Annotated in this window: 50 protein-coding genes (2 of these 50 cut by a window edge); 33 read left to right on the top strand and 17 right to left on the bottom strand. The window is 42.3% G+C overall.

The window, feature by feature from the left end; translation table 11 throughout:
* Nucleotides 1-1,258, top strand: partial view of an efflux RND transporter periplasmic adaptor subunit gene (locus BLR84_RS19625; RefSeq protein ID WP_090471501.1) — the 3' portion only. It extends 80 nt beyond the left edge of the window; the window shows 1,258 of its 1,338 coding nt (coding positions 81-1,338); the start codon falls outside the window, past its left edge; the stop codon is at nt 1,256-1,258.
* A 78-nt stretch (nt 1,259-1,336) separates the two neighbouring features.
* Here the strand turns inward: BLR84_RS19625 and BLR84_RS19630 are convergent, their stop codons facing one another.
* The 7 genes from BLR84_RS19630 to BLR84_RS19660 all read right to left on the bottom strand — a co-directional run bounded on the left by BLR84_RS19630 (nt 1,337) and on the right by BLR84_RS19660 (nt 7,731).
* Nucleotides 1,337-1,738, bottom strand: coding sequence for a DUF1634 domain-containing protein (locus BLR84_RS19630; protein ID WP_090471503.1), 402 nt, complete (start codon nt 1,736-1,738; stop codon nt 1,337-1,339).
* Between the two features lie 11 nt (nt 1,739-1,749).
* A complete protein-coding gene (locus tag BLR84_RS19635; protein WP_090471505.1) occupies nt 1,750-2,583 on the bottom strand; it encodes a sulfite exporter TauE/SafE family protein in 834 nt (277 codons plus the stop codon).
* Nucleotides 2,584-2,594: 11 nt separating this feature from the next.
* On the bottom strand, nt 2,595-3,248 hold the full coding sequence (locus BLR84_RS19640; protein WP_090471507.1) for a FadR/GntR family transcriptional regulator: 654 nt from the start codon (nt 3,246-3,248) through the stop codon (nt 2,595-2,597).
* 247 nt (nt 3,249-3,495) lie between these two features.
* Entirely contained in the window at nt 3,496-4,332 is an 837-nt protein-coding gene (locus BLR84_RS19645; RefSeq protein WP_090471508.1) for a type 1 glutamine amidotransferase, read from the bottom strand.
* Nucleotides 4,329-5,426, bottom strand: a complete 1,098-nt coding sequence (locus BLR84_RS19650) for a carboxylate-amine ligase (RefSeq protein WP_090471510.1) — start codon at nt 5,424-5,426, stop codon at nt 4,329-4,331. The genes BLR84_RS19645 and BLR84_RS19650 overlap by 4 nt, the downstream gene beginning before the upstream one ends.
* A 258-nt stretch (nt 5,427-5,684) precedes the next feature.
* Complete coding sequence (locus BLR84_RS19655) at nt 5,685-6,851, bottom strand: ATP-grasp domain-containing protein (protein WP_090471512.1); 1,167 nt, start codon at nt 6,849-6,851, stop codon at nt 5,685-5,687.
* Nucleotides 6,852-7,023: 172 nt separating this feature from the next.
* Complete coding sequence (locus BLR84_RS19660; RefSeq protein WP_090471514.1) at nt 7,024-7,731, bottom strand: esterase family protein; 708 nt, start codon at nt 7,729-7,731, stop codon at nt 7,024-7,026.
* Nucleotides 7,732-8,079: 348 nt separating this feature from the next.
* On the opposite strand from BLR84_RS19660, the gene BLR84_RS19665 reads away from it, so the two are divergent.
* Nucleotides 8,080-8,868: an alpha/beta hydrolase gene (locus BLR84_RS19665; RefSeq protein ID WP_255366993.1), complete on the top strand. Its 789-nt coding sequence runs from the start codon at nt 8,080-8,082 to the stop codon at nt 8,866-8,868.
* 3 nt (nt 8,869-8,871) lie between these two features.
* On the opposite strand, the gene BLR84_RS19670 is transcribed toward BLR84_RS19665, so the two are convergent.
* Nucleotides 8,872-9,621: an ankyrin repeat domain-containing protein gene (locus tag BLR84_RS19670; RefSeq protein WP_090471518.1), complete on the bottom strand. Its 750-nt coding sequence runs from the start codon at nt 9,619-9,621 to the stop codon at nt 8,872-8,874.
* 177 nt (nt 9,622-9,798) lie between these two features.
* Between BLR84_RS19670 and typA the strand changes: the two genes are divergently transcribed.
* The 12 genes from typA to BLR84_RS19730 all read left to right on the top strand — a co-directional run bounded on the left by typA (nt 9,799) and on the right by BLR84_RS19730 (nt 24,731).
* A complete protein-coding gene (typA, locus tag BLR84_RS19675; protein WP_090471520.1) occupies nt 9,799-11,610 on the top strand; it encodes a translational GTPase TypA in 1,812 nt (603 codons plus the stop codon).
* A 122-nt stretch (nt 11,611-11,732) separates the two neighbouring features.
* Nucleotides 11,733-12,986 carry a LamG-like jellyroll fold domain-containing protein gene (locus tag BLR84_RS19680; protein WP_090471522.1) on the top strand — a complete coding sequence of 418 codons (1,254 nt, stop codon included), beginning with the start codon at nt 11,733-11,735 and terminating at the stop codon, nt 12,984-12,986.
* 312 nt (nt 12,987-13,298) lie between these two features.
* Nucleotides 13,299-14,774, top strand: a complete 1,476-nt coding sequence (locus tag BLR84_RS19685; protein WP_090471524.1) for a LamG domain-containing protein — start codon at nt 13,299-13,301, stop codon at nt 14,772-14,774.
* Between the two features lie 144 nt (nt 14,775-14,918).
* Complete coding sequence (locus tag BLR84_RS19690) at nt 14,919-15,929, top strand: LamG-like jellyroll fold domain-containing protein (RefSeq protein WP_090471526.1); 1,011 nt, start codon at nt 14,919-14,921, stop codon at nt 15,927-15,929.
* Between the two features lie 116 nt (nt 15,930-16,045).
* Nucleotides 16,046-16,729: a class I SAM-dependent methyltransferase gene (locus BLR84_RS19695; RefSeq protein ID WP_090471527.1), complete on the top strand. Its 684-nt coding sequence runs from the start codon at nt 16,046-16,048 to the stop codon at nt 16,727-16,729.
* A gap of 59 nt (nt 16,730-16,788) precedes the next feature.
* Nucleotides 16,789-17,556, top strand: a complete 768-nt coding sequence (locus tag BLR84_RS19700; RefSeq protein WP_090471529.1) for a class I SAM-dependent methyltransferase — start codon at nt 16,789-16,791, stop codon at nt 17,554-17,556.
* A 2-nt stretch (nt 17,557-17,558) separates the two neighbouring features.
* Nucleotides 17,559-18,680 carry a glycosyltransferase gene (locus tag BLR84_RS19705; RefSeq protein WP_090471531.1) on the top strand — a complete coding sequence of 374 codons (1,122 nt, stop codon included), beginning with the start codon at nt 17,559-17,561 and terminating at the stop codon, nt 18,678-18,680.
* Between the two features lie 11 nt (nt 18,681-18,691).
* Nucleotides 18,692-20,170: a lipopolysaccharide biosynthesis protein gene (locus BLR84_RS19710; RefSeq protein ID WP_090471533.1), complete on the top strand. Its 1,479-nt coding sequence runs from the start codon at nt 18,692-18,694 to the stop codon at nt 20,168-20,170.
* A gap of 146 nt (nt 20,171-20,316) precedes the next feature.
* Nucleotides 20,317-21,090, top strand: a complete 774-nt coding sequence (locus BLR84_RS19715) for a class I SAM-dependent methyltransferase (RefSeq protein ID WP_090471535.1) — start codon at nt 20,317-20,319, stop codon at nt 21,088-21,090.
* A gap of 125 nt (nt 21,091-21,215) precedes the next feature.
* Nucleotides 21,216-22,127 carry a glycosyltransferase family protein gene (locus BLR84_RS19720; RefSeq protein ID WP_090471537.1) on the top strand — a complete coding sequence of 304 codons (912 nt, stop codon included), beginning with the start codon at nt 21,216-21,218 and terminating at the stop codon, nt 22,125-22,127.
* Between the two features lie 575 nt (nt 22,128-22,702).
* Complete coding sequence (locus BLR84_RS19725; protein WP_176852110.1) at nt 22,703-23,986, top strand: glycosyltransferase family 4 protein; 1,284 nt, start codon at nt 22,703-22,705, stop codon at nt 23,984-23,986.
* Nucleotides 23,979-24,731, top strand: coding sequence for a glycosyltransferase family 2 protein (locus BLR84_RS19730; RefSeq protein ID WP_090471540.1), 753 nt, complete (start codon nt 23,979-23,981; stop codon nt 24,729-24,731). Before BLR84_RS19725 ends, BLR84_RS19730 begins: the two co-directional genes overlap by 8 nt.
* A 68-nt stretch (nt 24,732-24,799) precedes the next feature.
* Here BLR84_RS19730 and BLR84_RS19735 read toward each other — a convergent pair whose 3' ends face one another.
* The 6 genes from BLR84_RS19735 to BLR84_RS19765 form a co-directional block, all read right to left on the bottom strand.
* Nucleotides 24,800-27,277: a glycosyltransferase family protein gene (locus BLR84_RS19735; RefSeq protein WP_090471543.1), complete on the bottom strand. Its 2,478-nt coding sequence runs from the start codon at nt 27,275-27,277 to the stop codon at nt 24,800-24,802.
* Between the two features lie 187 nt (nt 27,278-27,464).
* On the bottom strand, nt 27,465-27,761 hold the full coding sequence (locus BLR84_RS19740; protein ID WP_090471545.1) for a hypothetical protein: 297 nt from the start codon (nt 27,759-27,761) through the stop codon (nt 27,465-27,467).
* A gap of 5 nt (nt 27,762-27,766) precedes the next feature.
* Complete coding sequence (locus BLR84_RS19745) at nt 27,767-28,015, bottom strand: DUF4834 family protein (RefSeq protein ID WP_090471547.1); 249 nt, start codon at nt 28,013-28,015, stop codon at nt 27,767-27,769.
* Between the two features lie 161 nt (nt 28,016-28,176).
* Entirely contained in the window at nt 28,177-30,201 is a 2,025-nt protein-coding gene (uvrB, locus tag BLR84_RS19750) for an excinuclease ABC subunit UvrB (RefSeq protein ID WP_090471549.1), read from the bottom strand.
* 535 nt (nt 30,202-30,736) lie between these two features.
* A complete protein-coding gene (locus tag BLR84_RS19760) occupies nt 30,737-31,243 on the bottom strand; it encodes a MarR family winged helix-turn-helix transcriptional regulator (RefSeq protein ID WP_090471553.1) in 507 nt (168 codons plus the stop codon).
* A 15-nt stretch (nt 31,244-31,258) separates the two neighbouring features.
* Nucleotides 31,259-31,753 (bottom strand): GNAT family N-acetyltransferase, encoded by a 495-nt coding sequence (locus tag BLR84_RS19765; protein ID WP_090471556.1) that lies wholly within the window; start codon nt 31,751-31,753, stop codon nt 31,259-31,261.
* Between the two features lie 223 nt (nt 31,754-31,976).
* Between BLR84_RS19765 and upp the strand changes: the two genes are divergently transcribed.
* The 16 genes from upp (at nt 31,977) to BLR84_RS19845 (ending at nt 48,883) form a co-directional block, all read left to right on the top strand.
* Nucleotides 31,977-32,621: a uracil phosphoribosyltransferase gene (upp, locus tag BLR84_RS19770; RefSeq protein ID WP_090471558.1), complete on the top strand. Its 645-nt coding sequence runs from the start codon at nt 31,977-31,979 to the stop codon at nt 32,619-32,621.
* 200 nt (nt 32,622-32,821) lie between these two features.
* Nucleotides 32,822-33,517, top strand: a complete 696-nt coding sequence (locus BLR84_RS19775) for a YjjG family noncanonical pyrimidine nucleotidase (RefSeq protein WP_090471559.1) — start codon at nt 32,822-32,824, stop codon at nt 33,515-33,517.
* On the top strand, nt 33,514-34,026 hold the full coding sequence (locus tag BLR84_RS19780) for a DinB family protein (protein ID WP_090471561.1): 513 nt from the start codon (nt 33,514-33,516) through the stop codon (nt 34,024-34,026). Before BLR84_RS19775 ends, BLR84_RS19780 begins: the two co-directional genes overlap by 4 nt.
* A 448-nt stretch (nt 34,027-34,474) precedes the next feature.
* Nucleotides 34,475-35,329: a UDP-2,3-diacylglucosamine diphosphatase gene (locus BLR84_RS19785; RefSeq protein ID WP_090471563.1), complete on the top strand. Its 855-nt coding sequence runs from the start codon at nt 34,475-34,477 to the stop codon at nt 35,327-35,329.
* 328 nt (nt 35,330-35,657) lie between these two features.
* The gene (locus BLR84_RS19790; protein ID WP_090471565.1) at nt 35,658-36,644 is read left to right on the top strand and encodes a glycosyltransferase family protein; all 987 of its coding nucleotides are present in this window, start codon (nt 35,658-35,660) and stop codon (nt 36,642-36,644) included.
* Between the two features lie 221 nt (nt 36,645-36,865).
* Complete coding sequence (locus BLR84_RS19795; protein WP_090471567.1) at nt 36,866-37,852, top strand: DUF6427 family protein; 987 nt, start codon at nt 36,866-36,868, stop codon at nt 37,850-37,852.
* 45 nt (nt 37,853-37,897) lie between these two features.
* Entirely contained in the window at nt 37,898-38,590 is a 693-nt protein-coding gene (gene purQ, locus BLR84_RS19800) for a phosphoribosylformylglycinamidine synthase subunit PurQ (RefSeq protein WP_090471569.1), read from the top strand.
* A complete protein-coding gene (locus BLR84_RS19805) occupies nt 38,590-39,333 on the top strand; it encodes a type III pantothenate kinase (RefSeq protein ID WP_090471571.1) in 744 nt (247 codons plus the stop codon). Before purQ ends, BLR84_RS19805 begins: the two co-directional genes overlap by 1 nt.
* Nucleotides 39,326-40,666: a hypothetical protein gene (locus BLR84_RS19810; protein WP_090471573.1), complete on the top strand. Its 1,341-nt coding sequence runs from the start codon at nt 39,326-39,328 to the stop codon at nt 40,664-40,666. Before BLR84_RS19805 ends, BLR84_RS19810 begins: the two co-directional genes overlap by 8 nt.
* A gap of 164 nt (nt 40,667-40,830) precedes the next feature.
* Nucleotides 40,831-41,364, top strand: coding sequence for an LPS export ABC transporter periplasmic protein LptC (lptC, locus tag BLR84_RS19815; RefSeq protein ID WP_176852111.1), 534 nt, complete (start codon nt 40,831-40,833; stop codon nt 41,362-41,364).
* A gap of 176 nt (nt 41,365-41,540) precedes the next feature.
* Nucleotides 41,541-43,670: a peptidylprolyl isomerase gene (locus tag BLR84_RS19820; protein ID WP_090471577.1), complete on the top strand. Its 2,130-nt coding sequence runs from the start codon at nt 41,541-41,543 to the stop codon at nt 43,668-43,670.
* Between the two features lie 115 nt (nt 43,671-43,785).
* Entirely contained in the window at nt 43,786-44,301 is a 516-nt protein-coding gene (locus BLR84_RS19825) for a DUF2480 family protein (RefSeq protein ID WP_090471579.1), read from the top strand.
* Between the two features lie 298 nt (nt 44,302-44,599).
* Complete coding sequence (locus BLR84_RS19830) at nt 44,600-45,376, top strand: DUF3108 domain-containing protein (RefSeq protein ID WP_090471581.1); 777 nt, start codon at nt 44,600-44,602, stop codon at nt 45,374-45,376.
* A 10-nt stretch (nt 45,377-45,386) separates the two neighbouring features.
* Entirely contained in the window at nt 45,387-45,950 is a 564-nt protein-coding gene (locus tag BLR84_RS19835; RefSeq protein WP_090471583.1) for a DUF3109 family protein, read from the top strand.
* Between the two features lie 193 nt (nt 45,951-46,143).
* Nucleotides 46,144-47,280, top strand: coding sequence for a GDP-mannose 4,6-dehydratase (gene gmd, locus BLR84_RS19840; protein ID WP_090471586.1), 1,137 nt, complete (start codon nt 46,144-46,146; stop codon nt 47,278-47,280).
* A gap of 16 nt (nt 47,281-47,296) precedes the next feature.
* Nucleotides 47,297-48,883 (top strand): gliding motility protein RemB, encoded by a 1,587-nt coding sequence (locus tag BLR84_RS19845; protein WP_090471588.1) that lies wholly within the window; start codon nt 47,297-47,299, stop codon nt 48,881-48,883.
* A 76-nt stretch (nt 48,884-48,959) separates the two neighbouring features.
* Here the strand turns inward: BLR84_RS19845 and dxs are convergent, their stop codons facing one another.
* The gene (gene dxs, locus BLR84_RS19850) at nt 48,960-50,891 is read right to left on the bottom strand and encodes a 1-deoxy-D-xylulose-5-phosphate synthase (protein ID WP_090471590.1); all 1,932 of its coding nucleotides are present in this window, start codon (nt 50,889-50,891) and stop codon (nt 48,960-48,962) included.
* Nucleotides 50,892-51,055: 164 nt separating this feature from the next.
* Between dxs and BLR84_RS19855 the strand changes: the two genes are divergently transcribed.
* The 3 genes from BLR84_RS19855 (at nt 51,056) to BLR84_RS19865 (ending at nt 56,417) form a co-directional block, all read left to right on the top strand.
* Entirely contained in the window at nt 51,056-51,832 is a 777-nt protein-coding gene (locus tag BLR84_RS19855; protein ID WP_255366994.1) for a segregation and condensation protein A, read from the top strand.
* 169 nt (nt 51,833-52,001) lie between these two features.
* Nucleotides 52,002-53,288, top strand: a complete 1,287-nt coding sequence (gene glyA, locus BLR84_RS19860; protein ID WP_090471591.1) for a serine hydroxymethyltransferase — start codon at nt 52,002-52,004, stop codon at nt 53,286-53,288.
* Between the two features lie 3 nt (nt 53,289-53,291).
* Complete coding sequence (locus tag BLR84_RS19865; RefSeq protein WP_090471593.1) at nt 53,292-56,417, top strand: PAS domain S-box protein; 3,126 nt, start codon at nt 53,292-53,294, stop codon at nt 56,415-56,417.
* Between the two features lie 7 nt (nt 56,418-56,424).
* On the opposite strand, the gene BLR84_RS19870 is transcribed toward BLR84_RS19865, so the two are convergent.
* A complete protein-coding gene (locus BLR84_RS19870; protein ID WP_090471595.1) occupies nt 56,425-57,603 on the bottom strand; it encodes a glycosyltransferase family 87 protein in 1,179 nt (392 codons plus the stop codon).
* Nucleotides 57,604-57,668: 65 nt separating this feature from the next.
* A protein-coding gene (locus tag BLR84_RS19875; protein ID WP_090471597.1) for a ComF family protein crosses the window boundary here: on the bottom strand, nt 57,669-57,671 show its 3' end. 696 nt of this gene lie beyond the right edge of the window; 3 of the gene's 699 nt are visible here — the last part of the coding sequence; the start codon falls outside the window, past its right edge; its stop codon occupies nt 57,669-57,671.

The raw sequence follows: 57,671 nt of genomic DNA on the forward strand, positions 1-57,671 counted from the left end.
CATCGGTAAGCCGCCTTTAACCCAGGTAGCCACCGAAAAAGCTGACGTGCGTGAAATCAACGAAACGGTATCTGCCAGCGGGAAAATAAAACCGCACGTTGAAGTAAAAATAACCTCAGAAGTATCCGGGGAAATTGTTGAATTGCCAGTGAAAGAAGGCGACGTAGTTAAAAAGGGTCAGCTGGTTTGCCGTGTACGTCCGGATATATTAAAATCGGGATATGATCGCGCCGTGGCAAGCTACAGTACCCAAAAAGCAACTATAGGTAATATGGCGCAACTGCTTAAACAGGCAGAGGCTACTTTTGTAAACCAGGAAGCTATTTTTAAACGCAGTAAAACGCTTTATGAAAGTAAAGTACTTACCGTATCTGAATATGATAACGCGAAAGCCAGTTATGATGGAGCTAAAGCCAGTTTAGAGGCGGCCAAACAAAACCTGGTTGGTGCGCAATTTGGCCTTCAGCAACAATCGGCCTCTGTTAAAGAAGCGCAGGATAACCTGGCTAAAACAAGTCTTTATTCGCCGGTTGACGGGGTGATCTCCAAATTGGTGATTCAAAAAGGCGAACGTGTTTTGGGTACCCAACAGTTTGCCGGTACCGAGATCATGACCATATCTGATCTGAGTAAAATGGACGTGAATGTTGACGTGAACGAAAATGATATTAACCGCATAACGATAAATGATCCTGCAAATATTGAGATCGACGCGTTTTCCGGTAAAAAGTTTACAGGCTCGGTAATTGAAATTGGAAGCTCTGCAAACGTGGTAGGTACCACTGCCGATCAGGTGACCAACTTTACCGTTAAAGTACGTATTGATGCCGACTCCTACCAGGCTTTGCTTAAAAAGACAGTGGATAACCCGTCACCTTTCCGTCCGGGATTAACCGCTACGGTGGATATCAATACCAATCACGTGAAATTCCTGTCGGTTCCTATCCAGTCGGTAACTACCCGTGACGAAAAAAAGGATGCAACTGCTACGCCGGCAGCATCAAAAGATGATAATAAGCCGCAAATCAGTGCCCCGGCCAAAGAGTATGTGTTTGTTTACTCAGCCCCGGGCAAATTAAAACAGGTGCAGGTAACTACCGGTATCCAGAATGATACTTATATCCAGATCCTGTCTGGCCTGAAAGGCGGCGAAGAAGTGGTATCGGCACCATATGCAGCCATCTCAAAAACATTGGCAGACGGCATGACCGTTCAAAAAGTTGATAAATCAAAACTATTTAATACCGACAACAAGTAATTCCGGTCAAGAATAAAATCATAAAAAAGGGCTGCTTCAAAAATTGAAGCAGCCCTTTTTGTTTAGCATCGGCGGAGCTTAAACTTTTAAACCGCCGAAAATACTGAACATCATCACACTCAAAACCACAAAGGTGATAAGGATATAAAGCCTGTCTTTTTCCAATATGAAACCTATCAACGAAAAAAAGATGCGTAGAATAGGTGTGGCGATTAATATCAGTACGCCCAGTTGTATGATCCCTTTGGCATTGAACGAACCAACCCCGTTCATGATCTGGCTAATAGTGGTAAAACCTGCCCGCTCGCCCACAAATGTGTGATAGGCTGGTATGCTGCTGTGTTGGTATTGGTGCAGATAGATAATGCCCCCAACAAAAACAATAAGGCTTGCGGTAATAACCCCATATCTTAATAAATAACCGATCAGTTTTTCTATATCCTGATCAGCGTTAAAGCTTTTTGAAAGTATCTTTTTCATGATCTTGTTCTTTAGAATTTGTGGTTATAGCCGTTAAAAATCATTTCGGCAGCAACAAAGGTGATAGCCACACAGAAGATGTATTTCAGCACTTTGGGATCCATACGGGTAAGCAATTTGGAGCCTGTAAACGCGCCGCCCAATACGCCCAGCATCACCGGAAAAGCGATACCCGGATCCATGTAACCCCTTTGCAGGTACACCACTGCGCTGGCGGCGGCTGTAACGCCGATCATAAAATTACTGGTTGTAGTACTTACCTTAAAGGGTATATGCATAGCCGAATCCATAGCCAAAACTTTTAAGGCTCCGGAGCCGATACCTAATAGCCCTGATAAAACACCGGCCAGGGTCATGATGGAGAAGCCTGCGCCTACGTTTTTTAATTTGTATTCCACTTCGCCATCCTTGGTGGGATAACTGTTGTTGAGCTTTAGTTTATAGGATAGTGCGCTGCCCTCGGTCAGGGCTGCCATGTTCTTTTTCCGGAGGGTCATCGCTGCGGAAAATAACAGGATGGCGCCGAAAAGAATAGCGATGGTATTAGTCGGCGTATATACCGCGATGATAGCGCCGCCTACCGCACCTATCGTAGTGGCTATTTCCAGGAACATCCCTAAACGGATATTGGTGATACCTTCTTTTATATAAGCGCTTGCCGCGCCCGATGAGTTAGCGATAGAAGCTAGTAAAGCCGCGCCGATAGCGTAGCGGATATCTACATGAAATACGAGTGTGAGCAATGGGATTACTACTACGCCGCCGCCTAAGCCGGTGAGTGAGCCAACCAGGCCGGCCAGGTAGGCTCCTGCCAATAAGATCAGGGTGAATGTTATGATAGTCATGATATATGGTATTAATAATTATTATTTAAAATTTGCTGTATTAACTGCTCAGCCTGTTTTACTTTTTGGGCTTTGATGGCCTTAAACAGCTGCTCATGTAAGTGATGACTCATGGCAAAATGACTGATGCCCTGAGTTTCTCGTTTGGAAAAAAAGTCACGGATAATGAGGGTGAAGCTTTCATAAAGATCGGCTAGTACGTTATTGAGCGAGGCATGAGCTATAGCCATATGAAAAGCAATGTCGGCATCAACACATGCCTGGCGCTGTTCTGACTGGATTGCTTGTTTTCTTTTTTCCAGGCATTTTTCGATCTGATCGATGTGCGCTTCGGATCGGTTTTGGGCCGCTAGTCTTACTATCTCACCTTCCAGTAATATCCGTACCGCATTGATCTGATCAAAGTCGGCATTTTTTAAACGCTGCTCGATGGTTTGTTCGCTTACAAAGGAGTTTACAAATGTTCCGGAACCTTGCTGTACTTTGAGTATGCCTGCGGTGGCCAGGGTTTTAATAGCTTCCCGGATGGTGGAGCGACCAACGCCGTATAATAACATCAATTCGGGCTCGGCGGGTATTTTTTCGTTGAGCTTGAATTTGCCCTGCGCTATATCATTCCTGATCTGGCTGATCACGCGGCTGCCGAGGGTTTCTTTCTTATCCATATCGCTGATGATTTGATATGTAAAGGTATGATGATTTTATTTAAACATCTGATGTTTAAAATATTTTATGACACTGGTATGATAAGAGAGGGTTTTTATAAGGAATTAAAAGAAAAATAAATGTCATTGCGAGAAGGAACGACGAAGCAATCTCCTCGCGTTCTCATCGATAGACACATGAGGAGATTGCCACGCTGCGCTCGCAATGACATGATGGGATTGAAGCAGAAATAAAATAGAGGGGCTTTTACACCACTCCCTGCAAACTCATCACCGCCTGGTCAAGGAAATTGGGGATTAGCGTACGCTGGGTATGGGTTATTTTGTCGGGATCATCCAGGCGGGCAAGCATTTCGCGGTATTTTACTTCGCCATGCTCGTTAATCACTTCCTGCTTTTTCTCTTCCCGTAACAACATAGCTTTCATACCGCCGGCATCAGCCTCGGGATGAAACTGCGTGGCGAAAAAGTAATCATTATAACGAATGGCCATCATAGCCCGTGGAAACTCCACATGCGGGCGCTCTTTTTCAATAGCTACCAGCTGCATACCCAGTTCTTTAAAACGTTTTTCGTCGGGATTGATCACCTGCCAGCTGCGGGAATCGACCGCGTAGAAAGGATCACCCAAACCTTCAAAAATCGGTTCATGGGCACCTGCCGGGGTTTGATTAACAGGCAACACGCCAAATGACGGCGAACGGCGCATATTGATATCGCCCAGTTTGTAATGGCGACACATTAATTGAAAAGAGTGACACACAAACAGTGTATGTTTTTTATCGGTATTGTTAGAAAGGTTATGATCTTCCAGTTTTTCTATCAGTCGGAAATATTTTTTCTCCCACTCGGTACCTTCTGATATCAGCGGATCGCCGGGGCCACCGCTGGAGATATAGATATCGAAATTGGTGCCCGGCATTTCGCAACGACGGCGCACATCAAATATCTGGTAACTTAAATTAAGCTCGTGCTGAGCCTTATACCTGTTCAAAATCTCCTGGAAACCACGCATTCCCTCATTCGCTATCCCATCATACAAGTCAAGTATCGCTACCCTGATTTCCGGTTTATTTGTCGTCATAATCCCTTTAAAGTTTGTGAGGTAATGTAATCCACCACGTCTACAAAGCTACTGTTTTGTTGGTAAACTGCTAACTGCCTGTCGGCGCCGGTGCCATGTTCCAGTATTTTGTGTACGTATTGCAGATCGTCGCGCGAGCCTAATTCGTCCACCACATCGTCCACAAAATCCAATAGCTCCAATACCAGCGAACGGGTGTTCACTTCCATTTCTTTACCAAAGTCGATCATTTTTCCGTCGATGCCGTAGCGTGCCGCGCGCCATTTATTTTCGTTGATCAAGGCGCGTGAGTAGGTGATGAACTTCATATTCTGTTGCCTCAGCTTATACAGTTTGGCACACAGGGCCTGGAACAAGGCGGTAAAAGCTATGGTTTCATCAACCAGCATAGGGCAATCACAAATGCGGAATTCGATGGTCTCGAAGAAAGGGTGTACACGAATGTCCCACCAAATCTTTTTGGCATTATCAATACAATTGGTTTTTACCAGTAACTTGATATAACTATCATACTCCTCAATACTGCTGAAAGAATCGGGGATGCCCGTACGCGGAAACTTATCAAACACCTTGGTGCGGAAGGATCTGAACCCGGTATTGCGCCCTTCCCAAAAAGGGGAGTTGGTTGATAAGGCGAAAACGTGAGGCAGAAAGTACCGCACCTGGTTGGCTATATGAATAGCCATATCGCGCGACTGGATGCCCACATGCACATGCAAGCCAAAAATAAGATTGGAGCGTGCAGCTTCCTGCATTTCGTCCACGATCTCAAAATAACGCGGATGATCGGTGATCAACTGGTGCTGCCAATGCGAAAAGGGGTGTGTGCCCGCGGCGCCGATGCGTAAGCCAATATCGCCCGCCAACTGAGCCACAGTAGTGCGCAGTTTGCTTACCTCCTCACGGGCCTCCTGGGTGTTATGGCAAATATGCGTACCCACCTCTACCACGGCCTGGTGCATTTCGGCCTTTACCTGGTCCTCATGGATCTTTTGGGCACTATCCACAATTCTCTGCTCGTGCGATTTTAACTCCCGTGTTACGGGATCTATCACCATAAATTCTTCTTCAACACCTAAGGTAAACTCGTTCATAATTGGTTAGGTTATTATATTTAAGCAGTTGTCATTTCGAACGAGGTACGAGGAGAAATCTTTTACGCGGTATATGCCAGGCGTAAAAGATTTTTCACTTCGTTCAAGAGATAGTTTCTCACTCCGTTCGAAATGACACACTTTTTTACTGTCAATGTCATGCTGAACTTGTTTCAGCATCCCACAAGCAAGGTATACGCCATGCAAACCGGCTACTCAGCGTGTGGGATCCCGAAATAAATTCGGGATGACTTCTTTTTATTTCTTGGCAACCGGCTTTTTAGTCACTTTCTTCACCTCTTTTTCTTTCTTTACTTTTGCTTCAGGCTTAGCTTTAACCTTAACGGGTTGGGCGACTTCTTTAACCAGAACAGCCGCTTTCGCCACTTTTGTTTTCTTTACCTTGCTCTCCGCTTCCACAGGAGGGTTCACCTTGCCGATATAAATTTCCTTTTTTGCCGGTTTGGGACTTACCAGTGGTGTTTTGGCGGCTGATGTTTTTACATATTCGCCCCAGGTGAGGTTATCCAGACCTGCCTTTTGTTTTTTGGCACGTTCAATGGCATAATCGGCGGCGGTTTCCACTACCCAGTCAAAGTTTTCCTGGCCCACGCTGGTTACTTCGGCATCGGGAGCGGGGTTGCAAAAATCAATAGCGTAGGGGATACCATCGCGGATGGCAAATTCCACTGTGTTGAAATCGTAACCCAGATATTGGTTCAGTTTGATGACATAATCTTTAACCGTATCGAGTATTTTTTTGGACGCCGGAGCTTTACCATGTTCATAACGCAGGTGATGCGGATTGCGTGGCTCGTATTGCATAATGCGTACATGTTTACCGCCAATGCAGTAGCAGCGGAAATAATCGTCAAACACCACCTCTTCCTGCAACATCATTACGTACTGTTTGGTCTGATCATATTTATTGAAAAAATCTTCGCGGTTTTGCAATTGATAAACCTCTTTCCAGCCACCGCCGTCAAAGGGTTTCATATAGGCCGGGAAACCTACATAGTTAAAAATGCCGTCCCAATCTAAAGGATAAGCCAGGTTTCGGAATGATCGGTCGGTCGTATCATCAGGTAGTTCCTTAGAGGGTAATATCACCGTTTTTGGTACGGGCACACCCAGCTTTACAGCCAGTGCATTATTGAAAAACTTTTCGTCGGCGCTCCACCAGAATGGATTGTTGATCACCGCGGTACCGCAGATAGCGGCGTTTTTGAGGGCGGCCCGGTAAAAGGGCACATCCTGCGATATACGGTCGACGATCACCGCGTAATCCAATGGTTCGGCTTGTAAAACCTTATCTATACGCACAAACTCCGCCGAAATGCTTTTTTCGGCCTTTTGATTGATGCGGTCAACAAATGCCTGTGGGAACGAATTTTCCTGTCCGAATAAGATGCCTATTTTTTTCATGGTAGATGATGGGGTTAAACTCTAATTTCTAAACTCTAAATCCTAAAAGAGCTCAATAATCCTTTGTCTTGATTCCTGATTCTTATTTTTTGCTTTTGTTTTTTTTTGCTGGTGAATACCTTTTTATAATTTATTGCTGTGTCTTGATTCCTGATTCTTGTTTCTTGACTCTCTATCGAATGGTTGATAAATAATGCGGGAACATTTCGCGCCAGATGGGCCAGTCGTGCCTGGCGAATGGGCGTACATCCAGCCAATGTTTAATATTCTTTTGCTTTAGAATATTAGATAACTGCAGGTTATATTCTTTGCAGATATCGTATTCCGACGTACCTAAAATGATATTCATGTTCCACAAGTCGCCCGCATTGTCGCCGGGTAAAAAATCAGCCGGGTTGTTGTAAAATACATCGTCGTTATAAAAACCATCGGTAAACATTTTGATATCAAACGCGCCGCCCATGGTAAACAGGTTGCTTACCTTTTCGGGGTGTTTAAACGCAAAGTTGGCCGCATGGTAACCACCAAAACTGCAGCCGGCCATGGCTACTTTACCTACACCGGTTTCGTGCATGGCCCAGGGCACCAGTTCGTCTAATAGCATTTTATCGTACCAGGTATAGTTACGGGCGCGGTCGGCAGGGGAGATGCCTTTATCGTACCAGCTGCGGTCGTCGATAGTATCTGGGCAATAGATCTTAACCAGGCCCTGATCAATAAACCATCGTACACTTTCTATCAAGCCAAAATCTTTATTCTGATAATAACGGCCCTTGGTTGTGGGGAACAGGATCACGGGATAACCGCGGTCGCCAAACACCAGCATTTCCAGGTCGGCACTTAAATTGGGCGAATGCCAGCGGTGATATTTTTCGGTCAAAATAATAGATTTTTGGTTTCAGACGGTAAGTTAAGTGGTTTGACTGAAAAAGGCAACAGTCTGATAAATTAAAGGTTAGGGCGAAAAAGCCTCATCTACTTCTTATCAAAAAGTGACGTCATTGCGAGGCACGAAGCAATCTCTACACAGGTCGGTCAGTCAGGTTTTAAACTCTTCTATTTGCTCTGTATAATATAGAGATTGCTTCGTACTTCGCAATGACGCGATGAGTTATTACTCCTTTGGAGAGGGCAGAGTGAGGCTAATACATCAAAAAACGAAAAGTATTTTTACTTTTGCACCCTTAAAATTTGAATAAAGATGTATTGGGGCTGGGCTGAAACTGAAATGACGATCACTGAGAAAAATATAACTATAAACTCTGCATTGCTTAACCGGGAGGTTACCTGCACACTGGTTATGCCCGATGAGCAGGAAATTACCGAACCCTTGAACCTATTGTTGTTGAACGACGGGCAGGAGCTGGAAAATCTGCAGTTATTGGCAACGCTGGAGCAACTGTATAATACCAATCGCATAAAACCGATATTGGTGGTGGCTATTCATGCAGGTGAAGATCGTATACAGGAATACGGTGTGGCCGGTAAACCCGACTTTAAAAAACGCGGCTCAAAAGCAGCTATTTATACCGAATTTATAAAGACCGAATTGCTACCTCAACTTAAGGAACAAACAGGTATCAGCGATTTTGAAACGACGGCCTTTGCCGGCTTTTCCTTAGGTGGGCTTTCGGCCCTTGATATTACCTGGAACAATAGCGATGTTTTTGATAAAGTGGGCGTGTTTTCCGGATCGTTCTGGTGGCGGAGCAAGGACCTGGCGAAAGGTTATACCGATGCCGACCGCATTATGCATTCAGTTATCAAGAACACTACCGACAAACCCGATCTTCAATTCTGGCTGCAAACCGGAACCAAGGATGAAACTACAGATCGTAACAAAAACGGAATTATAGATGCTATTGATGACACCATAGATCTGGTCAAAGAGCTGCAAAACAAAGGTTATACCCGTCCTGCCGATATTCAATACGTGGAAATAGTTAATGGCACGCATGACACAACCACCTGGGGCAAAGCCCTGCCTAAGTTTTTGGTTTGGGCTTTCGGGCGGTAAAGATCAATGTCCTAAATAAGCATTCGGTACATTAGCCGGGGTATATTCAATACCATACGAACGCTTCATCAACAGGGAAACCACTTCTGTAATTGTTTTTTCTTTCCGGTGCATTTGAGGTAGCAGGCCCATCATCGCATAGCTGATGGGGTTTACCGCCGGTATAAAAGTTTCCCATTCATATCCTTTACCCCAGATCAGGCCTTTTACGGTATGGGTCAGATCGGCTTTATTTTCGAGCAGGAAATGCAACATATCAACCGAGTTATTACCGTTTTGATTAACCGTATGAAAAATAGGCGTGTGCCCGCCAAAACCGTGTTCATCCAGGCCTGCCTTCGCATTTACATCGGCGCCATATTGTACCAGTAACCCGGCGCAGGCCACGCTGTTATATTCGGCACAAAAATGAAGCAGGGTACCGCCCGTTAAAGAGGTATAAGTGTTGTTAACTAAGCTATAGGTTTTATTGATGACCAATACCGGATCGGTCTCCAGGCTGGGTTTTAACTTTTCGGCATCATCAGTTAAAACAGCTAACAGGGCTTTATACTCAAAAACAAGACCAGCATCAATAAAAATCTGTACACAATCTTTAAATCTTGGACTGCGAGTGTACATCTCCAGCAGGGCTATAAAAACCGGAACTTCGTTATATACATCATTAGGGCTGCCGCCATCGTCAAAATACCGGCGTATACCAGCAACAGAATGAATTTCTATATCATAAAGTAGCTGTGTGTGGTTAGGCATAAGTGTTGTAAAAGCTGATTAAAGATATGTAAAATTTAGTTAATCAGCTTGTTAACGGACTGGTCGGTTATCGTTATTTGGTAATTTAATTGTATAAATCTTTCTCCTTTAGCTGATAAAGCTTTAAAATCTCATATTTTAACTGTACCTTTGCGCCAAATTTATAGGGCATATTTCATGCAAAAAATAAGAAACATTGCGATCATCGCACACGTTGACCACGGTAAAACCACTTTGGTTGACAAAATTTTACACAGTTGCGCCATTTTTCGCGAAGGCCAAGAAACTGGTGAATTGATATTGGATAATAACGACCTGGAACGTGAGCGTGGTATCACCATCGTATCAAAAAACGTTTCGGTAATGTATAAAGACGTTAAGATCAATATTATTGATACTCCTGGTCACGCCGACTTTGGCGGCGAGGTTGAACGCGTATTGAAAATGGCCGATGGTGTATTATTACTTTGCGATGCGTTTGAAGGTGCTATGCCTCAAACCCGCTTTGTAACCCAAAAGGCTTTGGCTTTAGGCTTAAAACCAATTGTGGTTGTAAACAAGGTTGATAAAGAAAACTGTCGCCCGGAAGAAGTTTACGAGCAAATTTTTGAATTGTTCTTCAATCTTGAAGCAACCGAAGATCAGCTGGATTTCCCGGTTATCTACGGTTCGTCAAAACAAGGCTGGATGAGCACCGACTGGAAAGTACCTACTGATAATATTTTCCCGTTAATGGATGCTATCCTGGAAAACATTCCACCAGCTCCTATAGCCGAAGGTACATTACAAATGCAGATCACCTCGTTAGATTATTCATCTTTCGTAGGCCGTATCGCTATTGGTCGTGTTGCCCGTGGTACTATCAAAGAAAACATGCCGGTATCATTGGTAAAACGCGACGGTACTATCCAAAAATCAAGAATAAAAGAACTTTATACCTTTGAAGGTTTGGGTAAAGTACGTGCTACAGAAGTAGCTTCCGGCGATATCTGTGCTGTAGTTGGTATTGAAGGTTTTGATATTGGCGATACCATTGCCGATTTTGAAAAACCAGAACAACTGGCGGTTATCCATATTGATGAGCCTACCATGAACATGTTGTTCACCATCAATACTTCACCTTTCTTTGGTAAAGAAGGTAAATTTGTTACTTCCCGTCACTTACGTGACCGTTTGTATAAAGAGATGGAAAAAAACCTTGCGCTTAAGGTTGTTGAAACCGAATCGCCTGATTCATACCTGGTGTATGGTCGTGGTATTCTCCATTTATCTGTATTGATCGAAACCATGCGTCGCGAAGGTTACGAATTACAGGTTGGCCAGCCACAGGTAATTGTTAAAGAAATTGACGGTGTTAAATGTGAGCCGGTTGAAACATTAATTGTTGATGTACCGGGGGATGTTGCAGGTAAAGTTATTGAGTTGGTAACACAACGTAAAGGCGACCTGTTGATCATGGAACCAAAAGGCGACTTACAGCACTTAGAGTTTGATATCCCTGCACGTGGTATTATCGGTTTACGTAATAACGTATTAACCGCTACCGGTGGCGAGGCTATCATGGCTCACCGCTTTAAAGCATACGAACCATGGAAAGGTACCATCCCGGGCCGTTTAAATGGTGTATTGGTATCTATGGATACTGGTAAAACCACTGCTTTCGCTATTGATAAATTACAGGATCGTGGTCGTTTCCACATTGATCCGGGAGTTGACGTTTACGAAGGACAGGTTTTAGGCGAGCACATCCGTGATAACGATTTGGTGATTAACTTAACCAAAGGCAAGCAGTTAACCAACATGCGTGCATCTGGTAGCGATACCAACGTACGTATTGCACCTGCTATTAAATTCTCGTTAGAAGAGTCAATGGAGTACATTCAGGCCGACGAATACATTGAGGTAACGCCACAAAGCATCCGTTTGCGTAAAATATTCCTGAACGAAAACGAAAGAAGGATTAACGCTAAGAAATTTACAAGTCAATAATAACTGATTAGGTAAATTATAATATAAAGCCCTCCGGATATTTTCCGGAGGGCTTTATTTATATTAATTTAATACAAGCTATTAATAATTCATTTATCTTCGTGTACTAAATCCTTAGTTACATGAAAAAAAACCTACTCCTGTTATGTGCCGTAATGGCCCTTTTTACTGCCTGCAAAAAAAGCTATTTTCCGCCTGTTGATACGCTAAAAGCCATCTCCTTAGGAAAGGATACGACAATTAGCGTGGGGCAAACTATTCAATTGAATATTACTACTACCCCCGCCGATTATAACAAGGCCCTATTACGGTTAAGCTCATCTGATACCACCGTTTTAACAGTTAAAAATGATGGGCAGGTAACCGCAAAAAAAACAGGTACAGCTGTTATTACTGCAACCAACCAGCTTAAAACAATATCAGCAACCTGTCATATATCAGTGATAGCCACAACCGACCCGCTTACTGGTATTTTGTTTACCGATACACTGTCTATGGAGGCCGGTGATGTTGTACAACTTCATTATACCACTACGCCGCCAAATTACGATCCTAGTTTATTGGTTTGGAAATCGTCAGATACTACTGTGGTGTCTGTTTCAAGTACCGGTACAGTAACTGCAAAAACAGAAGGTGTGTCTACCGTTACCTTAACAAATAAGGCTAAATCATTTTCGTTAAGTGGTATTGTACAGGTTACCGATAAATTAAAAATCGGTTTACTGGCTTTTTATCCTTTTAATAACAATACCAATGATCTTTCAGGGCACGGTAATACCGGAGTGGCCAATAGTATAAGCAGCATTGCTGACCGTTTTGGAAAACCAAACTCGGCTTACTACTTTAACGGAACAAGCAGTTATATCCTGGTGAAAGACAAAGCCGAATTACGATTAGCCAATACTGATTTTACCATAAATAACTGGGTTAAATTAGATAGTTATGATCCATCATACGGAACCCAGATTATCTGTAAAAGAGGCCCGGGCTCAGATAATGGCTGGAGCAGCTCTATTACAGGTTCTGATTTCCAAAACTCAGGCCAGGGTGGCCTTGGGTTGGTTTCGTTTGGTAAGGGCGATATTAGCGCTTTAAGTACTAAAGCAATTGACTTAAATAAATGGTATATGATCACTACCGTTTATAAAACCAATGTGCAGCAGATCAGTTTTTATGTTAACGGAGCTTTTGTTAACACGGTTTATGGAGTTAGCGGGCCAAATGCGTTTGTAACTGCCGATCTGTATATGGGTAAGGATAATCCTCAGGTGCCTTCAACAGGATATTTCCTGAAAGGAGCGCTTGATGATGTACGTATATATGGCAGGGCGCTTCATGCAACCGAAATTAAAAAATTATATAATTTAACACATTAAGCGGGTAACTCTTGCTGAAAAATAGTTCATTCGGCTCAGTTGTACTTTGCGATAAGGTAAGCTGTACTCTATAAAAATGCTTTAAGCAATACCGATATACAAAATCTGTATAACGCCCTAACCAGGAGGTTGGCCTGTATATAAAGCCCTCCGGATATTTTCCGGAGGGCTTTATATTTTATTTATTCAGACTTATAAGTATGTTTGATGTTAAATAAGTATCATTTAACATAAATTAACATAAAACATATATGAATTGAACATAATACTTGTAGATTGCGCTTATTAAAACCTAAATAATACAATTAATACATGAAAAACCTGAAAAACAACCTTATGCCATTTATGGCGGGTATGATGATGTTGGGCGCACTTTCGTCCTGTAAAAAAAACCAAACCGTTAGCCCAGAGGCTCAGCAGCTTAAATCAAATCCGAAATCTACAAACTATGTTCCGGGAAGTAACCTTTCGGCCGGTCTTATCGCTTATTGGTCATGTGATAATAACGTTTCTGACTTGTCTGGACACGGCCACAACGGTACGGTGAATGGCGATGTGACGGTAACAACCGACAGATTTGGTTATCCACGCGGAGCTTTTTATTTTAACGGTACAAGCAGTTATATGTCTGTCCCTGATGCTGCTGAATTGCGTTTAAATAATACCGACTTTACCTTGAACGCCTGGGTTAGGTTAGATGCTTATAACGCATCATATGGTTCCGCTATTTTAACTAAGCGGTTCACCGGTGCTAATAACGGTTGGGTGTGGACTATTACCGGCAATAGCAGCAGTCCAACAGGGGTGCTTAGCTACGGGCCAGGTGGCGGTAGCACCAATGCTTTTGGCAGCACTGTTATCGGCACAGGTACATGGGCTATGGTTACCAGCATATACAGCCTGGCTAATCAGCAATTAAGTATTTATGTAAATGGGGTGCTTGATCATACCGTAAGTGGCATTTCAACAGCTAATGCTTCTGTAACAGCGGCGCTTTATATCGGTCGGGATAACCCAAGTGTGGCTTCAAACGGCTATTTCTTCCAGGGAGCATTGGATGAGATCCGAATTTATAACCGTGCTATCAACGGCACTGAGCTTCAGCAGCTGTATACCGCTACAAGCGTGCCTACACCGTCATCTGGCTTAGTAGCTTACTGGCCTCTGATTAATACCACCGGCGACCTGTCGGGTCAGGGACATGATGGAACCGCCAGCAATATAACTACTACATCAGACAGGTTTAATAATCCGGTAGGTGCATATCATTTTAACGGTTCAAGCAGCTTTATTTCAGTGCCTGGGCATTCGGATCTTGCTTTAAGTGGTACCGATTTCACCATTAACGCATGGGTTAAACTTGACTCTTATAACAGTTCATACGGCTCAGTTATACTTGGTAATAGAGTAAATCTTGGCAGTTATGCTGTTAGTATTTCGGGTGCCGCAAGCAGCACTTCAGGTATATTATCATTTGGTATAAATGCCGGCCCAAGCGCCCTGAGCTCAAACACTATTGGTCTTGGAGGCTGGCATATGATAACCGTCAAATATATTCTGGCAACCTCCACCATAACACTTTACATTGATGGTACATCAAATACCGTGTCTGTTAACCCAGGCTTCGCCCCGGCAAGTGTCTTAAGTGCCTTTTATATCGGTCGTGATAATCCTGGTAATACTGGCAGCCCTGGTTACTTCCTGAATGGCTCACTGAGCGATATTCGTATCTACAAAAATGCTTTAAGCAATACCGATATACAAAATCTGTATAACGCACTTAACTAAGCAACTTATAGTTAAATAAAAAAGCTCCCGGGAAAACCCGGGGGCTTTTTTATTTAATACAGATTTAAAATTCCAACATTGGTATTATGTCGGGTTTAATGTACCTTTGTCTTGATAATTAGTTTAAGACCTTATCCAGTTTGCATGAAGAATTTTTACATCCTTTTAATAGCCTCAGCTGCTATAATTTATACATCGTCCTGTTCAAAAAAAAATAACCCTCAACCAGACCCTCTTCAGGGAATTTCACTCAGAGACACGCTCACCATGTATCTTGGCGATGCCACGCAGCTTGGTATAAAAACTAACCCCCCGTCTTACGACACCACAAAATTTATATGGCAATCCTCAGATACCACAATAGTATCGGTTACCAAAACGGGTAAGTTAACAGCCAAAAAAGAAGGCACTTCAACCATAAAACTAAGCAATGCATCAAGTACAAAAACAGCTAGCTGTTTAGTAACCGTTAAAGATGTTTTGAAAATAGGCTTACTGGCCAGCTATCCATTTGATAACAGTGCTGCCGACGTTTCTGGTAATGGCAATAACGGGGAAGCCAGTAATGTAATTGCCGTAGCCAACAGATTTGGGGAGGCTAACAGCGCAGTTTATTTTAATGGCTATAACAGTTTAATTAAAGTGAACGATAATGCCGCTTTGCGTTTGGCGCATACCAGTTTCGCTATTAACACCTGGGTAAAGCTTGATCAGTATAATTACTCATACGGAAGCCAGGTAATCGATAAAAAATTACCTGGGGAAGCCAATGGATGGAATCTTTCTATTACCGGACAAAGTTTTTATAGTACTGGTCAGGGTGCGTTGGGTATAGTTGCCCTTACAGAAGGCAGTGCCGATTATCGTAACTTTTCTACTATCCCTGTTGGGTTAAACAACTGGCATATGATTACCGTTGTATATGATTATAATCTGCATCAGTTATCCTTTTATATGGATGGCGTATTTAATACATCGTCAATTGGTTTCGCATCGCCAAATTCTGCCGTTTCTACAGATGTTTATATTGGCGCCGATAATCCGTTTGCCGGCAGCGATGGCTATTTCCTGAAAGGCGCCCTTGATGATCTGCGTTTATATGACAGAGCATTAAATGCTTCGGATGTTAAGCGATTATATACTGTAAAACATTAGTATTTTTCCTACGGGAATACATTGAATACAAAAAGAGGTTTTAATTTTAAAACCTCTTTTTGTATTAATAAGGCGATATGATTTAATGTGTTAACTCATTTTTTTAACTTAGCCGCATGAGAGGTAATGATAGGTTATACCCATCTGTATTTAATCCACGGTATATAACCCTGTCTCAGTTAAGAGACCGGACTTTAGAAAAAATAAAAGAACTTACGAGGCATGACGGCAAACTTTTACTGGCCGACTTTGGCTGCGGTGATATGCCCTATCGAGAAATTATTGAGCCGCTTGTTGGAAAATATCTCGGTATCGACCTGGAGATGAACCCTAAGGCCGAGCATCACATAGATTTCGACAGTAAAACAACCCTGCCTGATAACTATGCCGACATTGTTTTATCAAACCAGGTATTGGAACATGTTGATACCCCATCGGGATATCTGCAAGAGGCTCTGCGCATTTTAAAACCAGGTGGATCTATGCTTATCAGCACCCACGGTTATTGGTTTTATCATCCCACACCCAATGATTACTGGCGCTGGACAAGCGCCGGCTTAAGAAAAACCATCGAAGCCGAAGGATTTAAGATTAACTCTTTTCACGGAATTTTGGGATTGCCGGCCAGCGGGCTCCAGCTGTTTCAGGATGGTATATACTTGAAATTACCCAAATTACTGAGGCCTGTTTTCGCGCTCCTCATGCAAACCTTCATCATCTTGTTTAACAAGATCAGTTCGCAGGAGCAGCGTAACCGCGATGGCGCCATTTATGTAATTGTTGCACAAAAGCCGCTTTAATATTATTTATTAACTTTGTACGGCAAGCATAGCCTTAAATATTATTCTCTGTATTTGTAATGATCGAAAATCTGAATCGCGAAACTGTTGTGTCTTATTATGATGAGCACGTTAAAAATAAACTAAACGATTATATCAAGGTTAACCCCCGTATTGAGTACGGCTGGAAAACTATTAAACGTTTTGCGCCATCAAACCCAAAACGCATTTTAGAAGTGGGTTGCGGCATGGGTAATATCAGCTCGAGAATGCACAAATATTGGCCGGATGCCACTATTACCGGTATCGACATCAGCACACTTTCTATACAAATAGCTCAGAAGTTATTTGCCAATGACAAGCTCAGCTTCAGGGAAACCATATTAACACCCGAAACATTTAATGAGCAGTTTGATCTGGTCATTTTTATGGATGTTTATGAACATATTGCGGTAAACGATCGCCCCGATGTTCATGCCGCACTGGCCAAAATATTAAATAATAAAGGTAAAATCATTCTAACCGTACCAACACCGCACAACCTGAAATGGTCATTAGTGAACAAGCCTGAAACCATGCAGCCGGTAGATGAACACATATCATATGAAGTAATAGGCAAGCTTGCCGCCGATACCGGTACCGAAGTGATCCTATACCAACTGAAAAATGTATGGAACGTGGGTGATTACGCACACATCGTACTGGAGAAGAATGACGATTTTGAAGCCGCCTTCTTTCATCCCAAACCGGTAAGTGCGGGGCAACGGAGCCAGCGTATCATCAGTAAGGCCAGGGCCAAACTGGGTAGCTTTTTCCGCAATTATTACGTTCGCCGAAAACTGGGATAAACATGGGCGGAGCTTATAACTTATGTATCATTAAACCTAATAAATCCGCTTTTTCAGAAACCTTTGTACAGGCACATATTGACGGACTGGCGGGTAATAAAAAGGTTTTATATGGTGGAGCGTTCCCTGTATACGATCATCAGGATAAACCCCTCATCCGGTCTAAGTTTGGGTTGCTAAACTACCTGATCCAGAAACGTTTATTTAAACGCAAAAACATCAGTGTAAGGACCAGGGCCTTAAAAAACTACCTTATTGATCAGCATATAGATGCCGTGTTTGCCGAATATGGCATGGTAGGCGCATCAGTAACCGAGGCTTGTAAACTGGCCGGAGTACCTCTGGTAATACATTTTCATGGTGCCGATGTTTTTCATCGGAAAACAGTAGCCGAATATCACGATCTGTATCAAAAAGCCTTTGCCTATGCCAGCGCTTTTATCGCGGTATCTGCCGAAATGGCCGATACGCTGAAACAAATGGGCGCGCCTGCCGCTAAGGTGATCAATGCCTCCTGCGGTGTAGAAACCAAAGATTTTCCTTTGCTTGATATTTCCGGTTCGCAGAAAGACTTTCTGTTTGTAGGTCGTTTTGTCGAGAAGAAATCTCCGGGATCATTGGTTAAGGCATTTAAAATTGTTACCGAAACATACCCAGACGCCCGGTTATGGATGGTGGGTGCCGGACCTTTGTTTGACGAAACCAGGAAACTAATAAATCAACTTGGTCTCGATAACAACATCACCTTAACCGGAGTTTTAAAACCAGCCCTGATCAGGGAACTGATGAAAAGGATGCGGGCCTTTGTACAACATTCTGTAACCGCGGCCGATGGCGATAAAGAGGGAACACCGGTTACAGTATTAGAGGCTTCTTCATCGGGCCTGCCTGTGGTATCAACACGTCATTCGGGTATTAAAGAGGCCGTGATTGATGGTGTTACCGGATTTTTGGTTGATGAACATGATATAGCAGGCATGGCCGCAAAAATGATCGAATTAGCCGCATCGCCAGAATTGGCTGTAAAGCTTGGGAAAGCAGGTCACGAGCACATGGTAAATAATTATGATATGAAATTGAGGATCACTTTACTCAATAATGTAATTCAAAAAAGTATAGTTTAATTACCAGGTAAATGAACCTATTACAAAAGCAGGGATTTCTGAATAGCTTGATACTGTATGCAGGTACCGCTTTAGGTTTTTTTAACCTCGTTATCCTGTTTCAGCGGTTTTTAACGCTGGAGCAGATCGGCTTTTTTTCGTTGCTGATAGCCGTTTCCTTGCTTTACGCGCAGGTTGCATCAGTTGGTATCAGCAATGTTATTTTAAAATACTTTCCTTATTACCGTACCAACGATAAAAAGCATGGTGGTTTTGCCACTTTTGTAACCTTATGGACACTGTTGGGCTTTGTAGTATTCACCTTACTGTTTTGCTTATTCAAGGACTACATCGTTAGCTATTACAGTCAAAAAAAAGGCGGATCGCTACTGGTAAAATACTTTTACTACCTCATTCCTTTAGCCTTTTTAACCACGGTTTTTGCTGTATTGGAAAGTATGGCGCTTACCGTTTTTAAAAATGTATTATCCTCATTTTTGCGCGAGGTGGGGCTGCGTTTATTTACACTGGCCAGTGTGTTGCTCATTGCAGCAGCCGTAATCAATTATCATGATTTTTTATGGATATATATTGGTGCCAACGTACTCATGGTACTTATTTTATTGGTTTACGTATCTAAAGGCAAACATTTTAAACTGGCGCCTATATCTGCCCGGCTACTGAAAGAAAAGGGCAAATTTTTAAACTACGGGGTTTATACCGTTTTAAGCGGTACCTCATACGTGCTGATCCAAAATCTGGATATTATTTTGCTAAGCGCCTTAACCAACGATAAACTGGTAGGTATTTATACCACCTTTTTCAGCATAGCCATTGTGATTAGTTTGCCGGCCAAGGCTTTAAGCCGCACTTCGTTACAGATAGTATCACAGGCATGGGCAACTAACGATCTGGCCAAGATCGGTAAGATCTATTATAAAACCTCCGTGGTGCAAATGCTTATTGGTTGTTTACTGTTCATTGGTTTGGTGGCAAACCAGCAATTTGTTATTGTACTGTTGCATAAGCCTGAGTATGCGGGTTACTTTGATGTTTTTGTGGTAGTTGGTTTAGCTTTCCTGGTTGATATGACAGGCGGACTGAACAATTACATCATGAATATTTCTAAATATTATCGCCTTACCACCCTGTTTATTGTATTAGGGGTTATTTTTTGTGCAGGACTCAATTGGTTGCTCATACCCCGTATTGGCATGATGGGAGCAGGGATATCTTATTTGTTTACCATGTTCGCGCTTAACCTGGCTTACACCTTGTTTGTAAAAATAAAATTTGGCCTGCAACCTTTCGGTAAAGCGCATATATGGATACTGCTCACCGGTGTAACCTGCCTGTTGATTGGGCTGTACCTGCCGGTATTAAAGAATGTTTATGTTGATATGGTATATCGCAGCATTATTATAGGTATAGTATATACCGCTCTGGCTTACTTTTTAAAGATATCTGAGGATATTAACAGCGTATTCGACCGGCTTTTGAAGAGGAAGTAGCCCGGTACAATGGTTTTAAATGTGCAGATTTCAGATGTGCGGATGTGCAAATAATTTAATCACATTATTTTTTTTATCTGAACATCTGATTTTTTTTATTTATTTGAAACAGAAACATTGAAGGTATAGTTTTACTTTCGTAACTCATGCAGGAATCAATTATTGGCGGAAACTACAAAACCGCGTACGATCAGTTTTATCAAAAGCACGACGAGGCCTGGCGTATGCTCAGCGCCAAATACAAGGCGCAGCATATCATAGAGGTTTGCCGTGGATTAACTTTTACCAAAGTGCTGGAAGTGGGTGCGGGTGATGGCAGTATCCTCAAAATACTGTCAGATAGTAACTTCGCCTCCGAGTACCACGCTGTTGAAATATCGGGCAGTGGGGTGGAGTATATACAGTCGCGTGGTATTAAGAACCTGCGGTCGGCACAGGTATTTGATGGCTATAAACTGCCTTTTGATGACGACAGCTTTGATCTGGTGATCCTGTCGCACGTGCTGGAACATGTAGAGCATGAACGCCTGCTGTTGCGCGAATTACGGCGGGTGGGCAAACAATGTGTTATTGAAGTGCCCCGCGATTATAGAACCGGGGTTGATACCCGTATCAAACATTTTTTGGCTTACGGCCATATCAATGTATATACGCCAACATCGCTTCGTTACCTGCTGCGTACCGAAGGTTTTGAGATCGAGAACGACCTCACATCGATGATTGAGCCCGAGGTGACCCGCTTTAATACTTACGTAAACCAAAAGAAAACGAAAAGTTTTGTAAAAGATCTGAAGATAGCGGCAGAGTTTACCGTTAAGCAAAGTCTGGGAAAAATTTTCGGAAAAAAAGTAACTGAACAATTTGCCAACGCTTATACCGTTTTGTGTAAGAAAGCCACTAACCAACCCGAACTATTTTGATAAATAGTATCAAGTAGTTAGTATCAGGTATCAAGACTTTTTAAAACTATTTATATTAGCCTCGTTTGATGAGACTGTCTTAATACTTGATACCCAACACTTGGATACTCCATACTAAAATAACTATGCAGCAACTTGCTCCGATAGCCTTATTTGTTTATAACAGGCCTGGTCATACGCGCCGTACATTGATCCATTTGCAAAAAAACGTATTGGCAGATGAGTCAAGATTATATATTTTTTGTGATGCCGCCAAAACCGATGCCGACCGCGATAAGGTAGAGCAGGTAAGGCAGATAGCCCGCGAAACTACCGGTTTTAAATCGGTAAGGGTTATTGAGCGCGACCATAACCTGGGGCTCGCCGAATCTATCATTAGTGGAGTAACCCAACTGGTGTATGAGTATGGCAAAGTGATTGTTTTTGAAGATGATCTGCTGTCGTCGCCCTATACGCTCGAATATTTTAACGAGGCATTAACCCATTATGCCCGCCAGGAAAAGGTGATGCATATAGGCGCCTACATGTATAACCTGAAAGATAAGGACCTACCCGAGTCGTTTTTTTACCGGGCAGCCAGTAGTTGGGGCTGGGCAACATGGGGCCGCGCCTGGAACCATTTTGAACCCGATATTGACAAGCTGATAGCCCAGTTTGATACGCTGAGCATCATCCGTTTTTCGATAGAAGGCAAGATGAATTTCTGGCGGCAGGTGCAGGAGTTTAAAGCTGGCAAAAACAATTCCTGGGCCATACGCTGGTACGCTTCTATCTTTTTACGAGGCGGACTTACGCTTAATCCTTCACGCTCGCTTATCAGCAACATCGGGCACGATGGTACCGGCGTACACTCCAACCGCGAAAATATGTATGATGTGCACATCTCGCAGCAACCCGTCAAAGAGTTCCCCGATGTAATTGAAGAAAACGAGAAGGCTTACCAGGCCATCAAACATTTCCTGGCCCACCGCAAAGGCAACCTGTTTAAGCGCATGGTGAGGTTTGTGAGACAAAGGGTGAGCCCCCCGGCCCCCTGAAGGGGGAGTGTGCGATTCTGTTAATAGCAAATCAGGTCATGCCGAATTTATTTCGGCATCCCACATGCAAGATGTACAACGCAGGAGGTAACTTGTCCTGTGGGATCCTGAAACAAGTTCAGGATGACAAATAGGATACCACCCAGAGGCTTTTATCCCATCAAAAAAATCAGTATATTTGTATATACCACAGCCTGGTTATCCGATAAAAAAGGATAACCGGGCTGTTTTGTTAAAGGAAAAAAGAGAACAAAAACCAACCGATCTGCATGTAGTTATTTGACAATCAATAAATTAATACTTTTTAAAGTTTTTAAAACACGTTAAAACCGTGTTAAAATTTGTTAAAAAGTGTTAAAATCGATGGTTTTGAGTGAATTTTCGGCTGTTTTTACCCCGTTTTTGAGCAGAAAAGTGTTAAAATTTAAGGTTTAAAAAGTTTTGGCGAAGGTGGTTCGGACGGAATTGTTAAAAAGCCCACCACCCGACATCGACCAGAAAATTCCACCAAAAACAAAACGAGTTTTAGGACGGCCAGGTATTTGGGTTCGGCCGAATAAATGTATTTTTGGAACATGTTAAAAGTAGTGCATCTGAATACCTATGATGGCAATGGTGGCGCGGGCCGGGCCTGTATGCGGCTAAACCGGGCACTGCTCAGCCAAAATGTCGATTCAAAGGTCATTGTTCACTATAAGTTCGGGAAAAATCCACTGGTAGGTACTTTTAACAGCAATCCGGTGCAAAAAGCCTATACCGCTGCTACCATTATCCTGGAGCGGATATTGGCCAAAAGGTATCTAAAACCCTTATCGCGTACGCCTTTTTCATTTACCTGGTTCGGGCGATCGGTTATCCGCCACCCCGAAGTTAAAAATGCCGATATTATACACCTGCACTGGATAAATCATGGTTTCCTGGATCCGAAACATATAGCCGAAATAGCCAAACTAAACAAACCTGTGGTATGGACCTTTCATGATAGTAATGCCTTTACCGGAGGCTGTCATGTGCGCTATACCTGCGATCATTATATGAGGGAATGCGGCAATTGCCCCTTACTGATTAATGCCAGGGATAACGATATTTCGCATAAAATATGGCAGCAAAAGCGCAAGGCTTATGATGTGCTGAATTTTACTGTAGCGGCGCCAAGTACCTGGATGCAGGCATCGGTACAAAAAAGTAGTTTGATGGAGGGGAAAGTGGTAAGTCATATCCCCAACACCCTGGAAACCGATATCTTTAGGCCTGTAGGTAAAAAACTGGCCAAACAGAAAGCCGGACTGTCTACAGATAAATTTATCTTCTTGAGTGGTTTTATGCCCTCGCGGAAAGATCTGCATAAGGGTACCCAATACCTACTGGATAGCCTGGAACTGCTGAAACAGCGTTTAGGCGCCGACGCGGACAAGGTAGAACTGGTGATATTTGGCAACCGCGGAACAGATGGCGTACCCGATTTTCCGTTCAAAACCAGCTTTTTAGGCACTATCAGTAATGATGAACAACTGGCACAATACTATGCCGCCGCTGATGCTTTCCTGATACCATCGCTGGAGGATAACTTGCCTTATACCGTAATGGAAAGCCTGGCATGCGGAACGCCCGTAATAGCCTTTACAACCGGCGGGATACCCGATATGGTACAGCATAAATACAATGGCTACCTGGCTACTTATAAATCGGCAGAGAGCTTTACAGATGGTATGGAGTGGATCATCAAACACCCTGATCAGGAACTGATACAACAACAGGCCCGGCAAACGATCATGGATACGTTCTCTGAAGAAGTTATCGCCCAAAAGCATATCAGCCTCTATAAAAGTCTGTTGCAAAAGGAGGGTGTCGATGTTTGAGCCAAAACTAAGCGTGATCACCATCGTGTATAATAATGTACGTGATATTGAGCGTACGATGCTTTCGGTTTTGGGGCAAACCTATACGAATATCGAGTATATTATTGTGGATGGTTTATCAAATGATGGTACGCTGAAGGTAATTAATAAATACCAAGACCGGATCAGTAAACTCATCAGCGAAAAGGATAAGGGTATCTATGACGCCATGAACAAAGGTCTGGCTATAGCTACCGGCGATTACGTGATCTTCATGAACTCAGGCGATGAATTTTGCGCCCCGGGTACTGTGGCGGCTGTCTTCGCCTCGGCTGATGATGCCGATATTTATTATGGCGAAACCGAAATGATAGACGATTGTGGGGAAAGCCTTGGTCAACGCAGACACCAGGCACCCGCAGCATTTACCTGGCGTAGCTTTAAATATGGTATGAGCATTAGTCACCAGGCTATCTATATCAGGCGTAGTTTAACAGAGTTTTATGATAACCGGTATCAGCTCAGTGCCGATATCGACTGGGTCATCCGCGCCGCTAAAAAAGCTAAAAAAATAGTGAACGTGAATAGGTATGTGGCCAAATACCTGGTAGGGGGGATGTCGAAAAAGAAACATCGTCAGAGTTTACAGGAGCGGTTTGATATTATGAAACGATACTACGGATTGATCCCGACTGTTTTCAATCATTTCGTAATAGCCTTTAACCTGGGCTGGTATTGGCTCAAAAACAAGCGTACGAACGACTAACCACTTTTTGATCCATAAAAAAAGCGATGGATCTTACACCCATCGCTTTTCATTAATATAGTTAAGCCTTATGCTTTTTTAGCGGCTGGCTTAACTGCAGGTTTCTTTTTGGTTTCGGTATAAATAGCACCACCAAGGGCCAGCACTAACAGGATTGATCCTGCCAGAGAAATATTTTCACCGGCATAGTAGGAGGTTGGGTGGAATATGAATTCGATCTTGTGGTTACCAACCGGTATCTGTGCGGCACGTAAAAGGTAATTAGCGCGGAAATATGGCTTTTCAACCCCGTCGATCAACATCTTCCATCCTTTATTATAATACACCTCAGAGAACACCGCTATTTGTGAGGCGGTAGAGCCACTTTGGTATATCATATGATCTGGATTGTAACTTACCAGGTCAATTTTGCCGGCAGGATCGTTCCCTAATGTTTTTTCGTCGATATCACTTTTATATTGCTTATCAACGATAGCTTCATTTTTAGGATCAAAGCTGCTGATAGCCTGCATTTCCTGATCTGCATTATCTGCATATTTGATGCTTTTTATAAACCAGGCATGTCCGCATGCGGTTTGGTTAGCCTGCATAGCCAGGTTTTGGCTTTTGGGGTCCTGCGAAATAATATACTTGGTGTTCAGCATATCTAACACTTCGTGATTGATGCTTTTGGTTAGCTGCTCATCAACAACTTCTTCAAAACGTTTTAATCTTGCAGCTGAGTATCCGCCTATCGATTTGTAGAAAAATGGAGTAACACCATCACCCTTGATAGATTGGGTAAGGTCAATCACCCTGAAATCAGGGTCTTTGTCTTTCAAAATAAATTGGTCAACCTCACGTGGTTGAGGCGCGTTATTATCTTGTTTAGCGGCAAAGTTATCGTTATTTAAATAGCGTTTATCCACCGTCCACAGATCTACCAGTATCAGGGCCAGAAAACTTACAGATAACACTGTGACATTGATTTTCTTTTTAATAAAGGCCCAGGTAATAGCAAATGTTAAGGCCACAAAAATAAGCGAGCGCAAAGCATCGGCTTGTGCAACAGAAGCTCTGTCTTCAACCAGTGCCTGAGCTAATGAGCTCGCCGTGGCGTTATCAATTTTCAGCATTTGCGAAAGCTGATCAATGTAAGCAAGTTGATTGCTGGGTTTAAATGATAAAAACAGGCTTGGTAGTACAGCAATAATTAGGGTAATACCGCCAGTTATATAAAATGTGATCTTCAGTTTTTTAAACAGATCGGCCTTATTGTCATTTACAATAGCCTCGTTCACGGCCAGTAATGCCAGTATTGGGAAGCATAGGCCTGCCACAGCCAAAATAGACTCAACTGCTCTGAATTTATTATAAAGTGGGAAGTAATTAAAGAACAGATCAGACACATATGGCCAATTTTTACCGAACGAGAGCAGCATGGTGAAAACAACTGCGCCCAATAACCACCATTTGATGCGGTTTTTGACAATAAATAAACCCCATACAAACAAAAAGCAAATAACGGCGCCAAAGTAAAAAGGACCTTCGGTAAATGGTTTTTCGCCCCAGTAAAGCGGCATCGCGTTTTGTGCTATATAAACTGCCTGATCGGCTGGTGCACCTTTGTCAACCAATGCTTTGACTACATGAGAGTCTGCGTCCGAAGGTCCCCTGCCACCACCGCCATATGCATTAGGTATCAGGAAAGTAATACACTCACCCACACCCTGACTCCACTGATACGCATAGTCTTTAGGTAAACCATTGCTGGGCTCTGTAGTATGTTGTGTTAAGTTTGATTTACCGCGGATGGTATCTTTACCATACTCGTAAGTGCTCCATAGCATAGATGCGTTTACCGCTATAGCCAATACAACAGCAGCGCCTACATAAGCTAATGACTTCAAAAAAGTAGCTGTTGTTTTATTTTTGATGGCATGATATAGCTCAATAAACACCAGAATAAGCAACACCAGTAAAAGATAATAGGTCATTTGAACGTGGTTAGCCCTGATCTCCAAAGCCAGTGCCAGTGCGGTTATAGCAGCACCAATAAAATGCTTCCCTCTTATAATAAGCAGAATACCCGCTAAAATAGGAGCAAAAAAGGCTATCGCGAAAGCCTGGTTAGCATGCCCCGCCACGAGTAATATGATATTATAGGATGAAAACGTAAAAGCAATGGCCCCCGCTGCTGCCAGCCATGGGTTGAGCTTCAATACAGAAAAAAGGAGGTATGCGCCTAACAGGAAAACCAATATGGTGCCAACCGGACTGGGTAGAGAATAGTTGATAGCATTTATCACCCACGAAGTTAAATTGGCTTTATAAGGCGCCCATATTTGAAAGGCTGGCATACCGCCGTATATCTGGTTGGTCCATAATATGGTGGTGTCTTTTGCCTTGTAATCATTGATCTCTTTTTGGGTTGATTGTGCTCTTGTAACATCATTTTGCCCGAGGGTTTTTCCCTGAAATGCAGGAGTAAAATAGATAAAGCAGATCACGAGGAAAATAGCAGCTATAATAAAGTGGATGCTATTACGCTTAAACCAGTTGTTCATTTAAGTTTTTTGAAATGGATAATATATATTCCTCAAAAATAGAAATTTGAATGACAATTACGTGAAGAGAATCAAGATATCAGAATCAAGAGTCAAGAATCAAAGTTTTATATAAAATCACGGCGGTATAAGAAGAAATCAGGGCTGTATTTTCTTATATCTTGATTCTAACTTCTTGACTCCTGTGTTAGCAGGTAAGCTCGCGGCTGCGAAGCAGGATAAACAGCAATATCATACCGGCAAGGCTCACAGCATAGGCTATTACCTGGGGTTTGCCATAATCTTCGCGGTTTTTGCGTATGCTGAAAAAATTATAGAGGGCAAGAGTGCCTAAAACCACCCAGAAAAATGTGCCGATCTTGGCGCAGGCGGCAAACAGTTGCAGGGCAACCGTAAACACGATGTAATTGGCCACAATGAGTATAACAGACTCGGAGGTGTTGTTATGATTCGGGCGTCTTTTGTATACTTCTTCTGGCAGCATATTGATTATTTCACTTCTTCGTAATCAATAAACTCGCCTTCAGAATCGGGCACGGTACTTCTTTTTCCCTGTGGAATATAATCAACTTTGATAGTGCCATCAGGTCTTTTTGACGACTGGCGTTGTTGCTGTTGGGCTTGTTGCTGGGCCTTATTGACCACGCTTTCAAAAAGCACAGGGAGCAGGTATCGTACTAAACTGCGTATGATATATAGTATACAAATTGATATGAGTAGAAAACGAATTAAAAGCATCACATTAATTTTTAGCTTACAAATATAAGTTATATAACGTAAAAATTGTTTTAATATGATTGAAGATAGATGTGCAGATGTGCAGATTACAGATGTGCAGATGAAAAATCTACTTTCTGATGATACTCATTTGCATATCTGCACATCTGTAATTCGCACATCTAAAACTTCTCTTCCATCATTTTTTCTAAGGCAAACATTTCATCGCGCAGTTTGGCGGCTTGCAAAAAGTCCATATCCTTGGCTGCGGTGAGCATGTCTTTTTTGGTATTGTCGATTGATTTTTTCAGATCGGCCTTGGTCATATACTGTACAATCGGATCGGCGGCCAGTGATACGGAATCAGCTTCCACATAGGCTTTTTGTACGCCGCCTTGAAAGTCGACTACTGAGGTTTGCTCCATGATCTCCTCGCGCGATTTGCCAACTGTTGTTGGTGTTATGCCGTGTTTTGTATTGTAGGCTATCTGTATATCCCTGCGGCGATTGGTCTCATCCATGGTGATCTGCATAGAATCAGTGATCTTATCGGCATACATGATCACCCGGCCGCGATCATTACGGGCCGCACGACCAATAGTTTGTATCAATGAGCGTTCGGAACGGAGGAAACCCTCCTTATCCGCATCCAGAATCGCTACCAGGGATACTTCCGGGAGATCGAGCCCTTCACGTAAGAGGTTGATACCGATCAATACATCAAATTCGCCCAGGCGCAAACCTCTTAATATCTCTACCCTTTGCAGGGTTTTTACTTCGGAGTGAATGTAGCGGCATTTGATGCCCAGGCGGTCCATATATTTGGCCAGTTCTTCGGCCATGCGCTTGGTGAGCGTAGTTACCAGCACACGGTCGCCCATTTTTACGGTTTTATCCACTTCGTCCAGCAGGTCGTCAACCTGGTTGATCACCGGGCGAACGTCAATAACCGGGTCAAGCAGACCTGTAGGGCGTATTACTTGCTGCACTACCACGCCCTCAGATTTCTCCAGCTCAAAATCGCCGGGAGTAGCGCTCACATAAATGGTTTGGGGAGCTAGTTTCTCAAACTCCTGGAAGTTGAGCGGGCGGTTATCCAAAGCTGCCGGCAGACGGAAGCCATAGTCGACCAATGATAATTTACGTGACCGGTCACCACCATACATAGCCCTGATCTGCGGTACAGTTACGTGGCTTTCATCAATCACCATCAGGTAATCATCCGGGAAATAATCCAGCAGGCAGAAGGGGCGTGCGCCGGGCTGCCGCCCATCAAAGAAGCGTGAATAGTTTTCGATGCCCGAGCAATAGCCCAGCTCACGTATCATTTCCAGGTCGTAGTTGACTCTTTCTTCCAGGCGTTTAGCTTCCAGGAAACGGCCATCGTCAATAAATTGCTTTTTGCGGGTCTCCAGCTCTTCCTGTATAGCCCAGATAGATTGGGTAAAACGCTCGCGAGGAGCGACGTACAGGTTAGCCGGGTACACGACCATGTGCGTCATTTTTTCGACGGTTTTGCCGGTAGTTACATCAAAAGTGCTGAGTTCTTCAATGTCATCGCCAAAAAAGGAGATGCGGTAAGCATAATCCAGATAAGCAGGAAAAATATCAACCGTATCACCTTTTACCCGGAAAGTACCGCGCTTAAAGTCGGCTGTAGTGCGGGCATAAAGGATCTCGACCAGGCGGTGCAAAAAGGCGTTACGACTAATGCGCGTACCTACCGCGAACTTAAAAACAGAGTCGGCAAAGTCATCGGGGTTACCCATACCATAGATGCAGGATATAGACGATACCACGATAACATCCCTGCGACCCGACATGAGGGCCGAGGTGGTGCGCAATCGTAGTTTCTCTATCTCTTCGTTTATCTGGAGGTCTTTTTCAATATAAGTATTGGTGGTGGGTATAAACGCTTCGGGCTGATAATAGTCGTAATACGACACAAAGTAGTTCACCGCATTTTCCGGGAAAAACTGCTTAAACTCGCCGTAAAGCTGTGCTGCCAGTGTTTTATTATGGCTCAGGATCAGCGTGGGCTTTTGTGTTTGCTGTATTACGTTAGCAATAGAAAATGTTTTACCAGATCCGGTAACACCCAGCAGGGTTTGAAAAGGATCGCCATTATTTACACCTTCAACCAGTTGCCTGATAGCTTCGGGCTGATCGCCGGTGGGGAAGTATTGTGAGGTTAAATTAAAATCCATGTTGTTATGTAAAAATACAAATATTCCTGCAATAGGTTTTGCAATTCAAAATAAGTACAGGATAATGACAACCGTATGTCAGCAGGATTTTTGGGGATCAAAAATCTCCGCGCCGATAAGGGTCAATTTTTCGTTCCCTTTTTTTACCGATAACAACGAAACTTATAAAATTCAAACAGACCATCTTCTGAAAAGACTTTTTAAACCCCTTATTTTAACACTTTTCTGGTCGAAAACGATGTAAAAACGCATGATTATTACCCTGTTTAACAAAGTTTTAACGCCATTTTAACACTTTTTAACAAATTTTTGATGGGTTTTGAAAAGTTTAAAAAGTATTAAATTATTGATTGTCAAATAACTAAATGAAAATCTGTCGATTTTTGGCTTGTTTTGTCCCTTTCATCAAACAGCCCTGCTTACAATTTTCAAAGTAAGCAGGGCTGGCCTGTGGTGTATTTAAAGATACAAAAAATATGGGGGATTTGCAACCCCCTCTAAATCTCCCCCAAAGGGGAGACTTCAAAAAAAAGTTTTAAAGCCCTCTCCTTTGGAGAGGGTTGGGTGAGGTCAACCCAATCCGCTTAGCCCGCTCAAACATACTCAGGCGTTTCATTTGTTCTTCCACCTCGCTTATGGCCAGTAACAGGTTATTTTGGGTGGTGGTGAGCTCTGTTAGGGCTGCTATCATCAGTTCCCAAACGGGTTTCATTTGCTCAATCAGTTCCTGACCCTTTGGCGTGAGCTGGATCAGACGTTTTCTTTCATCGGTCTTATCCTTTTTAGAGCGGATCAGCTTTACTTTTTCCAGCTCCTTCAACAAGCTAATGGTAGAAGGGTGGGTGTAACCAATTTCGTTCGCAATTTCCACCACGCTCAAAACCGATCGCAGGTGCAGGGTATAGATCACCGGGAACCATTTGGGTTCAAAATCAATACTGTTGGCCTTATATATCAGCACGCCATCCTTGCGCAATAGGTCGCTAAGGCGTTGCAATCTGGTTGCAATGGCTAAAATGCCCGATTCATCTATCACATTCATATATAAACCCTGTGCTTAATTTGTCAAATGTAGGTGATAAAAAATGGTATCCCTGCTCATCAAGGGAAATGATTGTGGCAATTCATTTTTGGCCAGCCGGGTAAAACCATTGCGTTCATAAAAACGATGGGCCGCTTTAAATGCTTCCACAGTGCCTAAATACAGATCGGTGATCTGGTGCTGCCGGCAATAATCAATCAGTGTATCAAGCAATGATTGACCGGTGCCCCATTCTTTGCCCCGGTATGCTTGCCGTACAAACATTTTGCGGATAGCGCCGGCATGTTTGTCGAAAGCGATTAAGGCGATGGTACCCGCCAGCAGTTCGTTGTGTTTGGCTCCCCAGAAGTTGCCGCCGGTTTGATGATAGTTTTTTTCAATGTCTAACAGATCGGGTTGTTCTTCAATCGTAATAGGAACGCCAAATTCAATTTGCTGTATAGGTAAAACAACGTCAATGATCTGGTCGCTGTAATCATTAGTCAATGGGGTAATAACAAGTTTGTTCATGGCAATAAAATTTACATACAAAACTACGTAGTTAACTACATATATTCATAATTGAATTGTAAAAAAAATATTAGAGTCAGGAATCAAGAGTCAAGAACCAAGAAAAAGGTAGAAAAAAATATCCGTTTCCTGCTGTTACACCTAAATATTCCTTAATTTGTGGCATACATTTAGCTGTTTTCTTGATTCCTGGCTCTTGATTCTTGACTCTAAATCTAAAAGCATGATCTTTATTCTCAACAAAACCAATACCATTGCTAACCAGTTTTTGGCCGAACTAAGGGATGCGGATATTCAGCAGGATAAAGCGCGCTTTAGGTATAACCAGGAAAAACTGGGGCAGATACTGGCCTATGAGCTCAGTAAAACACTCTCTTATGAAGCCAAAGAAGTGCATACCTCATTAGGTACGGCCACGGTAAGTGTGCCTGTTGATCAGCCGGTACTGGGGACTATTCTGCGTGCCGGTTTGCCCTTTCACCAGGGTTTTATCAATTATTTTGATCAATCAGCATCGGCATTTATTACCGCTTATCGGAAAGTAAAGCGTACCGGTGATTTTGTGATCCAGATTGACCATATCTCCACCCCGAACCTCGACGATAAAATATTTATCCTGTGCGATACCATGCTGGCCACCGGGCAAAGTATCGTAGTGGTATGCAAGGAATTGATGGCCCAGTATAAAATAAAAGAACTGCATATAGCTGCCGTAATAGCCAGTACCGAAGGCGTGGCGCATGTACGGGCAAATCTGCCTAAAGCAAAATTATGGCTCTGCGCTATTGATGATGAAATGACCAGCAAAGCCTACATCGTACCCGGCCTGGGTGATGCCGGCGACCTGGCTTTTGGGGAAAAGGCTTAGTTGGATTTCGAGATTAGAGGAGGAATAGTTTAATTTTGTCTACGTATTCACAAAAACGCGTCATTGCGAGGTAAGCACCCCCTCTAAATCTCCCCCAAAGGGGGAGATTTCAAGAAAGAGTTTTAAAGCCCTCTCCAAAGGAGAGGGTTGGGTGAGGTCTTGCTTCGTACCTCGCAATGACGTGATGGCAAAACATCCAAATGAACAAGTACAAACACATCTTCTTTGATCTCGACCATACCATCTGGGATTTTGATAAAAACGCAGAAGAAACGCTGCACGAGCTTTTTGTACTGCACCGTTTACAGGAGGTCGGTTTACCATCGGCCGATCTGTTTATCGAAACCTATACCCGTAATAACCACGAGCTTTGGGCGCAATACCATACGGGTGTTATCACTAAGGAACAGTTGCGTGATGCCCGTTTTAAAAGAACTTTTATACAGCTTGGTCTGCACCCAGACCTGATCCCGGTCGACTTTGAGGACGCGTATGTAAGGCTTTGCCCTACCAAAACCAACCTGTTCCCGCACGCGCACGAAACTTTACAGTACCTGCAGGGTAAATATACGCTGCACCTCATCTCCAACGGGTTTAAAGAATCGCAGCAGTTAAAGATCTCGGGTACCAACCTCGGCGGATATTTTCAAAACATTATTGTATCCGAAGATATTGGGGTAAATAAACCTGATAAGGCCATATTTGAATACGCGGTTAAGCTGGCGAGTACCACTAAGGCTGAAAGTGTGATGATAGGGGATAGTTTAGAAGCTGACATTTACGGAGCGCTCCATTATGGAATGGATGCTATCTTCTTTAATCCCTTTAACGCGCCAAAACCCGATGATGTGCTCTTGCAAATTACTCATTTAAAAGAGCTAACTTTATTGTTATGAGCATTGCCAAAGAGCTTAGGGGCATTGAAACCGCGCTGAATAATTACCGCGAACAGCTGGATATAATTCCTGATGAACTATTTGCCGAAACTCCGGAAGAGGGCCACTGGTCGTGTGCCGAGGTTTACAGCCATGTGATGCAGATAACTCTTCGCTCGTGCATAGCTATTGAGCGTTGTGCCCACAGTAACTGTCCGCCCACTAAAAAAGGCCCAAGTTTACAAGGGCACTTTACGTTGCTTTTTGGTTGTTTCCCGCCCGTAAAGATCAAAATGCTGGATATCATGAATGTAGAGAAGATCAGTAAGGAGGATGCCCGCAACCTGATCATCAAATGCCGTAAACGGATAGAGGATATTGCCCCGATCATAGCAAAGGCCCCGCCCGATGTACGTTACGGGCATCCGCGTTTAGGTATGCTTAATGCCAAGCAATGGCTTAAGTTTACCCGGATACATTTATTACGCCATTTAAAACAGTTGGAGCGGATCAAAAGGAAATTTAATTAGCCAATGAAAAGGCATCAATAAATAAGGAGTTAAAAGGAGGCTGTCACCCTGAGCTCCGTCGAAGGGTAGAGCGCAGAGGCCTGCCCACCATGCTTCGACGGGGCTCAGCATGACACCTTTTTGGAATAGCTGCCAATGATGGGCAGGGTGAGGCAGAGGAGGTTAAAAGAAAATTTGCACTACCAACGTAACCTTTTACATTTAACAGAGTCTTAACAGTAAGATAATTTAGTTTACCGACATTTGTTAAAATCATTTCACAATGAATTTTGAGTATGCGTATTTGGTTGTTATAAGTTTGTTGCTCCTGGTTGGGGCCTTCTATATCAGCCCTTATGAACTGAATGTTAATGAAGACGAAGACGACGAGTAATCGTTTGTTAATCATTTCAACTATATATATTAACCGGCAGCGCCTGCCGGATGAGCAATTAACCCCTCTATTTTAATGTCAAAACGTGAAGTTGATATCGTAGTAATATCTGACGTGCACCTGGGTACATACGGTTGCCATGCCAAAGAATTACTGAAGTATTTAAAAAGCGTCAAGCCCAAAATGCTGATCCTTAATGGCGATATTATTGATATCTGGCAGTTTAGTAAATCGTACTGGCCCGAGGCACACATGAAAGTGGTGCGCCGCATACTCAAATTTGTTACCGATGGCATACCCGTGCATTACCTCACTGGTAACCACGACGAAATGCTCCGTAAATTCACCGATTTTAACCTGGGATCGTTTCAGCTGCTCAATAAAATCGTACTCAATATCGATGGTAAAAAAGCCTGGATCTTTCATGGCGATATATTTGACGTAACCATGCAGCACTCCAAATGGCTGGCCAAGCTGGGAGCCGTAGGTTATGACAGTCTTATCCTGATCAACAGTTTTGTTAATTGGTTTTTAACGGCTTTGGGTCGTCAAAAAATGAGCTTTTCGCAAAAAGTAAAGGCCAGTTTTAAAGAGGCTGTAAAATTTATCAATCAGTTTGAACAAACCGCGGCCGACCTGGCTGTGGACAAAAACTATCAATATGTTATTTGCGGGCATATTCATCATGCCGAGATCAGAACTATCGAGAACACCGAAAAAACAGGTTCTGTATTATACCTCAATTCGGGCGACTGGGTGGAGAGCCTTACCTCGCTGGAGTATTATAACGGAGAATGGACCATATTTAAATATAATCCCGACGACTTTAAAACCGACACCGACGACGATGATAAAACCGACGCCGAAGACCTGGACGCCAAGATGGATGTAAAAAGTTTACTCGAACGTTTTAAACAGGAACCTCACTGAGGCACAGTATCAAGTAGTCAGTATCAAGTATCACGACTTTAAACGGATATTTTACAGTCGGCAAGAAATCTTGATACTTGATACTGACTACTTGATACTAATTACTAACTTGACCCCCGCTATAAAAACTGTGAAATATGATGCTTGAAACTGTAACAGAAATGGAACTTCTGCCATCTCAGTTAAAAGGTTAAACCAAGCTTGCTATCATGATAGCTTCGGCACAGTTAAAAAACGAACATACTACTAATGAAACCATTATGAGCTTACGCTCACAAATTAAGAGCTCATAATAGCTTCATCTCAGTATAAAAAACGAATAATATCGATGAAAATACTTTTTGCCATACAGGGAACCGGTAACGGACATATAAGCCGGGCTCGTGAAATTGTGCCTTTATTACAGCAATATGGCGAGGTTGACCTATTAATAAGCGGTACCGAAGCTGAGGTTTCCTTGTCGCAACCCCTTAAATACCGTTTCCACGGCTTTAGTTTTGTATTTGGCAAAAAGGGAGGAGTGGATAACTGGGCTACGTTTAAAATTATGAACCTGCCCCAGCTTTGGCGCGATATGCACAGTCTGCCGCTGGATCATTACGACCTGATCATTAATGATTTTGAACCGGTAAGCGCCTGGGCTTGCCGCCTGCAAAAAGTGCCTTCGGTATCATTAAGTCACCAGTGTTCCTTTGTATCGCCCAATACACCCCGGCCCAAAAAGTGGAATTATGCCGAATGGCTATTCAAATATTATTCACCAACCACGCACCATGTGGGTTTCCACTTTGAGCGTTATGCCGATTTTATCCATACCCCGGTGATCAGGAGCGGCATCCGTGAAATGGAAACAGCCAACCTGGGACATTATTCCGTTTATCTGCCGGCTTATGACGATAAAACACTGCTGAAGCATTTAAGCCAGACCGAAGCCAAATGGCAGATATTTTCAAAACGCCAGAAAACACCATACCGTTCGGGCAATGTCGAGATCTTCCCGGTAAATAACGAGGCTTTTAATACCAGCCTGGCCAATTGCGAAGGATTGCTTACCGGCGGAGGTTTTGAAGGTCCGGCCGAAGCATTGTTCCTGAAAAAAAAGGTGCTTATGATACCCATGAAGGGGCAATACGAACAGCAATGCAACGCCCTGGCAGCATCAAAACTGGGCGTGCCGGTGGTTAATGAGATCAATGATAAGTTTGCCGGCCATCTGAATAACTGGATCCAGGACGATAAAAAGGTGATCGTCGATTTCCCCAATGAAACCGCCCAAATTGTCGACGATCTGGTAAAGCGGTACGCGAGGAAATAGGTTTTTTGGGGGAGCAAGGATTTTTGGAACAAAGAGCAAGGACAAAAGAAAAATCATGCTAATCGCTGAATTCAGCTTATCAAGAGTCAAACATTTAGAAATCCTTACTCCAAAAATCCTTGCTCTTTGCTCCAAAAATCTTTGTTCTAAAAGTCCTTGATCTTTGTTCCAAAAATCCTTGCTCCAAAATTCTTAGTTTTACGCCGCAAATAACGTCTTTGATGATCAATCTTTTCAGAACCTTTAATCCATTCAATGCTTTATGGCTAATCATCGTACTGTTTTTGTCGCGTGTGGGTTATTTGTTTCATGTTCCCGATAAGCTGGAGTTCATTTTTGTAGAGCCCTTTGCCCGCCTATTGGTGCCGGTTGCTTATGAATACGCGCTTTCGCCGGTTTTAAATATTTTTTTAGCCGCGGTACTGGTTTTTATACAGGCACTGTTATTAAATTATCTCATCAACTTTCATAATTTACTGGGCAAGCCTACATTTTTGCCGGCGTTGATGTATGTTACCCTTTCGGGTTTATTTGCCCCATTCCTGATATTGAGCGCCCCGCTGATCTGTAATTTCCTGCTGATATGGATGTTGTTTAAGCTGTTTAGCCTGTACAAAGGCGAGGATGCTAAATCAACGGTATATGATCTGGGCATGATCGTAGCCCTGGGTTCGCTCATCTATTTCCCCTTTATTTATCTGTTTTTGTCTATCTGGATAGCGCTGGTGCTTTTTAAACCTTTCAATTGGCGCGAATGGATAGCCGGAATATTAGGATATGCCACAGTATTTTTCTTCCTGGCAGTTTTTTATTACCTCAATGATCGTATTAAAAACTTTGGCAACATCTGGCTGCCCTTAGGAACCAAATTTCCGGATCATATCAGCATCAACTCCTATAATTACCTGCTGCTTATCCCGGTAATCATGATCCTGGTGCTTTGTTTTTTTAAATTACGGCAAAACTTCTTTAAAAGTTATGTGCAAACCCGTAAGTCGTTCCAGTTATTATTCCTTATTTTTCTGATCACCGCTTTTTCATTTTATGTAAACGCGGCCTTCCATTTGAATCACTTTTTGTTATGTGTGGCCCCTGTCGCAGTGTTTTTTGCCTACTTTTTTTTGTATGCAACCCGTAAATGGTTTTATGAAAGCTTGTTCTTATTGCTGCTAATCAGCATTATCTACTTTCAGTTTAACAAATTTTAACTTTTACATTCGTTCAAATTTCAACGGTTATATTAGTTTTGTAGCATGAAGTTTGGAGTAGTTATATTTCCCGGGTCTAATTGTGATGAAGACATCATATATGTATTAGAAAAAATAATGGGTCAGCAGGTGGTTAGGTTATGGCATAAAGACCATGATCTGCAAGGTGTTGACTTTGTTGTTTTACCAGGCGGTTTTTCTTTTGGCGATTATCTTCGTTCCGGCGCGATATCCCGTTTTTCACCCATCATGCAGGAGGTTATACAATTTGCAGCAAAAGGTGGCTATGTAATGGGTATCTGCAACGGTTTCCAGATATTGACCGAAGCAGGTCTGCTTGATGGCGCTTTATTACACAATGAAAACCGCAAGTTTATTTGCCGCAACATCTATTTAAAACCGCAAACAACTCAATCATTACTTACAGCCCAATTGGTACAGGATCAGGCTTATAAAATACCTATCGCTCATGGCGAGGGTAACTATTTTGCCAGTGCTGATGTAGTAAAGGCGCTGAATGATAATGACCAGGTATTGTTCAGGTACTGCGATGAAGCCGGTAACATCGTTGCCGATGCCAATCCTAACGGATCATTGGAGAACATTGCCGGTATTTGCAACGCCAACAGGAACGTATTTGGATTAATGCCTCACCCTGAACGCGCCGCCGACAGTTTGCTGGCTAATGAAGATGGACTAGCTATTTTTGAATCTATATTATCATTAATTAAGGCCTGATGACCAATTTGGTTATCGATATTGGTAATACGTATACAAAAATTGCGGTTTTTAAGCTGAATGAACTGTTAGCAGTAATGCAGTTTGAAACGGTTGACCCCGGCACGCTGGATAATTTTTTGAATAATTATCAGATAAACAGGGCAATCATATCATCTGTAAAAAAACATGTTGAGCCCTGGCAAACCGGTTTAGAGGCAAAAATGCCGGTTACCTATTTCAACGCGTTAATACACAGCAGTATACAAAACCATTATTTAACCCCTGAAACTCTCGGCACCGATCGTTTAGCGGCTGTTATAGGAGCAAGCCATACTTACCCGGAACTCAACAGCCTGGTAATTACCGGCGGAACCGCTATAACATATGATTACGTAGATGCAGGCGGAAATTATTTTGGCGGCAGTATATCACCGGGACTAAATATGCGTTATAAGGCTTTAAATTATTATACAGCCGGCTTGCCATTGATCAGTACAGATGCCGCCTTTAATGCAGCATATGGCGATAGTACCGAAACAGCTATACGCTCGGGTGTGCAAAACGGGATAAAATATGAACTATTGGGGTTTATGGAAAGCTATAAAGCCAACAATCCCCAACTAAATATCGTGTTAAGTGGGGGCGACAGTATTTTTTTTGATACTCTATTGAAAAATAGCATCTTTGCCCCCTATATTAAAATTGAACCTTATTTGGTTTTAAAAGGATTAAACGCAGCTATACAAAAGCATAATGATTAAATATACCAGGTTTTTTATAACACTTTTATTGGCTGTTAGTGCATTTGCAGCACATTCACAATCAACGGCGACCACCAGCTCTCCATATTCAAGATATGGTATAGGCGATATCGATCCTCAGTTAATGCCTCAAAATATAGGTATGGGTGGTATTGGCGTGGCCACTAACAAAATAAGTTTGTTTAACAATATCAATATAGTAAACCCGGCTTCATATGGCGCCATAAACCTTACTACTATTGATATAGGCATTTATAGCAACTTTTTAACCCTGAGCCAAACGGGTTCTGCCAGTCAAAAAAATAGCAACTTCAGGTTAAGCCACCTGGCTTTTGCTATACCGGTAACCAAACGTTCGGCATTGAGCTTTGGCTTGTTGCCTTATAGCGAGCGTGGTTATAGCTATAAAAACACCGTTAAAGGAAACGGCGCGATACCCGCCGACACCAACCTTACCAATTACACTTACAGCGGTGATGGTGGTTTATCAAAAGCTTATTTGGGTTATGGTTTTGGTATAGGCAAACACCTTTTAATTGGTGCTAACGTATCTTATATTTTCGGTACGTTAAAAGATATCAGCACCACAGAAATAAATACCAGTGTTAACGGGGTAATATATCCGCTGCCAGGTACAACCAACTCAAAAATTGAATCAAGTAATTCTATAGCCGGGTTGAATTATGATTATGGTGTACAATACTCTGTTGATTTTTCTGATACCAAGCACCTTACTTTTGGGTATTCCGGGTCGCTAAACTCCAAGCTAAATTCCACCAGCAATTTTATTGTAAGCCAATATTTTAATGACGCCAGTGGTAATGAAGATATCCCGTTGGATAGCGTTATCAATAAACAGAGTTCCAAAACAAAAATAAAACTTCCGTTAACCAACCGGTTTGGTATATCGTTTCAAAGTGATGGCAAGTTCCTGGTGGGGGCTGATTATACCATGAGCAAATGGTCGCAGCTGTCAATAGGGGGTGAAAACCAGGGTTTGCAGGATAGCCGTACGTTTAACATAGGTGGTCAGTATACACCGAACATTGCTACTTTACGTAACTACCTGGCTTCGGTTGATTACCGTTTAGGGGCTATATATGACGAAACTTATATGGTAGTTAATAATACCAGGATTAAAAGATACGCCCTTACCGCAGGTGTTGGTATGCCTTTAAGACCTAATAATGGTAGTTTTTACAAGATTAATATCTCTGCAGAAGTAGGCAGAAGAGGTTCGTTGGTGAATGGCCTGGTGCGTGAAAACTATGTTAATATCCATTTAGGCTTTACCCTGAACGATAAGTGGTTCCAGAAGTATAAATTTGATTAATCTTAGTATTAAGATATCAGATGTGAGATATGAGATATGAGACAAAGAGATTGCTTAACCTCATAAGGGTTAAAAATAAAACATTAGGTATCAGGATATTTGCATCCCGTATGGTCTCCTGTCTCACATCTCATATCTCATATCCCATATCTATAATATTACTTGTGCTTTTTATATCCTCCTGCGAGAATGATCTGAACAAGGTTAAAGAGATCGCCTCAAACGAGGTAGGTACTATAGTAGAGCCTACTACGGGTGTTGATCTTATCCTGAGCGACTCGGCTAAGGTAACTATACACCTCACAGCGCCTTTAATTTTGCAGTATAACCCCCAGAATACCAAAACTACTTACAAAGTAGCACCTAAAGGGATCAAGGTAATTCATTACGACAAATTGACCCAAAAGCAGGATGGTACCATTATTGCCGATACCGGCATACTGCACGCGGGCGAAAAATTGTATGAGTTCCGGAAAAACGTAGTGGCCACCAACGCCCAGGGCGATGTTTACAAATCAGATGAGCTGTTTTGGGATTCGGCCACTAAAAAAGTATACTCCCACAAAACTGTAGAGGTTTTTATGAAAAGCGGGAATGTTATGAACGGGAACAGTTTTGAGAGCGATGATGCCTTTTTACATCCTTCTCTTAAAAATAGTAAAGGGGTGTTTCATGTAGACGAAAACGGGGCTCAGTAACGTTTTTTTATCAGGAAAATTTTGTGTTATAGAATTTTACTAAAAATTGTATCTTGCGCCCTCTTTTGAGCAATAGAAACCGTCATGAGTTGTCCTTTAAAAAATAGATTAGCGCATGATAGCTTCATTTCTTTTAAAGGACAGATTATTATAAGAAAAATAATTATAAAAAGTATATGGGTATAATGGGTTATTTGCGCGACCGGATGGGGAAAATTGTTGCCATCCTTATTGGTCTAGCGCTCCTTGCTTTTATTGTAAGTGAGGTTGTAAGGTCGGGAGGCTCTTTTTTCAGAGACGATAGCAACGAATTGGCTGTGGTGAACGGCGAAAAGGTGCCTTACGATGAGTTTAATAAAAAACTGGAACAAAATACTGCACAGTTTAAACAAGCGGGGCAAGCTATTTCTCCGCAGATCACCAGTTACATACAGGAAACTACCTGGAACCAATACCTGAGCCAGATACTGATGGGCAAAGAGATTGAAAAATTAGGTATTGTAGTTGGAACCGACGAAAGTACATCAATGGTTAATGGCAATAGCCCCGACCCACAGATAGCACGTCAGTTCTCTGATCCGCAAACCGGCCAGTTTGATCGTAACAAATTAAACCAGTTTTTGAGCTACCTGCAATCAGCTAAAGCCGATCAAACTCAAAAACAAGCCTGGGCTGATTTCTTAACTCAATTGATCGAAGCAAAGAAAGCGACTAAATACATGGCTTTGGTTACCAACGGACTGTATGTGAATTCGCTGGATGCTAAAGATGATTATGAAGCAAAAAACAAACTGGTGAATTTTAAATATGCCACACTGGATTATGCTTCTATCCCTGATGCCAAGGTTACTTTGACTGATGAGGACTACAGCACTTATTATAACGCGCACAAAGGCGAATTCAAGAATCCGCAGGATGTACGTTCATTTGAGTATGTAAGCTTTAACGCGGCACCTTCAAAAGATGATAGCGTTGCTATAAAGGCACAGGTTGATAAACTGGCCGACGCTTTTAAAGCCAGCACCAACGATTCGCTTTTTGTACAGATCAATTCTGAAACAAAAACGCCTGTCAGCTTCCAGAAAAAAGGTGGATTAGAGCCAAAACTGGATACCGTGATGTTTAACGCATCTAAAGGTTTTGTATATGGTCCTTACATATCAAACGGCAGCTACAAACTGGCTAAATTAACCGACGAAAAAACAACTTTTGATTCGGTAAAAACCCGTCATATACTAATTAACCCGGCTGCTGAAGGTGGTGTTGAAAAAGCGATCGCTAAAGCCGATTCAATCAAGAAACTGATCCAGGGTGGTAAATCATTTACCGATCTGGCTGCAACTTTCTCTGTTGATAAAGGCAGTGGTACCAAAGGTGGCGAAATACCTGCATTTGATGTTAATGGCGCGATGGGTGGTGGCCAGGGACAGATCACTCCAGAATATACCAATGCTGCTTTTAAAGCAAGCAAAGGCGATCTGATCGTAGTTACTTCACAATTTGGTGTGCACCTGATTCAGATCGAAGATCAAAAAGGATCTGTAAAGGTGGTAAAAGTTGCCGTTGTTGATAAACCAATAGCCGCGAGCAGCAAAACACAAACTGTAGCCTACAGCCATGCACAACAGTTTTTAGGTAACCTTACCAAAGATAACTTTGATGCCGAGGTAAAAAAAGAAGGCTTAAAAAAGAGCGTAGCTGAAGATTTTACAGGCGTTGCTGCAAGCTTACCAGGCTTAGATAATGCACGTGACATAGTAAGATGGGCGTATAAAGCCGAAAAAGGTGATATCACTGATAAAGTATTTACCGTAGGTGATCAGTACGTTGTTACCCGCCTAACCGAAATTAAACCTAAAGGTCTATTATCATTAGAGGCTGTTAAGAAACAAATTGAACCAGCCGTACGCAACGAAGTAAAAGCTAAGCAACTGGACGAGAAATTCCAGGCGGCTTTGAGCGGATCTACCAGCATTGACCAGGCTGCTCAAAAAGCAGGCGTTAAGGTTGTTCCTGTTCAAAACGTAGTTTTTGCAAACCCGATCATCCCAGGCGCATCATTGGAATATAAAGTGATCGGTTCTATTTTTGGTTCACAACCTAACAAACTCTCTAAACCGGTTAACGGCCAGCAAGGTGTTTATGTATACGTTGTGGATGGTTTCACCAATCCTGCGGCACTTGCAAATAACGTAAGAGAGAAACAACAAATAGCTCAGGCATTAATGCAACGGGCGGCAAACCAGGTACTGGATGCCCTGAAAGATAATGCTATTGTAAAAGATAACAGGTACAAACTGTTATAAGAATATTTTAAAGTAATTTTGTATCCGGGATCAGTCTGAGTGCTGTTCCCGGATTTTTTTTGATCTCAGATTTAAAACTTTAGAGTTTAGGTTTTAGAATTTAGTGTTTAAAACAATGGATATACAGGAAAATATAGTGAATAAAGTAGCACAGAGTGGCCTGGTCACTCTGGATCCTGCTGCTTTTTATCCCGCCGGCGAGCGTGTTATTTATGATATTAAAGATAACCTGTTCCACGGTTTGATGCTGCGCGAAAAAGATTTCAGGGAATTTATAAAAGAGCATGACTGGGCACAATATACCGGCAAAAATGTGGGCATCACCTGCACCGCCGATGCCATTGTACCCGCATGGGCCTATATGCTGTTAGCTAATCGTATGGCTCCGTATGCACGGGAGATTGTTTTTGGCGATGAAGCTGTTTTGGAAACCGTACTGTTTGAAAAAGAAATAGCCAAGGCCGATTTTGAGCAATACCGTGATCAGCGTATTGTATTAAAAGGCTGCGGTGATACCGAAGTACCGGTTTCGGCCTATGTGGAACTAACCAAGAAACTTACCCCTATAGTAAAAAGTCTGATGTTTGGCGAGCCTTGCTCAACCGTACCAATTTATAAGCGAAAAGACTAATTGGAATAGAGTCAAGAGATAAGAATCAAGAGTCAAGACAAAAAGAGAGTTCATGCTGAACTCGTTTCTGCATCTCTCAGGATGATTAGACGTTAGCTTGTACACTTTACATGTGGGATGCCGAAACAAGTTCGGCATGACATACCTGATTTTTCTTGATTCTTGACTCTTGGTTCCTGACTCTTATTCAAAACCCAACACAATAAAAGAGCGATTAAACCATTTATAGTAAAGCTTTGTCATATCTTCGGCCCGCTATTTGTTGGCGGGTGTATGATATAAAAAGCAATTATTGCTAATGAGAAAATCCCTTTTATTTACCATGCTGCTCTTTTTATGGGGTAGTAAAGGTTTTTCGCAGGAACTTACAAAAATCAGCGAACCTGTTTTTAAAGTAGGCGAAAAGCTAAGCTATAAAATGAAATACGGTGTATTTACCGCTGCCGAGGCCGACATCAGGGTAGAAGCCAGCGATAAGAAGCTTGACGGCCCCGCCTTCCACTTAATAGCAGAAGGTAAAACGGCAGGCTCTTTTGACTTCTTTTACAAAGTGCGCAATAAGTACGAATCATACGTTGATCAAAACACCCTGATGCCCTATTTTTATACCGAGAACAGGCGGGAGGGGAAATGGAAGCATACTGATAATGTGAGCTTTGATCATAAGGATAGTAAGGTAACCGCCAACAAAGGAGTGTTTACGTTTAAAGGACAAACATTTGATTTTGTATCGGCCTATTATTTTGCCCGCACTATTGATGTTTCCAAAATGAAAGTAGGGGAGAAATTTGAATTGCAGTATTTCCTGGAAGATGGCTTTCATTCTATGGGTATCACTTATGTGGGCACCGAAGTGGTGAGTTGTTCGATGGGGAAATTCAATTGTCTTAAATTTAATCCAACAATCATCCCTGGGCGTATTTTCAGAAAGGATAGTAAATTGTACCTTTGGATAACAAATGATGGCAACAGGATACCTGTAAAGGCGCATGTGGAGGTTATACTGGGCAGTATAACCATGGATCTGCAAGCAGCCAGTGGTTTAAAGTATCCATTAAACCCTATAAAAAAATAATTAAAAGAATATGATTGAGGTTGGTAATGTTTTGGTGCACGAGGATGTGGTGAAAGAGAATTTTGTTTGTAACCTTAACAAATGCAAGGGAGCCTGCTGTTTGGAGGGTGATTCGGGTGCGCCCTTAAATGCCGATGAGCTTGATATTTTAAAAGAGATATATCCTAAAGTGAAACCTTACCTTACCGAAAAGGGGATCAAAACCATTGAAAAGGTAGGCACTTATGTAAAAGATTTTGAAGGCGATTATACCACACCTTGTGTTGATGTAAATAAAGAATGTGCTTACGTAATATGGGAAAACGGTGTTACTAAGTGTGGGATCGAGAAAGCTTACGAGCAGGGTGCCATCACCTGGAAAAAACCTATCTCCTGTCACTTATATCCTATACGTATTACCGCCTATCCCGAATTTGATGTGCTGAATTACGATCGTTGGAGTATTTGCAGCCCTGCATGTTCATTCGGGGATGAGCTTAAAGTACGGGTACACGAATTTTTAAAGGATCCCCTGATACGCAAATATGGGAAAGAATGGTATCAGGAACTGGAGAATGAAGTTTCGGGCATCTGATGATAAGAGTTAAGATATTAGAATCAAGAGTCAAGACCGTCTGTTTAATTAATGATTTTCTTAATTAAATTAAAGCAAAATCAAAGTTGTTACTTGTCTCAACTCCTGGCTCTTGGTTCTTGATTCTTTTTCTCTTAATTCTCATTGTTTTTGGATAATATTGTAACTTATAAGTTATAGCCGATAAATACTTATGAAAACAGCTTTAATAACGGGGGTAACAGGTCAGGATGGTGCGTATCTCGCCGAATTCTTACTAAAGAAAGGCTATGATGTACATGGTGTAAAACGGCGGTCGTCATTATTTAATACCGATCGTATAGACCATCTTTATCATGACCCGCATGAACCCAATGTAAAGTTTAAGCTGCATTACGGCGACCTGACCGATTCTACCAACCTAATCAGGTTGGTGCAGGAAGTACAGCCCGATGAAATATATAACCTTGCCGCGCAAAGCCATGTAAAGGTAAGTTTTGATACACCCGAATATACTGCCAATGCCGATGGCATTGGTACCTTGCGGATATTGGAAGCTGTACGGTTATTAGGTCTGACCCAAAAAACACGTATATACCAGGCATCAACATCCGAGCTTTATGGCCTGGTGCAGGCTGTTCCGCAAAGTGAAACCACACCATTTTATCCGCGCTCCCCATACGCCGTAGCTAAATTATACGGTTACTGGATCATCGTAAATTATCGCGAAGCTTATAACATGTATGCCTGTAACGGCATCCTGTTTAATCATGAAAGCCCTATCCGTGGCGAAACGTTTGTAACCCGTAAAATTACACGAGCAGCTTCAAAAATAGCCTTGGGTTTGCAGGACTGCCTGTATGTTGGTAATCTTTCGGCACAGCGCGACTGGGGGCATGCTAAAGATTATATTGAAGCCATGTGGCTAATGTTGCAGCAAGAAAAGGCCGAAGATTTTGTGATAGCTACCGGTATTACCACTACCGTTCGTGATTTTATAAAAATGGCTTTCAATGAATTAGGCATCGAAGTAGAGTTTAGTGGCAAGGATGAACATGAGCGTGGCGTGATTATTGATATTGATGAGCAAAAAGTGAAAGAGCTGGGCTTAAATACGGATGCCCTTAAGTTTGGGCAAACCGTAGTAAAGGTTGATGCCAAATATTTTAGGCCAACCGAAGTTGAACTGTTAATTGGAGATGCTACAAAAGCTTTTGAAAAATTAGGATGGAAGCCTAAATATGACCTTCAGGCCCTGGTTACAGATATGGTGTTATCAGATCTGCACCTGGTTAAAAAGGATGAATATCTGAAAAAAGGCGGTTTTAAAACGCTTAATTACTTTGAATAAAATTTATCAATTCTGCATGAAGAAAATATTTACCAGCGTTATACTATTATTTTTAATAAGCGGGATTGTAAAGGCACAATCAGTATATCAACCCTATTCGTACCAGTTTTACCAGAAACTGGATGCTGATGTTTATTCCACGCAAACCCGCGTACATAGCTCAATAAAACCATTTTTTGTTGATGATTCATTGATAAAGTTTCATTATGATTCTTTAATGAATTTGAACGGGCTTAAAGGGAAATTCTTTACCGATCACCAGATCGATGTGAAGGGGAAAGGTTATACTTTTTACACCGATCTTTTGCCCGATTTTAACCTAAGCCGGGATTTTTCCGGTAAAAAGAATACCAACTCAGGTTCACTTGGGCTGCAGGTAGGAGGGACCGTTGGTGATAAATTATCCTATAATGTTAGCGCTTATGAAAACAGGGCTATGCTCCCGGATTACCTGGCCACATATACCAACCAGGTAGGTATAGCACCGGGGCAGGCCTATGCGGGTATTTATGGCAATGAGTATCGGTGGTCGTACATTACTGCGTTGGTATCATACACCCCCAATAAACATCTGAACATCACCGCCGGGCGAGATAAAACTTTTATTGGTGATGGCTATCGCTCTGAGCTATTATCTGATTATGCCTCACCATATCCATTTATTAAATTAACCGCGACCCTGGGTAATGTAAGGTACATGGCGATGTGGGCCTATTTTAATGATCCGCTGTCTATTAAAGTAGATAATGGCGACCGTAAGAAATATGGCGTATTCCATTACCTTGACTGGAATGTAAGTAACCGGCTTTCGTTAGGCTTTTTTGATGCGGTTATCTGGCCTGCTAAAGACGACCTTGGTCATGAGCGTGGTTTTGATTTTACTTATATCAACCCTGTTATATTTTTACGGCCTGTTGAGGCAACAAACGGCTCACCGGATAATGCTTTGATCGGGTTAACGGGTAAATATAAACTTACAGACGGCGTTACAGTCTACGGTCAGTTTGCTCTTGACGAATTTGAGGCGAAGAACTTTTTCTCCAGTAACGGTAGCTCTCGAAATAAATATGGCTGGCAATTGGGGCTTAGAGGCGCAAACCTGTTTAATGTAAGCGGATTAAATTACCTGCTGGAAACTAATAACGTAAAGCCATACACCTATTCGGAGCGTAGTTCCATAGTTAATTATGCTGAGAATGGCGAACCTTTGGCGCATCCATGGGGAGCAAACTTTCGTGAAGTGGTTGGCTTGCTGAATTACTCCTACAAAAGATTTGATTTCTCCGGAGAGTTGGATTATGGGCACTATGGTTTAGATACGGATAACCTGAATTTTGGTAAAGATCTCTTTCAGCAATATATAGATCCGGCAAGGGCTTTTGGTAACTATACCGGTCAGGGTTTAACAACCAATATGGTATATGTAGAAGGTAAAGTAGCTTATTTGCTAAACCCTAAATATAACCTGCGTTTTGAACTAGGCGGAATTTACCGTTCTGAAAAGAACAGTCAGTTTCATGACAAAACGAGCATGATTACTTTTGGTATACGCAGCTCGTTCCGGGCTATTTACAATGATTTAGCGAGTTATAAAACGCATTAGTATTAAAGTTCTAAAATCTAAATCCTAATATCTAACTTTTTCTTTTGTTTAGATATTAGGATTTAGATTTTAGAACTTAAGACGCTATAGTATGTGTATTATGTTTAGCACCTAAATTTCTAACCTGTGCTATGATGTGTTGCGCATCATAGCCGCATTCAGCCCAGAGTTCAGGTTGTTCGCCGTGCTCTATGATCTTATCTGGTATACCCAGGCGTTTTACCGTTGTATTCTGATAGCCATTATCGGCCATAAATTCCAGTACCGCGCTTCCCATGCCTCCTTCAAGGCAACCATCCTCAACCGTAATTACTTTGCTAAACTTCTTAAATACTTCGTGAAGTAAAGCTTCGTCAAGCGGTTTTACAAAGCGCAGATCATAATGCGCTGGGTAATAGCCTTCCGTATTTAGGGCGGCAGTGGCTTTTACTACTTCGTTACCGATAGCGCCTATAGATAGGATAGCTACCTCATCACCGTCGCAAACCTTGCGGCCCTTACCAACAGGTATGGCCTTGAACGGACGCTGCCAATCAACCATTACACCGTTACCTCGTGGGTACCGGATCACAAACGGGCCCATATTTTCCTGCTGAGCGGTAAACATCAGGTTACGCAGCTCTTCTTCGTTCATAGGAGCAGATACCGTCATATTGGGTATGCAGCGCATAAAAGCCAGATCATAAGCACCATGATGGGTTGGCCCGTCGGCACCTACAAGACCAGCCCTGTCTAAACAGAATATCACATTGAGCTTTTGAATGGCCACGTCATGTATCACCTGGTCATATGCCCGTTGCATAAAGCTGGAGTATATATTGCAGAATGGTACCAAACCTTGCGTAGCCAGTCCCGCCGAAAATGTTACCGCGTGCTGTTCGGCTATGCCTACGTCAAAAGCGCGGGTTGGCATAGCTTTCATCATGAGGTTAAGCGAGCATCCCGAAGGCATTGCCGGGGTAATGCCCATAATTTTAGGATTCTGCTCGGCCAGTTCAATAATACTGTGCCCAAAAACATCTTGATATTTAGGAGGTTGTGGTTTATCGTACTTGGTTTTCTTGATCTCACCGGTTATTTTATCAAATAAACCTGGAGCATGCCATTTGGTCTGGTCTTTTTCGGCCAGGGCATAGCCTTTACCTTTTGTGGTAATGCAATGCAATAGTTTTGGACCTGGTATATCACGCAGGTCTTTCAATACTTTTACCAGATGGTTTACATCATGACCGTCAATAGGGCCAAAATACCTGAATTTAAGGGCTTCAAAAAAGTTGCTGCGTTTTAACAGGGTGCCCTTAATGCTTTTTTCTATCTTCTGCGCTATTTTAAAGGCATCCGGACCTATGGCCGATAACTTGGCAAGTACATGAGCTATATCGTCCCTGAAACGGTTATATGGCTTGGAGGTGGTGATATCTGTAAGGTATTCCTTCAGCGCGCCCACATTGGGGTCGATAGACATGTTATTATCGTTCAGGATCACCAGTAAATTCGAACTTTCAATCCCGGCATGGTTTAGAGCTTCAAAAGCCATACCCGCGGTCATGGCGCCATCGCCAATAACAGCTACGTGCTGCCTGTCGGTTTCGCCTTTGTAATGCGAAGCCACGGCCATACCCAACGCTACAGAAATGGAGGTAGAGGAATGCCCTACACCAAAGGTATCGTATTCGCTTTCAGAACGCTTTGGAAAACCACTTAGGCCTTTATATACGCGGTTGGTATGAAATTCGTCACGGCGGCCGGTCAGTATTTTATGGCCGTAAGCCTGGTGGCCTACATCCCAAACTAATTGATCATAGGGGGTGTTTAGTACATATTGAAGTGCTACTGTTAACTCTACAACACCTAAACTGGCAGCAAAATGGCCACCATTTACCGATACCACATCAATAATATACTGGCGCAGTTCCTGGCAAACCTGTTCAAGCTCAGTTTCGTTAAGTCGCTTTAAATCAGATGGATAATTTATCGTTTTTAATAAATCTCCGGCTGGTACCTGCATTGACATTTGTAAGAATATTTAACTTACAAAGTAAGTTATTTATTTATAAAAACAGGTTATCTAAATGTATTTATTGTTTCGGGAACAGAGAGTCAAGAAATAAGAATCAAGAAATAAGACTCAGATTCCAATGTCTTGTGTCTTGATTCTTATCTCTTGGTTCTATGAAAAAATCTTATTTTTACAACAGATTTATGACCGACGACAGCTTTGCTATAAAATTACCCCAATTTGAAGGTCCGTTTGATCTGCTGCTTTTTTTTATCGAAAGGGATGAGCTGGATATACATGATATCCCCATAGCTCGCATAGCCGATGATTTTTTAAACTATATACACCAAATGACCAGCCTTAATATGGAGCTGGCCAGTGAGTTTATTTTTGTGGCAGCCACGCTGATGCGTATCAAGGCAAAAATGTTATTGCCCCGCTATGAAGCTGATGATGCCGGCGACGAAGCCGATACCAAAGAAAATCTGATCAGGAAACTGATAGAGTATAAAAAATTCAAGGAACTGTGCGAAGAGATACGCCCTTATGAAGAAGAGCGTTTTAAACAGGAAAAGCGGGGTAATATTAAGCACGACCTGGAGCAGGTAGAAAAGGTTACCCACCCCGGCGAAGAATTATCCGAGTTAAGCTTATACAAACTGATGATGGTGTATGAGCGGTTGATGCGTAATTATCTTAACCGCAGCGAAGAGGTAAAGCACACCGTTGTTCAATACCCTTACACTATCGAAAAGCAAAAGAAGGCGGTAAGCGATCTGCTTAAAATCAATAAAATGCTTGATTTTAAAGCTATTGCCGGGCATTCAGAAAATAAGGTACACTTTGTTTATAATTTCCTGGCTGTTTTAGAAATGCTGCAACAGGAGCTGATAGATATACAGATTGGATTAGGATATAATAATTTCTGGATATCAGCCAGGGAGATTTGAGATGTTAGATATGAGATGTGAGACAGGAAATGTATGAAGCTTGTTGTTCATTTTTAATTAATTACAAAAGCTGTTTTTTTAATCTCAAATCTTATATCTAACATCTCAAATCTAATTTTTACCTAACTTAGCCCCCGTTATAAATACAGTGCCGTTTTAATTATATATAATGAAAAGAGACAAATTAATTTTTAAGTTATTGGATGAAGAGCAACAACGCCAGGAAGAGGGTATTGAGCTGATAGCATCTGAGAATTTTGTGAGCCGTCAGGTTATGGAAGCTGCAGGTTCTGTTGCCACCAATAAATATGCCGAAGGTTTACCAGGCAAACGTTATTATGGCGGCTGCCAGGTAGTTGATGAAATTGAAACCATCGCTATTGAAAGAGCTAAGCAACTGTTCAATGCCGAGTGGGCAAATGTTCAGCCGCACTCAGGCGCTCAGGCCAATGCTGCTGTAATGCTGGCAGTTCTTCAACCGGGCGATAAAATATTAGGATTTGATCTGTCACATGGTGGCCACTTAACCCATGGCTCACCCGTTAACTTTTCTGGTAAATTATATGAGCCGCATTTTTACGGCGTAGTTAGAGAAACCGGTTTGGTTGATTATAAGCAATTAGAAAAAGTTGCCCTTAAAGAAAAACCAAAACTGATCATTTGCGGTGCTTCGGCTTACTCGCGCGATTGGGATTATGAATTTATACGCAAAGTGGCCGATAAAATAGGTGCTTTGGTACTGGCTGATATATCACACCCGGCAGGCCTTATTGCCAGGGGATTATTAGCCGATCCGCTGCCGCATTGCCACATTGTTACTACCACAACACACAAAACATTACGTGGCCCGCGTGGTGGCCTGATCCTGTTAGGTAAAGATTTTGAAAACCCATTCGGTATAAAAACACCTAAAGGCGAAATAAGAATGATGTCGTCATTACTGGATATGGCTGTTTTCCCAGGTACACAAGGCGGTCCTCTGGAACACATCATAGCCGCAAAAGCGATAGCCTTTGGCGAAGCTTTGAGCGAAAGCTACATGAAATACATCCTGCAGGTTAAAAAGAATGCCGCGGCTATGGCCGAAGCTTTTGTTAAGCGTGGTTATGAGATCATATCAGGGGGGACAGATAACCATTTAATGCTGATCGATCTGCGTAATAAAAACATTACCGGTAAAGCGGCCGAAAACGCTTTGGTAACTGCAGATATCACCGTAAACAAAAATATGGTTCCTTATGATGATAAGTCGCCGTTTGTTACGTCTGGTATACGCGTGGGCACCGCAGCTATTACCACTCGTGGCATGAAAGAGAAGCAAATGGAACACATTGTAGAGCTGATAGATGCGGTAATTGTTGACCCTGAAAATGAACCTTCTTTAAAGAAAATACGTAAAAAGGTCCACAAGCTGATGTACGATTATCCGTTGTACAGAGAAAGCAGCGCGGAATAATTAATGACCCAAAGGCAGCAGGAAAATTTAATAACTCAAAAGGAACGTTTAGAGGCCCTGCTGTCGTACCATATTTTAGATACGCCTCCTGAAAAGGAGTACGATGCTATTACCCGCCTTACATCTTATGTATGTAATGTTCCTGTTGTCCTCATCACCCTGATTGATGCCGACAGGCAATGGGTTAAGTCTAAATTTAGCGCCGGTACTGATGAAATCATCAGTGCCGGCGCTTTTTGCAATAGTACCATCCTCACCGACCAGATACTAGAGATAAGTGATACCCTGCTTAATGAAACCTTTAAGGATAACATTGAGGTTGTGAGTCAGCATGTACGGTTTTATGCCGGTGCGCCCCTGATTGACCCGAATGGACATCATTTAGGTACCCTTTGTATTATTGATACTGTACCCCACACGCTCAGCACCGAACAGCGCGATGCTTTGCGGATACTGGCCGATAAGGTGATGTCGCACTTTCTATTGCGCAAACGAAATAGAGATCTGGAAGAAAGCCTTGCAGTCCATAAAGAGTTTCACGACCTTTTTGACAGCTCTCCCGACATTCATTGTATTCTGGATCGCGATTTTAAAATTGAACGGATCAACCAGTCTGTTAAACAGGTTTTAGGCTATACCGTAGAGGAGGTAACTGGAAAACCGATATGGGATTTCTTCAGGGAGAAGGAAAGGGATATGTTTCTGAATAAATTGCAGGAGGGTTTAAATGGCCAGGATAAGTTTGAATTTGAAACACCCATTTTTGCGCCGGATCATGCTGTTAAATGGTTAAGCTGGGCAGCAACATTTAAAGGCGATAAATGGTTTGCCAGCGGCAGGGACGTAAGTTATCAGAAGCAGGTTGTAAAAGAACTCAAACAATTATCGCTGGTGGCCAGTAAAGTTGTTAATGGTGTAGTGATCAGTAATGCTGCCGATGAAGTAGTGTGGGTGAATGAAGCGTTTGAGCATATTACCGGCTATAACCTTACAGATGTTGAAAATAAGTACCTGGGCACAACTTTAAAAGGTAAGCCGGTTGATAACGCGGCTATTGAAAAATTAGACACATCGATAAGAAAGAAAGAGTCATACGAAGTAGATCTGCTCATCGATCGAAAAGATGGAACCCCAATATGGATCACGGTTGTCAATTCTGTTATTCATAATCAAAAAGGAGAGATTGATAAATCCATCCGGATCATTATTGATATTACTACCCGTAAAAAAATTGAGCAGGAGTTAGAGATATTGTCTTTTGCAGCCAGAAAATCGCCCAGTGGTATTTTTATACGCGATGCTGAAGGCAAAATGCTCTGGATGAATGAGGCCCTGGAAAATATCATCGGTTATTCGTTTGCCGAGTTGGAAGGAAAGATCATGGGTAATACCCTGGTTGGTGAAGATACTGACCTGGCTGTATTTGAAAGCGCGGTAATAGCCGTAAGGGAAAACAGACCATACGAGATCGAGATTAAAGTATACAAAAAGGATCATACCCCACGCTGGGTATTTTTATCCAACAGCCCGCTATTTAACGAAGCCGGTAAGGTTGACCGCCAGATTGGCGTAATGGTTGATATCACCGAGCGTAAAAAAAGCGAGGAAGAGCTTACCAAGCTTTCGTTAGTGGCCAGTAATACCACAAGCGGCGTAGTTATAAACAATAGCGAGGGGAAGGTGGAATGGGTAAATCCGGCATTTGAAAATATCACCGGATATAATATCCGGGAAGTGAGCGGTAACCATTTGGGCGATGTACTAAAAGGTGAGTTAACAGATGTCTCGATTATTCAAAAAACACGCGAACTATCCCGGAATAAACAATCTTTTGATGTAGACCTGCTCATTTATCGTAAAGATGGGCAGCCTTTGTGGATATCGGTTATCAACTCGGTAATTATTGGAAATGATGGTGACGTTGATAAATATATCGAGGTAATTATTGACATCACGGCAAAAAAGAGAGCCGAGATAGAGTTGATCACAGCCAAGGAAGAGGCTTTGCAATTAAGCCGCGCCAAGGACATGTTCATATCCGTGATGAGTCATGAAATACGGACGCCGCTTAATGCAGTGATCGGAATGTCGCACTTACTGCTCGAAGATAACCCGATGGATTCGCAAAAAGAAAATTTGAGCATACTCAAGTTTTCGGCCGAGAATTTGATGACACTGATCAATGATGTGCTGGATTTTACCAAAATAGAAACGGGTAACATCGATCTGGAGAAAGCTAATGTGGACATGCGGGAGCTTATCCAGAGCATCAACACCTCCATGCGATACCGTGCTGATGAAAAAAATATTTATCTTAGCAAAAGCATCGATGATGCAGTACCTGCAGTTGTGATAGGCGACAGAACCCGCTTATGCCAAATACTGTTGAACCTGGTGAGCAATGCAGTTAAGTTTACAGACGAGGGGGGAATTAATATTGACCTGAAGGTAATTCAGGAAAGTGATAAGGATGTACGGATACGGTTTTCTGTTTCAGATACAGGCATAGGTATTGCAGCTGATAAACTAGGCACTATATTTGAACAGTTTAAACAAGCCGAACCTGATACTACACGCAAGTATGGTGGCACTGGACTGGGCTTAGCTATTAGCAAAAGACTAATTGAACTTCATGATTCAAGAATAAATGTTGATAGCATACCAGGCAAGGGTTCTACTTTTTGGTTCACCATAACATTTAAGAAAACAAATACCCATTTGAGCAATAATAACAACAATTTGGAAGCAGGACTCAAAATAAATGTTTTAGTAGTTGATGATAACCAAATAAACCGGTTACTGATCAACAAGATCCTGAAAAAATGGGGTGCTAATGCAGATTTTGCTGAAAATGGTCTTGAAGCTATTCACAAAATAGAAAACAACCGTAACTACAATGTGGTATTAATGGATATCCACATGCCCCAGATGGGAGGCCTTGAGGCTACCCAGATCATACGGTCTATGCCCGATCCATATTTTCAGAAGTTACCCATTATTGCCTTAACCGCATCGATGCTGAGCAACCAGATGGGTGAAATAGATAATGCCGGGATGAATGATTATGTATTAAAACCCTTTGACCCCAAATCTCTTTACGATAAGCTGAGCCGGTATCAACATCAATAAAATATCCTTACGCATGTTGCTTGTTCAACATAAACTCTTTGTCGGCAGGGAAATTCTTAAAGATCAGATCATAAGCAATTTTTATCCATATAATAATGCAGGGCCAGGCCTTCATGGCAAGATTGCTCATCCACTCCCTGGCCGGTCTTGGAAAAGCATCACTGGGGCCTAAGCCGGTAATAATCAACAGCAGTACCAACATAACAATATTGAAAGTGGTAAAAGGCTTATCCTGCATCATGATATAGATCACAGCGCCTGCTGTAGCAATAATGTAAGTGGGATGTTCAGATCCTGTGCTAAATAGCACCACCATTAACAGGGCAGAACATAACACCTGTAACTGAAATTTCAGAGAGCTAAATTGCTTAAATCTGAGCAGTGGGATAGCAAAAATAATAGCTCCGGCTATCAGGAAAGGGGTATTAGGTATGGCTGCATTTTGAGTTACACGTCGTGCTACACCCATAATACACCAATCTATACTGCCATTTAAACTTACATTCATGGAGTTTTTAAGACTTAACTCATGAAACCAGTCCTGATATGATTGGATAATATAATGGGGATTGGAAATGATCATGGGTAGTACAAACAAAACACCGGCCCATACCGCTGTGCTCATCATAAACTTTAATTTATTACGGGAGAAAAGAAAAAACGCCAGGCCAACTACCGGATAAAATTTAATTAAAGTGCCAGCAACAATAAATAAGGTGGCCCATTCATCTTTGCCTTTTTTTACCAGCATAAAGCTTATGATGATAAGGGCTGCAATAAGGGCATTGATCTGCATGTAATGTGAGGTATTGGAAAACTCAATAACACACAATAAAAGGATGGCTGTTTTTATCCGATTGTTAAACGGGAGCAGATGTATTGCCAGTAAAAAGGCAAGCGCGTTAACTATCTGCCAAAGGAAAAACCCGACTGCTTCTGATGGGATAGCGAATGGAGCCACCAATATGGTAAATGTGGGGCCATACAAAAACACATCAGAATATTCCGCTGGATACAATAAATATAAGTTTAATCCTGCCTTTGCATGGTAATAAGCATGGCGGAATATGAGATAGTTATTATCAATATGCCTGAAGTATTTAAATTGCCAGCAATAAGTGGCAACCGCTAAATATAATACCCAAACCCATTGATACCCGGTTAAATAAAGGAACCTTTTTGCCATTGCAAGTAATTGTGATAATAGTATTTGGTAAAAGTATTGATAAAAAGATAATGGTTCAATTTGTTTTA

The organism is Mucilaginibacter sp. OK268 (assembly GCF_900103125.1).
Lineage (GTDB): Bacteria > Bacteroidota > Bacteroidia > Sphingobacteriales > Sphingobacteriaceae > Mucilaginibacter.

Excerpts from the sequence above, each read along its gene's own strand:
- BLR84_RS19780 (WP_090471561.1), top strand. The coding sequence starts at position 33,514 with ATGAGCATTGCCAAAGAGCTTAGGGGCATTGAAACCGCGCTGAATAAT.
- BLR84_RS19825 (WP_090471579.1), top strand. The coding sequence starts at position 43,786 with ATGGATATACAGGAAAATATAGTGAATAAAGTAGCACAGAGTGGCCTG.
- BLR84_RS19690 (WP_090471526.1), top strand. The coding sequence starts at position 14,919 with ATGAAGAATTTTTACATCCTTTTAATAGCCTCAGCTGCTATAATTTAT.
- BLR84_RS19725 (WP_176852110.1), top strand. The coding sequence starts at position 22,703 with ATGTTAAAAGTAGTGCATCTGAATACCTATGATGGCAATGGTGGCGCG.
- BLR84_RS19670 (WP_090471518.1), bottom strand. The coding sequence starts at position 9,621 with ATGCCTAACCACACACAGCTACTTTATGATATAGAAATTCATTCTGTT.
- upp (WP_090471558.1), top strand. The coding sequence starts at position 31,977 with ATGATCTTTATTCTCAACAAAACCAATACCATTGCTAACCAGTTTTTG.
- BLR84_RS19665 (WP_255366993.1), top strand. The coding sequence starts at position 8,080 with ATGACGATCACTGAGAAAAATATAACTATAAACTCTGCATTGCTTAAC.
- BLR84_RS19640 (WP_090471507.1), bottom strand. The coding sequence starts at position 3,248 with ATGGATAAGAAAGAAACCCTCGGCAGCCGCGTGATCAGCCAGATCAGG.
- BLR84_RS19745 (WP_090471547.1), bottom strand. The coding sequence starts at position 28,015 with ATGCTTTTAATTCGTTTTCTACTCATATCAATTTGTATACTATATATC.
- BLR84_RS19705 (WP_090471531.1), top strand. The coding sequence starts at position 17,559 with ATGGGCGGAGCTTATAACTTATGTATCATTAAACCTAATAAATCCGCT.
- BLR84_RS19700 (WP_090471529.1), top strand. The coding sequence starts at position 16,789 with ATGATCGAAAATCTGAATCGCGAAACTGTTGTGTCTTATTATGATGAG.
- BLR84_RS19710 (WP_090471533.1), top strand. The coding sequence starts at position 18,692 with ATGAACCTATTACAAAAGCAGGGATTTCTGAATAGCTTGATACTGTAT.
- dxs (WP_090471590.1), bottom strand. The coding sequence starts at position 50,891 with ATGCAGGTACCAGCCGGAGATTTATTAAAAACGATAAATTATCCATCT.
- typA (WP_090471520.1), top strand. The coding sequence starts at position 9,799 with ATGCAAAAAATAAGAAACATTGCGATCATCGCACACGTTGACCACGGT.
- BLR84_RS19650 (WP_090471510.1), bottom strand. The coding sequence starts at position 5,426 with ATGAACGAGTTTACCTTAGGTGTTGAAGAAGAATTTATGGTGATAGAT.
- BLR84_RS19735 (WP_090471543.1), bottom strand. The coding sequence starts at position 27,277 with ATGAACAACTGGTTTAAGCGTAATAGCATCCACTTTATTATAGCTGCT.
- BLR84_RS19820 (WP_090471577.1), top strand. The coding sequence starts at position 41,541 with ATGGGTATAATGGGTTATTTGCGCGACCGGATGGGGAAAATTGTTGCC.
- BLR84_RS19785 (WP_090471563.1), top strand. The coding sequence starts at position 34,475 with ATGTCAAAACGTGAAGTTGATATCGTAGTAATATCTGACGTGCACCTG.
- BLR84_RS19855 (WP_255366994.1), top strand. The coding sequence starts at position 51,056 with ATGAAAAAATCTTATTTTTACAACAGATTTATGACCGACGACAGCTTT.
- BLR84_RS19795 (WP_090471567.1), top strand. The coding sequence starts at position 36,866 with ATGATCAATCTTTTCAGAACCTTTAATCCATTCAATGCTTTATGGCTA.
- BLR84_RS19740 (WP_090471545.1), bottom strand. The coding sequence starts at position 27,761 with ATGCTGCCAGAAGAAGTATACAAAAGACGCCCGAATCATAACAACACC.
- BLR84_RS19715 (WP_090471535.1), top strand. The coding sequence starts at position 20,317 with ATGCAGGAATCAATTATTGGCGGAAACTACAAAACCGCGTACGATCAG.
- BLR84_RS19810 (WP_090471573.1), top strand. The coding sequence starts at position 39,326 with ATGATTAAATATACCAGGTTTTTTATAACACTTTTATTGGCTGTTAGT.
- BLR84_RS19655 (WP_090471512.1), bottom strand. The coding sequence starts at position 6,851 with ATGAAAAAAATAGGCATCTTATTCGGACAGGAAAATTCGTTCCCACAG.
- BLR84_RS19685 (WP_090471524.1), top strand. The coding sequence starts at position 13,299 with ATGAAAAACCTGAAAAACAACCTTATGCCATTTATGGCGGGTATGATG.
- BLR84_RS19775 (WP_090471559.1), top strand. The coding sequence starts at position 32,822 with ATGAACAAGTACAAACACATCTTCTTTGATCTCGACCATACCATCTGG.
- BLR84_RS19845 (WP_090471588.1), top strand. The coding sequence starts at position 47,297 with ATGAAGAAAATATTTACCAGCGTTATACTATTATTTTTAATAAGCGGG.
- BLR84_RS19680 (WP_090471522.1), top strand. The coding sequence starts at position 11,733 with ATGAAAAAAAACCTACTCCTGTTATGTGCCGTAATGGCCCTTTTTACT.
- purQ (WP_090471569.1), top strand. The coding sequence starts at position 37,898 with ATGAAGTTTGGAGTAGTTATATTTCCCGGGTCTAATTGTGATGAAGAC.
- gmd (WP_090471586.1), top strand. The coding sequence starts at position 46,144 with ATGAAAACAGCTTTAATAACGGGGGTAACAGGTCAGGATGGTGCGTAT.
- BLR84_RS19865 (WP_090471593.1), top strand. The coding sequence starts at position 53,292 with ATGACCCAAAGGCAGCAGGAAAATTTAATAACTCAAAAGGAACGTTTA.
- BLR84_RS19630 (WP_090471503.1), bottom strand. The coding sequence starts at position 1,738 with ATGAAAAAGATACTTTCAAAAAGCTTTAACGCTGATCAGGATATAGAA.
- glyA (WP_090471591.1), top strand. The coding sequence starts at position 52,002 with ATGAAAAGAGACAAATTAATTTTTAAGTTATTGGATGAAGAGCAACAA.
- BLR84_RS19765 (WP_090471556.1), bottom strand. The coding sequence starts at position 31,753 with ATGAACAAACTTGTTATTACCCCATTGACTAATGATTACAGCGACCAG.
- BLR84_RS19635 (WP_090471505.1), bottom strand. The coding sequence starts at position 2,583 with ATGACTATCATAACATTCACCCTGATCTTATTGGCAGGAGCCTACCTG.
- BLR84_RS19830 (WP_090471581.1), top strand. The coding sequence starts at position 44,600 with ATGAGAAAATCCCTTTTATTTACCATGCTGCTCTTTTTATGGGGTAGT.
- BLR84_RS19645 (WP_090471508.1), bottom strand. The coding sequence starts at position 4,332 with ATGACGACAAATAAACCGGAAATCAGGGTAGCGATACTTGACTTGTAT.
- BLR84_RS19790 (WP_090471565.1), top strand. The coding sequence starts at position 35,658 with ATGAAAATACTTTTTGCCATACAGGGAACCGGTAACGGACATATAAGC.
- BLR84_RS19695 (WP_090471527.1), top strand. The coding sequence starts at position 16,046 with ATGAGAGGTAATGATAGGTTATACCCATCTGTATTTAATCCACGGTAT.
- uvrB (WP_090471549.1), bottom strand. The coding sequence starts at position 30,201 with ATGGATTTTAATTTAACCTCACAATACTTCCCCACCGGCGATCAGCCC.
- BLR84_RS19870 (WP_090471595.1), bottom strand. The coding sequence starts at position 57,603 with ATGGCAAAAAGGTTCCTTTATTTAACCGGGTATCAATGGGTTTGGGTA.
- BLR84_RS19805 (WP_090471571.1), top strand. The coding sequence starts at position 38,590 with ATGACCAATTTGGTTATCGATATTGGTAATACGTATACAAAAATTGCG.
- BLR84_RS19760 (WP_090471553.1), bottom strand. The coding sequence starts at position 31,243 with ATGAATGTGATAGATGAATCGGGCATTTTAGCCATTGCAACCAGATTG.
- BLR84_RS19730 (WP_090471540.1), top strand. The coding sequence starts at position 23,979 with ATGTTTGAGCCAAAACTAAGCGTGATCACCATCGTGTATAATAATGTA.
- BLR84_RS19720 (WP_090471537.1), top strand. The coding sequence starts at position 21,216 with ATGCAGCAACTTGCTCCGATAGCCTTATTTGTTTATAACAGGCCTGGT.
- BLR84_RS19835 (WP_090471583.1), top strand. The coding sequence starts at position 45,387 with ATGATTGAGGTTGGTAATGTTTTGGTGCACGAGGATGTGGTGAAAGAG.